Source organism: Herbidospora yilanensis, assembly GCF_001570565.1.
Lineage (GTDB): Bacteria > Actinomycetota > Actinomycetes > Streptosporangiales > Streptosporangiaceae > Herbidospora > Herbidospora yilanensis.
Genome location: NZ_BBXE01000053.1, coordinates 1 through 41376 on the forward strand (window position 1 = coordinate 1; position 41376 = coordinate 41376).

A 41376-nucleotide genomic window follows, 5' to 3' on the forward strand; every position below is an offset into this window, starting at 1 on the left:
GGACAGAAGCCCAGCCACATGGCTGGGCTTCTGTCGTTTCCGGTGCCGGGAGTTCAGCCGGGGAATGGTCCGGTGTTCGGCTCAAGGGCTACATTGAGGCCCACGATGTCCCCCCGTCGTCTGGTTCTTCCCCTCCTCGCAGCGCTGGCCCTGGCCGTCAGTGCCATCTCGCCTGGGCGGGACCTCCCTCAGTTGGTCACGCCGGCGCCACTGCCAGTCAGAGCGGTCGCGGCCGTACCGCTGCGGGCCGATCCCCAGTTCGTGCCGAAGCCGAGGCCGACGGATCCCCCCGTCGACAAGCGAAAGCTCACCCAAGCGGTCAGGCGGTTGCTGAAGAGCCGGCCGGGGCGGACGTCGATCAGCGTCGAGGATCTGCACACCGGCAGGGTTTTCCGGTTCGGGGCCAATACGGTTCTCCCCACGGCCAGTGTCGCGAAGGTCGACATCCTCATGGCGCTGCTGCTGGATGAGCGCTGGGATCGGCTGCCCAGGTCCGTGAAGAGGGACGCCGAGATCATGATCCGCCACTCCGACAACAAAGCGGCCGATCGGCTCTGGGAGCGGATCGGCCGTGAGGGCGGGCTGGCGCGGGCGAACAAGGTGTTCGGGCTGAAGGCGACGACCGCGGTGCCCGGGAGGTGCGTCGACCTCTACTGCTGGGGCATCACCCGGACCACCGCCGACGACCAGGTGCGGTTGCTCAGGTATCTGCCGAGGCTCGGCGACGGGGACGTCGTCCGGCGGCTGATGCGCCGGGTCGTACCGGAACAGAAGTGGGGGGTGAGTGCGGGGGCCTGCGCGGGGGAGCGGGTGGCGCTCAAGAACGGCTGGTTGAAGCATGTGGCCAACGACCTGTGGGCGATCACGAGCGTGGGTCTCATCGCTGATCGGTACGCGGTGGCCGTGCTCACTGAGGACAACGCCACCAGTGAGGCCGGGATCGCCAAGGTCGAGAAGCTCGTCGAGAGGGTGCTCGACGGGTTCCGGGAGTGCGGTTCTCAGGGGGTGACGAGCCGGTAGCCGACCCCCCTCACGGTCTGGATGAGTTTGTCGTCCTCGTCGCCCAGCCGTGCGCGCAGGCGTTTCACGTGGACGGCGATGGTGTTGGTGGACATCGCGTCCGCGGAGTGCCAGACATGCCGCATGATCTGCTCGCGGGTCACGGTGCGGTCGGCGTTGCGCATGAGGTAGTGCAGCAGCTCGAACTCGCGCAGGGGGAGGTGGACGACGCGGCCGCCCACCTTCACCTGGTACGCCGTGACGTCGAGGGCGACGTCGCCGATGGTCAGGACGGTCCGCTGGATGCCCTGCCGGCGGAACGCCGCGTGGACGAGCGGCAGCAACTCGGGAACACGGTAGGGCCGGGCGACGCATGCCGTCGCGCCGGCCGCCAGCGCCTCCATGGCCTGTTCCGCGAATCCCTCGCCGACGCCCAGCAGGACCGGTACGGCTCGTGCCAGGCGGACCGCCCGCACGAAGTCGACCGGTCCGATGATGGGCAGCGACGCGCTGATGAGGACGGCGTCCGGGCGCAGTGCTCCCGCCTGGAGCAGCGCCTGGGCTCCGTCGAACACGCCGGTGACGTCGATTCCCTCGGATTCGAGTTCGTGTGTCAGGTTCTCGACCAGGGCGCTGTCGGGGTCGGCGACCAACAGCGTCGGCGCGGATCGAGTTTCCCCGTCCACCCGGTCCTCCCCAATGTGTCGGATCAGCCGAAACGCCCGGTGATGTAGTCTTCGGTCGCTTTCTGGGACGGGCTCGTGAAGATCTTGGTGGTTTCGTCCATCTCGATCAGCTTGCCCGGTTGTCCCTGGGCGGCCAGGTTGAAGAACGCCGTCTTGTCACTCACGCGAGCGGCCTGCTGCATGTTGTGGGTGACGATGACGATCGTGAACTCCTGCTTGAGCTTGGCGATCAGGTCTTCGATCGCCAGCGTCGAGATGGGGTCGAGCGCCGAGCAGGGCTCGTCCATCAGCAGGACCTGGGGCCGGACGGCGATGGCGCGGGCGATGCACAGACGCTGCTGCTGTCCGCCCGAGAGGCCCGAACCGGGCTTGGGCAGCCGGTCCTTGACCTCGTTCCACAGATTGGCGCCCTTGAGGGACTCCTCGACGATGCCGTCGAGCTCGCTCTTGGAGTAGCGGTGGTTCAGGCGCAGGCCCGCGGCCACGTTGTCGTAGATCGACATCGTGGGGAACGGGTTGGGACGCTGGAACACCATGCCGATGGTGCGGCGGACCGACACCGGGTCGACTCCGGCGCCGTAGAGGTCCTGCTCCTCCATGCGGATCTTGCCCGTGACGGTGGCGCCCGGGATGACCTCGTGCATGCGGTTCAGGGTGCGGAGGAAGGTCGACTTGCCGCAGCCCGACGGGCCGATGAAGGCGGTGACGGCGCGCGCGTCGATGGTCATCGAGATGCCTTCGATGGCCTTGTGGCCGCTGTAGTAGGCGTCGACGTCCGTGACCTCGATCTGTTTGGCCATGGCTATTACCTCTTCCTTGCGGGCGAGCGCCAGTACGTGATGAGACGCGCGGCCAGGTTGAGCAGCATGATGATGATGATCAGGGTGAGCGCGGCGGCCCACGCGCGGTCGATCGCGGTGTCGTTGGGCCGGGCGGCCTGGTCGAACACGTACAGCGGAAGACCCATCTGCGGCCCGCTGAACGGGTCGTTGTTGATCGAGTCGGTGAAGAAGACCGTCAGCAGCAGCGGCGCCGTCTCGCCGGCGACACGGGCGACGGCCAGCATGACTCCGGTCACGATGCCGGTGAAGGCGGTGGGCAGCACGACCTTGACGATGGTGCGCCACTTGGAGACGCCCAGCGCGTAGGAGGCCTCGCGCAGGTCGTTGGGCACCAGCAGCAGCATCTCCTCGGCGGCCCGGACGACCGTGGGCAACATCAGGATCGACAACGCCATCGCGCCGGCGAAGCCGGAGAACGGCATGCCCAGGATCAGGATCCAGAACGCCAGGATGAACAGACCGGCGACGACCGACGGCACACCGGTCATGATGTCGACGAAGAAGCTGATCGAGCGCTTCAGGCGGCCGTTGGTGCCGTATTCCACCAGGTAGACGGCGGTGAGCAGGCCGATCGGCACGGAGATGAGCGAGGCCAGGGCGACCTGCTCCAGGGTGCCGATGATGGCGTGGTAGGCGCCGCCGCCGGCGTCCCTGGCCCCGATGTTGCGCATCGAGTGGGTCAGGAACTCCATGTCGAAGCGGGCCAGGCCGTTCGCGATGACCATCCACAGGACGGAGACCAGCGGCACGACCGCGATGGCGAACGCCAAATAGACAAGGACCTGAACGCCCTTGTCCTTGAACCGGCGCAGGCCGGAGATTCGCTGGATTTCTGGGGTGACGGCACTCACGCGGCGACCCTCGCGTATTCCTTGCGGCGGGAGATGACCCAGCGGGCGGCCATGTTCACCAGCAGGGTGATGATGAACAGCACCAGACCGGACGCGATGAGCGCGCCCCGGCCGATGTCGTTGGCCTCGCCGAAGCCGTTGGCGATGTTGGCCGCGATGCTGTTGCCGTTGGCGCTGAGGATCTCGAAGCTGATCGTGAAGGTGGCCGGGAAGATCAGGGCCACGGCGATGGTCTCACCCATGGCGCGGCCGAGGCCGAGCATCGCGGCGCTGATCACACCGGGACGGCCGAACGGCAGCACGGCCATCCGGATCATCTCCCAGCGGGTGGCGCCGAGGGCGAGGGCGGCCTCTTCCTGCATCTTGGGGGCCTGCAGGAAGACCTCGCGGGAGATCGCGGCGATGATCGGCAGGATCATGATGGCCAGCACGAGCGACCCGACGAGCATCGAGCGGCCGACGACCTGGTCACCGCCGAAGATCGGGATCCAGCCGAGGTAGTCGTTCAGGAACTGCGAGGGCCCGCGCATGAACGGGACCAGGAAGATGATGCCCCACAGGCCGTACACGACCGAGGGGACCGCCGCGAGCAGGTCGATGACGTAGCCCAGGAACGAGGCCAGGCGGCGGGGGGCGTAGTGGGAGATGAAGAGCGCGACCCCGATCGCGATCGGCGTGGCGATGATCAGCGCGAGGAATGAGCTGAGGACGGTGCCGAACGCGAGCGCGCCGATGCCGAACTTCGGCTCTGAGGCGTTGGCGTTCCACGTCATCTCCGTGAGGAACGACGCGGTGTTCGCCTGGAGTGCGGGGATGGCTCGCGCGATCAGGAACACGGCGATGGCCGCCATGATCACGAGCAGCAGGATGCCCGCACCGGTCGATGCGTAACGGAAGGGGCCGTCGCCACGGCTGCGCCGGAAGGCGGACCGGCTCAGGGGAGCCGACCCGCCTTCGCGCGTTTGCGTCGAGGTCGCCATTGGCTAGGAGATGGCCTCAACCGCGGTGCGAACCTTGGTCAGCAGCGACGCGGGGAGCGGCGCGTAGCCGAGGTTGGTCAGCACCTGCTGGCCCTCGTCGGAGGCGGTGTAGCCGAGGAAGGACTTGACGAGCGGGAGGTCCTCGGCGGAGAGGCCCTTCTCGCAGGTGATCTCGTAGGTCACCAGGACGATCGGGTAGGCGCCCGCGGCCGAGGTGGCGTAGTCGATCTTCATCTTGAGGTCGTTGCCGGTGCCCTCGACGGTGGCGGCCTCGACGGTCTTGCCGGCGCTCTCCGGGGTCAGCTCGACGAACTCGCCGGAGCCGTTGGCGACCTTGGACTTCTGCAGGCCGGAGTTCTCGGCGTAGGAGAGCTCGACGTAGGAGATGGCGCCCTCGGTCGACTTGACCGACGCGGCGATCTGGTCCGAGCCCTTGGCGCCCTGGCCCTTGGCCTCGGCCGGCCAGGCCTTGCCCGGCTCGTACGGCCACTCGGCGGTGGCGGCCAGGAACTTGGTGAAGTTGTCGCTGGTGCCCGACTCGTCCGAGCGGTGGAACGCCTGGATGTCGGTGGAGGGCAGCGTGGCGTCGGGGTTGTCAGCCTTGATCGCGGGGTCGTCCCACTTGGTGATCTGGCTGTTGAAGATGCCACCGATGGTCTTCGGCGAAAGCTGCAGGCCGTCGACACCGGGGAGGTTGTAGACCACGGCGACCGGGCCCACGACCATCGGCAGGTTGATGGCCTTGCCGGTGGCGCAGCGGGCGTCGGCCTGAGCCGGCTCGTCTTCCTTCAGGGCCGAGTCGGAACCGGCGAACGCGACGGTGCCGGCGATGAACGCCTGGACACCGGCGCCCGAGCCGCTCGGCTGGTAGTTGATGCTCACACCGGGGTTGGCGCTCTGGAACGCCTTCTTCCACTCGTCGACGGCGTTGGCCTGAGCCGAGGAGCCGGCGGCGTTGATGGTGCCGCTGAGCTGGGCGTCGCCCGAGGCCGCAGGAGCGGCGGCGGTGCCGCCGTCAGTCGCGGTGGAAGGGGTGGTGTTGTCGTCAGTACCACACGCGGCGAGCGACAGCACGCCGGCGATGGCGGCTACGGCGAGCCGGCCTGCATACTTCACGGCTGAATCCTCCTGATTGTTTCTTCAACAACCGGGAGGCTAGGGATCGAAGGTGACCTGACGACTGGACGAAGGTGAACGAAGAATGAACGGGTCAGGTCCCCTTCGTGCAGGTCTCAGTAGATAACGGCCAGGTCACAGGCGTATTGCGGCGTTAATGAAAGCCCCGCTCCGCAAGGGAGCGGGGCCGCTGGACCGATTCAGTAAGTGCTGGTCGCACGCAGTCTGTCGTCGAAATCGCGGACCAGCAGCGACGGCGGGCCCTCGTAGTCGCGGCGGAACCGCCGCACCCGGTGGAGGACTCTCTCGGACGAATAGACGACCCCCGCCTTGAGCGCCTCGCCCGCGAGGGTGAAGGCCTCGTCGACCTCCCCGGCCATCCGGCGCGCGGTGGCGATCTCCAGCATGAGCAGCGCCTGCTGCTTGGCGGCGGGGCGTACGGAGACGAGGGATTCGGCGAAGGCCGAGACGGCGTCGTGGGGGCGGCCCAGGCGGACCATCACCAGCGCGCGGTATCCGGCCAGTTTGCCGGGGTCGAAGGGGAAGACCCACGGCCAGGGCGGCGACGACGCCCGTTCGCTCTGGGCGACGGCGATCTCCGCCTCGCGGAGGCAGTTGAGCGCGGCCATCACGTCGCGTTTGCCCGCGTGGCCCAGCGCCTCGATGCACGCCAGCCACGCCCGCGCGGTGGCCGGCGGATTGCTCCCGGCCTGCGCCCTGGCCTGGGCGACCATCGTCAGCCCGAGCAGCGGGTCGTCGTGGTCGATCTCGAAGGCGGCCAGGCTGCCCAGCATGTAGGCCTCCAGCAGCGGATGTTCGGCCCGCCGGGCCGAGTCGACCGCGAACCGGTAGAACATGCGGGCGGTCCCGATGTCCTGCATGTCGGCGTGTAACCAGGCGGCGAACCCGGCGGCCTCGCTGACGGTCGGGCAGACCTCCACCGCGAACGGGGTCTCGGCCGATCGGGCCAGGGCCCGTTTGGTGAGCTCGACGTGGGCGACGGCGCCGCGGGCGAGTTCCCGGGCGGGGGTCTCGGCCTCCAGCCGGCGCTGCGCGCCGGTGATCGCGGCCAGGGACGACGCGGTCGTCTCGTCGGCCGACCGGTAGGAGATGGACGGCGCCACGGGCATCGCGGCCAGGAAGGCTATCTTGCTGAAGTCGCGGCGTTTCGTGGGGTCCTCACCCCCGGCGTCGCCGATTCGCAGCAGGTATTGCGGGATGCCGACCTGCCGCGCGAGGTCGCGGATCTGGTCGACGGTGAGCGACTGGCGCCCTCTGAGCACTTTCGACACCCAGCTCTGGGAGTAGCCGAGGAACTCGGCGAGCTGGCCCTGCGTCCATCCGCGAGCGGATCGGACCTGATCGAGAATGGTCGCCATATCACACTCGGCGAGCGCGCTGGCGACGGGCGGCCGGGCCCAGAAGTCCGGCGGCAGACCGTTACCGTCATGACCCATGACGGTAAGTTACGCCCATTCGCGACGTCACGCAGGAATTCGCCGGACGAATATCGCGATTTCTGATCCGCATGGCGTATTCCCCGGGGTCCCCCCAGGTCGTGAGTATCGCGGGCATGGACGCCCCCACCAAGACAGTTCCACGCGGAAAGGTCATGACCACCTATCACGGCCCGCACGTGCCGAGCCACCCAGATCCGGACGCCAGGCCGCTGACCTGGCGTCCGGGCGCGCGGTGGACCGACCGCGAGCGGATCAGGGCACATTCGTGCTCGTGCCGCGGGGTGGTCTACGAATTCGTCGGCGCCGCCGGTCAGTACTTCATTCGGCGTACGACATTGCAGTCGCAACTCACCGAGGAGACCGAGCGTATGGTCTCCTCACGCGCCGAACAGATGTGGGCTGACCTTTTCTCCGGAAAAGTCTATTAAGCGAGCTTTTCGAGTACTTCGCGGTGTAGAAGCCCGTTTGAGCACACCATGCTCCCGCTGTCGAGCGGCGGATTCCCGCCCACGCCGGTGCACGCACCGCCGGCCTCTTCCACGATCACGGTGAGCGCGGCCATGTCCCATGGCGACAGTTCCGGTTCGGCCGAGACGTCCACCGCACCCTCGGCCACCATCATGTGGGACCAGAAGTCGCCGTAGGCCCGCGTCCGCCACACACTGCGCGTCAAGTCGAGGATGTTGTCGAGCTTCCCCTCCTTCTCCCAGCCGCTCAGGCTGGAGTAGGAGAAGGAGGCGTCCTCCAGTCTGGCGACCGACGACACCTGGCACCGGGTGGCCTTGGTCAGACTGCGGCCGGTGAACGCGCCGCCGTCGCGGGCCGCCCACCAGCGCCGGTTGAGAGCCGGCGCGGAAACGCATCCGACGACGACCTTGCCCTCCTCCATGAGCGCGATCAGGGTCGCCCACACGGGCACGCCACGCACGAAGTTCTTGGTCCCGTCGATGGGGTCGACGACCCAGGAACGCATGCCGTAGCCCGTCTTGCCGAACTCCTCGCCGATGACGGCGTCGCGGGGGCGAGCCCGGCGAAGGGTGCCCCTGATCGCCTCCTCGACCGCCCGGTCGGCGTCGCTGACCGGGGTCAGGTCGGGTTTGGTCTCGACCTTCAGATCCACGGCCTTGAAACGGCGCATCGTGATGTCGTCGGCCGCGTCGGCCATCACGTGCGCGAGTCGCAGATCATCGCTGTAAGCCGTCACGGATCACACGCTAGCGGTTTTGGTGGCATTTCCAGCAGACCCGGGACCGCTCCAGATCCTACTAGCGAGTAACATGCCGTCCATGACCACTTTCGACACGGGGGCTCTGTTCCTGCAGAGCGTCCCCTTCGCGCGCACCCTCGGCGTGTCATTCGACTCCGTCGACTCCGGTACGGCTGTCGCCCGTCTCGCAGACCGGCCCGACCTGCACAACCACGTCGGCGGACCCCATGCCGGAGTGGTCTTCTCCCTGGCCGAGTCGGCCTCCGGGGCGGCCATGCTCTCGCTGTTCGGCGACACCCTCGACCGGGCGACGCCGCTGGCCACGGTGGGGCGGGTGGCGTACCGGAAACTGGCTCTCGGCGATCTGACCGCCGAGGCGGTCGTGAGAGCCGAGCGCGACGCGGTGCTCGCGGAACTCGCTTCGCAGAAGCGGCCGGAGTTCACCGTCGAGGTGACGGTACGCGATTCAGCGGGCGTGACGGTCGCCGAGGTCACCGTGGAGTGGACGCTGCGGCCCAACCGCTAGTCGTCGTCCGGAGCGCCCTCACGGCTCGACAGCAGCCGCCGCAGCGACACCAGCCGGGCGGGGTCGCCGTGGCCCTCGGCCACGAACCGGTCGAGGGCGCAACCGTCGCCCAGGTGGGTGCAGCCCTTCGGGCAGTCGACCGCGGCCTCGTTGAAGTCGGGGAAGGCGACCAGCACGTTGTCGATCTCGACGTGGCCGAGCCCGAAGCTGCGCACGCCGGGGGTGTCGATGATCCAGCCGCCGTCGGGCAACTCCAGGGCGACGGCGGAGGTGGAGGTGTGCCGGCCCCGGCCGGTGACGGCGTTGACGTGGGAGACCGCGCGGCCGGCGGTCGGCACGAGCTGGTTGACCAGCGTCGACTTGCCCACCCCCGAGTGGCCCACCAGCACGCTGACGCGGTCGGTCAGATGGTCGCGCAACTCCGACAGGTCGCCGCCGCGCTGCACGGTGATGTGCCGGACGCCGAGCGGTTCGTACAGTGAGATCAGCTCGTCGGGGGCGGCCAGGTCGGCCTTGGTCAGGCAGAGCAGCGGGTCGATGTCGGCGTCGAAGGCCGCCACCAGCAGGCGGTCGATCATGCGCGGGCGGGGTGGCGGGTCGGCCAGCGCGGTCACGATGACGAGCTGGTCGGCGTTGGCCACGACCGGCCGCTCGACCTCGTCGTAGTCTTCGGCGCTGCGCCGCAACATCGAGCGGCGCTCCTCGCGGCGCACGATCCGGGCCAGCGAGTCGGGCCGGCCCGAGGTGTCGCCGACGAGCGCGACCTCGTCGCCGACCACGATGCCCTTGCGGCCGAGCTCCCGGGCCTTCATCGCGGTGATCACGGTCGACGGGCCGCTGTCGTGGATGCCGCGCCCGGTCAGAACCGTGTAGCGGCCCCGGTCGACGGCGACGACGAACCCCGGCACCGCCGCCTCGTGGGCAGGCCGCAGCCGGGTCCGCGGCCGGGAACCCTTGCCCGGCCGGACCCTGACGTCGTCTTCGTCGTATTCGCGCCGTTTCAGGACGCGTCTCCCCGCAACATCTCCGCCCACATCGTGGCGAACTCGGGCAGCGTCTTGGCGGTCGTGGCGATGTTCTCGACTTCGACGCCGGGCACGGCCAGGCCGATGACGGCGCCGGCGGTGGCCATGCGGTGGTCGTCGTAGGAGTGGAAGACACCCTCGTGGAGCTTCTTCGGGAAGATCTCCAGCCCGTCGTCGGTCTCGCGGGCGTCGCCGCCCAGGCGGTTGACCTCGGTGGCCAGCGCGGTGATGCGGTCGGTCTCGTGGCCCCTGATGTGGGCCACGCCCCGGACGCGGGTCGGCGAGTCGGCCAGCGCGGCCAGCGCCACGATCGTCGGCGTCAGCTCGGCCTCGTCGCGCAGGTCGACGTCGATGCCGTGGAGGCCGCCGCCGTGGACGGTCAGGCCCTCGCCGGTCAGCTCGACCCGGGCGCCCATGCCGGTCAGCAGCTCACGCAGCCGGTCGCCCGGCTGGGTGGTCTCGGCCGGCCAGTGGGGGATCGTCACCGAACCGCCGGTGACCACCGCGGCGGCGAAGAACGGCGCCGCGTTCGACAGGTCGGGCTCGACGGTGAAGTCGGTGGCCGCGATGGGGCCGGGCAGCACCCGCCACACGTACCGCTCGGAGTCGTCGACCTCGACGCCCCGGGCCCGCAGCATCTGGACGGTCATCGCGATGTGGGGCATGGAAGGGACCGGCGGGCCGACGTGGCGGACCGTGACCCCCTTCGGGAACCGCGCCGCCGCCAGCATCAGCCCGGAGACGAACTGGGAGGAGCCCGACGCGTCGACGGTCACCTCGCCGCCGGAGAGCGGCCCGCGGATCGTGAACGGCAGCCGGTCGCCGTCGACCCGAGCGCCCAGGCCGCGGAGCGCGTCGAGGATGGTGCCCATCGGGCGCTTGCGGGCGTGGGGGTCGCCGTCGAAGGAGACCTCGCCGTCGGCCAGCGCCGCGATCGGCGGCAGGAAGCGCATGACGGTCCCGGCCAGGCCGCAGTCGATGTGGCCGCCGCCGGTGATCGGGCCGGGCGTCATCTCCCAGTCGGCGGACGAGGCGCTCTCGGCGCTCGCGACCATTCGGGTGCCCAGCTTCCGCAGCCCCTCGGCCATCAGATCGGCGTCGCGGCTGCGCAGCGCCAGCCGCACCCGCCCGGGACCGTCGGCCAGCGCGGCCAGCGGCAGGGCGCGGTTGGTCACGGACTTGGAGCCGGGCAGCGCCACTGTGGCGACCACCGGGCCGGACGCGACGGGCGCGGGCCACAAGGGAGCGGACATGCCCCCAAGCCTATCGGTGGCAGTCTGGAGGGATGTGTGGAAGATACGCGTCGGCGCGCAAGCGCCACGAACTGCTTGAGGAGTTCGAGGTCGAGCTCGACTCGGAGGAGGAGCTCGCCCCCGACTACAACGTCGCCCCCACGAAGAACGTGTACGCGGTCATGAGCCGCGTCCCCCACGTCGAGGGCGCGACGAGACCGGTCCGGCAACTCCGCGTGGTCCGCTGGGGCCTGGTCCCGAGCTGGGCCAAGGACCCGTCGATCGGCTCCCGCATGATCAACGCCAGGATCGAGACGGTCGCCGAGAAGCCCGCCTTCCGCAAGGCGTTCGCCACCCGCCGCTGCCTGCTGCCCGCCGACGGCTACTACGAGTGGATGCCGACCGACGACAAGCGCAAGCAGCCCTTCTTCATCCACCCCGAAGACGGCGGTGTGCTGGCGATGGCCGGCCTGTACGAGTTCTGGAAGGACCCGGAAGGCGAGTGGATCTGCACCTGCACGGTGATCACCCAGGACGCCGAAGACCGCCTGGGCCACATCCACGACCGCATGCCGATGCTGATCGCGCGGGACAAGTGGGCGGAGTGGCTCGACCCCGGGGTTTCGGACGCCTCCGAGCTGTTGGTTCCGGCCACCTCGGCGGGCCTGGTCGCCTATCCGGTGGATCCGGCCGTGGGGAACGTCCGCAACAACGGAGAGCGGCTCATCGCCCCACTTCAGGACAGCGGTGACAACGATCGGCTTTTCTGAGTCGCCGGGGTTCGGGGAATGGGGATTCCTGAACCCCAGACGATCCCGCCGCGGATCCTCAGGTTCTGCTGTTCGGCCCAGGCGGGGAGTTGCCGGGCGGGACCTGAGGAATGTGCCCCAGGGCGCCAGGTCCGGATCTCCGAACCCATTGAGATGCCCTTGCCGTCCGGCAGACGGCAGTATTTCGATGTATGACACGCAAAGTGGACGGAAGCGCCGGAGACGCGGACTACGGAACGATCGGCTCCGGGTACACCGGCTACCGCAGTCCCGATCCTCGCATCGCCCAGTTCATCGCCGACGCGCTCGCGGGGGCGAAGACGGTCGTCAACGTCGGCGCCGGCGCCGGGTCGTACGAGTCGACGGCGGCTCAGGTCACGGCGGTGGAACCCTCGGCGTCCATGCGCGCCCAGCGACCCGCCCACCTGCCGGCGGCCGTGGACGCCGTCGCCGAGAACCTGCCGTTCGGCGACGACGAATTCGACGCGGCGATGACCACGTTCAGCGTTCACCAGTGGAGTGACCTCACGGCGGGGCTGCGCGAGATGCGGAGAGTGGCGCGCGGGCCCGTCGTCGTGCTCACCTGCGACCCTGATCTCGTCCGTGACTTCTGGTTGTACGAATACGCCCCCCTCGTGCTGGACACCGAGGCCCGGCGCTACCCGGCGATCGGCGAGATCACCGAAACTCTCGGCGGCGCGTGCACCGTCACGCCCGTCCCGATCCCGCTCGACTGCACCGACGGGTTCAACGAGGCGTACTTCGGCCGGCCTGAGCGGCTCCTCGATCCGGGAGCCCTGCAGGCCTGCTCGGCCTGGAGTTTCGTCGATGCCGCGACCCGTGACGAGTACGTCGGCCGGCTGCGCCGTGACCTTGAGTCCGGGGCCTGGGACGACAACTACGGCGCGATGCGTCAGCAGCCTTACCTGCACGGGTCGCTCGTGCTGGTCCGGGCGGTTCCCGAGTAAGCCGCGGCCCACAGGCAAAGCACGCCTCGGGTGCCTCTGACCAGGTGTCCGCACCGCACAAGAGCGGAATACCTCTAATGGCAGGTGGGATAGGGAGGAACGGCCGACTCGCTGTCCCTCCTGCTCGATCGCAGAGGTGTCACAACTCGGCCGCCGGCCTCCCGGCGGCGTCCCCCCATTCCCGGAGGTGCGGATTCGTGGAATCTGCGGCCGCGCGTATGCGCCTGGAGATGATGCTCGACGACCTGGACCGGTCCATCGGAGTCCTGACGACCACCCCCTCAGCCGAGATCACCCTCGGCGACGCCGACCGGAACCGGGCCATGATCGAGGCGGCGGGCCGGCAGCGGCAGGCGGTGGTGGCCGCCCTGTCGCGGCTCGACGCCGGCACCTACGGCCGCTGCGTCGACTGCGGCGTCGCGGTGCCCGACGGCAGGCTGGAGGCGCGCCCCGAGGCGGCCCGCTGCATCGGGTGCCAGTCGAGGCGGGAAAGACGCCGCTGATTCAGAGCGGCTTGCGCCCGCTCGCCACCAGGTGGATGCCGACCGTGTCGTCGTCGTCGGGGTGGGCGTCGAGCTCCGTCCTGACCAGCCACGACAACGATCGCTGGTCGCTGCCCAGCACGTGGTCGACGGTCGAGGGCGACAGGACGGTGCGCGGGCGCACCCACTCGACCTCCAGGCCCGCGCCCGCCAGCAGGTCGCGGAGCTGGGCGGCCGAGAAGCAGCGGGTGATGCTGCCGTCGGGCCAGGGCACCAGCATGACCTCGCCCGTCTGGCGGAGGTGGGCCCAGTAGTTCTGCTCGGCCAGGATCGCCATGCCGAGCACGAGCGAGTCGACGCAGACCAGCACCCGGCCGCCCGGCTTGAGCACCCGGGTCACGTCGGCCAGGGCCGACTCGGCCATGATCTCGACCGACAGGGCGCGTTCCTCGGCGACGACGGCGTCGACGCTCTCGTCGGCCAGGAACGCCAGGTCGTCGCTGCGCACCTTGTGGATGCGGTCGGAGGCCTCCCGGAGCCACGGCTCGGCGGCGGGACGGCGGAAGTCCAGCACCTCCACCACGCGGTGCCCGGCGCGGGCGGCCTGGGCGGGCCAGCGCCCCCGTCCGCCGGACAGGTCCAGCAGCAGCGAGGGCTTCTCGGGCAACCAGCGGCGCAGTTGCTCGGCGACGACGGCGTGGTAGAAGGTCCAGTAAGGCCCGAGATTTCCTGTGCCGTTGAGTTCATTGGCCGGAATGGGCAGCACGAGCGGCTCCTGGACGTTGACGTTCTCAGAAGGAGGGTCTGGTGGAGACGGTGTCCCTACCAGCCGGTACGTAGCTTTTTCCCCGGATAAGGCATTGCGTACCTTGTCCGGGAACAGACTCTACGCCGCCGCGGTTGACGATGGGCATGAACGCGTTGCTGGTGAGGCCGGAAACTCCGGCCTATGCCGTCCCGGTATCCTCGGATGCGATAAGCATCTATGAGGGGGTGGGTCCGGTCTCCAAGACAGCCGAGGAGACTCTGGAGCAGCGCAGTGAGCGGTTCGAACGGGATGTCATGCCCTATCTCGACCAGCTCTACTCCGCCGCGCTCCGGATGACCCGCAACCCCGCCGACGCCGAAGACCTCCTCCAGGAGACCTTCGCGAAGGCCTTCGCGTCGTTCCACCAGTTCCAGGTGGGCACCAACCTGAAGGCCTGGCTCTACCGCATCCTGACCAACACCTTCATCAACAGCTACCGCAAGAAGCAGCGCGAACCGAAGCAGGCCGGCACCGAGGAGATCGAAGACTGGCAGCTCGCCCGTGCCGAGTCCCACACGTCGAGTGGGCTCAAGTCGGCCGAGCTGGAGGCGCTCGAACACCTCCCCGACAGCGACGTGAAAGACGCTCTGGCGGCGCTCCCCGAGGAATTCCGGATCGCGGTCTACCTGGCCGACGTCGAGGGGTTCCCCTACAAGGAGATCGCCGACATCATGGGGACCCCCATCGGAACCGTGATGTCGCGCCTCCACCGCGGCCGCAGGCAACTGCGCTCGCAGCTTGAGGACTACGCGCGCGAGCGCGGGCTTGTGCGATCGGAGGAGGGCGCATGAGCTGTGGTGACCACCACGACACCGACTGTAGTGAGGTGCTCGACCGGGTCTACAGCTTTCTCGACGGTGAGCTCGACGAGGACAAGTGCGGAGACATCCGGCAGCACCTCGACGAGTGCGACCCGTGCCTGCGGGAATACGGGCTCGACAAGGTCGTGAAGCAGCTCGTGGCCAAACACTGCGGGTGTGACCCGGTGCCCGACGACCTGCGGGCCAAGATCCGGCTGCGGATCGAACAGGTGCGAACCGAACTGGTGGAATAGCCTGCTGGCCATGCGGATTCTGGTCACGGGCGGTGCGGGTTTCATCGGTTCCAACCTCGTCGATCGGCTGCTCGCCGACGGCCACGAGGTCGTCGTGGCCGACGACCTCTCTTCGGGGTCCAACCGGGCCCCGCGGGCGGAGTTCCACCAGATCGACGTCCGCGACCCGGCTCTGGCCGAGGCCGCCGACGGCGCCGAGGTGATCTGCCACCTGGCCGCGCAGATCTCGGTCCGCGCCAGCGTCGCCGATCCGCTCACCGACGCGCGCGTCAACGTCGAGGGCACCCTCAACGTCCTCGAAGCGGCCCGCGTGAAGAAGGTCCGCAAGGTCGTCTTCGCGTCGTCGGTGGCCCGCTACGGCCGCCCCGAGACCATCCCGGTGCCCGGGAACACCCCGGCCCGCCCGATGTCCCCCTACGCCGCCTCGAAGGTGAGCGCCGAGGCCTATCTGTCGGCCTACCGGGCGCTCTACGGCATCGAATACACCACGCTGGTGCTCTCGAACGTCTTCGGGCCGCGCCAGTCGCCCGGCGGCGAAGCGGGCGTGGTGGCCATCTTCACCGACGCCCTCCTCGGCGGCCGGCCGACCGTCCTCTACGGCGACGGCTCCCAGACCCGCGACTACGTCTACGTCGACGACGTGGTCGACGCCTTCGCCCGCGCCTGCGGCACCCGGGGCGACGGCGGGACCTTCAACATCGGCACCGGCGCGCAGACCTCCGACCGCGTGCTGCACTCCCTCATCGCCGCCGCCGCCGGGGTGCCCGACCATCCCGAACTCGCGCCCGCCCGGCTGGGCGACCTGCCCGCGATGGCGGTCGACCCCCGGCCCGCCTTCGAGGGGCTGGGCTGGCGGCCGGAACACGACCTCGCCTCCGCGCTCAAACTCACCGTGGATTGGGTCCGCGACGCTCGGTGATGACTTGATCACGGTTTGGCGACAACCCAGTGAAGTGCCTGTCCGCTGGGTAGCCTGACCCTGCACATCAATGTGGAGGCGGCGCAGGTTGTCAGACGCGCCTTCTTTGAGGGATGGCCGCTTTGCGCGAAATGCCGTGGCCGGCGAAGATCTACTTCGTCCTGTGCATAGGGGCGGCCGGAATTCTGCTCGTCTGGAGCGGGCAGGCCTATGACCGGCTCGACTGGTCGTCGACGCTGGTCCTCGCGCTGCTCTTCCTCGTGTGCGAGTCGGTGCCGACCCAGCTCAGCGTGCGGCAGGCGGCCATCTCGGTCAGCTTCTCCGCCGCGCTCGCCGCGGTGGTGCTGGTCGGCCCCGAGGGCGCGGCCCTCGTCGCCGCCACGGCGGTCTTCTCCGTACGTCCGGGGCTTCCCACCCACAAACGCCTGTTCAACGGGGCGCAGTTCCTCATCTCCGGCTATGCCGCCGGGTGGGTCTACACCCTGGCCGGCGGGGTGCCGGGGCTGCCCAGGCGCACCGACTTCCCCGAGATCATCCTGCCCTACGGCGCCGCGACCTTCGTGTTCGTGGCGCTCAACTTCGTGCTGACCGCGCTGATCCTGGCGCTGGCCGAGGGCGTGGGCAAACGCCAGGTGCCGGTGCCCGACGTGGCGCAGTTCCTGCTCTCCTACCTCGGTTACGCCACCTTCGGCCTCCTCATCGCCGGCCTGTGGGCCACCGTCCAGTCGATCTCGGCCGTGCTGGTCCTGCTGCCGCTGTTCGTGGCCCGCTGGGCGTTCGGCCAATACCACGCGCAGCACCGCTCCTACGAGGCCACCATCGCCGCCCTCTGCCAGGCCGTGGAGACCAAAGACTGGTACACCCGGGGCCACTGCACCCGTGTGTCGGCCGCCGCGTCCATGATCGCCGAGGAGATCGGCATGGGCACCGAACGCCTCCACGCCATCCGCTACGCCGGCATGCTCCACGACGTCGGCAAGCTCGGCGTGCCGACCAAGGTCCTGCAGAAGGAGGGCTTCCTGACCGAAGAGGAGTTCGCCGCGATCCAGCTCCACCCCATGCGGGGCCTGGAGATCGTGCGCGGCATCGGCTTCCTCGACGAGGCGTTCGCCGGGATCATGCACCACCACGAGCGATACGACGGCCGGGGCTATCCGATGGGCCTGGCCGGGTCGGAGATCCCCGAGTTCGCGCGCATCATCTGCGTCGCCGACGCGTTCGACTCGATGACCTCCGACCGCTCCTACCGCAAGGCCAAACCGCAGGAGGAGGCGGTGGCCGAGCTGCGCAAGTGGTCGGGCACCCAGTTCGACCCGATCATGGTGGGGGCGTTCATCCGGGCGCTCGACCGCGACGGCTGGAACCCGCCCGCGAGCGTGCCCGCGCCCAGCGGCATGCCGGTGGTGACCGCCGCCAAAGACCACGACGACCCGACCACGCCGATCCAGGTGGTGTCCGACCGATGACGAGCGAGACCCGGGGCATCCAGGGCCTCGACTCGGGGCAACTCCTGCTGATCTGCGCCGGCGGCATGCTCGCGGTCGCCGGGATCTCCCACACGGCCGCCGTCGGCCTGGTCGACTCCCAGGTGGCGATCGGGTTCGGCGCGCTGATCGCCTGCGGCGAGCTGGCCCGGCTGACCATGCCGGGCAACCGCGAGGTGGCGCCGATCAGCACCGCCGCCGCGTTCGGCTACGCGCTGCTGCTCTACGTCGGCGGCGACCAGGCCGCCCACTCGGCGTTGCAGGTGGTCGCCGTCATGGCCGTCGGCATGATCGCCGGTGGGCTGCCGCACCTGGCCGTCGGCCGGGCGCCCCGGCTCGACGCGCTGGCCCGGCGGCTCATCTGCGGCTCGCTGCTGGCCTTCGCGTTCCGGCCGTTCGCCGACGTGCTGCGCCCGCCGCCGGGCGGGGCGTGGTGGGTGGCGCTGCTGGTGATGGTGCTGCTCATCGGGGTGGCGCTCGCCGTCGACGTCGTGGTGGCCGGGCTGCTGCGGGCCGAACAGGTCCGCACCGCGTTCTCGGTCGCCGTACGCGACGAGGCGCGCATGGCCGCGCCGCTGGGCGCCGCCGTGTCGGCCAGTGGCATCCTGCTCGCGCTCGCCCTGCACAGCATGGAGCTGACCGCCCTGCTGGCCTTCGCCGCGCCGCTGCTCGTCACCCAGGTCGCCTTCCGCAAGTACGCGGGCATCCGGGCGACGTACCTGCAGACCATCAGAGCGCTCGCACGGGTCACCGAGGTCGGCGGCTACGTCGAACCGGGCCACTCGCGCCGGGTCAGCCGCCTGGCCGTCGCCATCGGGCGCGACCTCGGCATGGCCGAACCCGAACTGCTCGAACTCGAGTACGCCGCCCTCATGCACGACATCGGACAACTCAGCCTGACCGACCCGATTCCCGGCGGCGCGACCGTGCTGACCGATCCCGAGCAGGCCCGCCGCATCGCCGAACTGGGCGCCGAGGTCATCCGCAAGACGGGCGTGCTCAACCAGGTCGCCGACATCGTGCGCCGCCAGTGCGACCCCCTTGAGGAGCGCCCGCCGCTGGCCAGCCGCATCATCAGGGCCGCCAACGCCTACGACGACCTCGTCAGCGGCTCCACCAACCGCGACCGCGCGGCGGCCGCGCTCGAACGCATGCGGCTCGACGGCGGAACCCAATACGACCCCGAAGTGGTCGAGGCGATGGCGACCGTCATCGACCGGCTCGTTCCGGTCAACAGGCTGTGACAATTGTGGGCTTCCTACAGTTTGAGGCGTAACGATCAGTGCTCAAGAGTGCACGGCGCGGGATGATCCGGGCCGTAAGGTTGGCTGCGTGTTCGAGTCAGTCTTGATCGCCAATCGCGGCGAAATCGCCCGCAGGATCATCCGGACCCTCAACGAGATGGGGATCAGATCGATCGCCGTCCACTCCGAGGCCGACGCCGACCTGCCCTTCGTTCGTGAGGCCGTCGAGTCGGTGAACATCGGCCCGGCCAATCCGGCGCAGAGTTACCTCGACCAGGCCCAGGTCCTGGCCGCCGCACGCGCCACCGGCGCCCAGGCGATCCACCCCGGCTACGGCTTCTTCTCCGAGAACGCCGAGTTCGCCCGCGCCGTCATGGCCGCGGGGCTCACGTGGATCGGCCCCTCGCCCGAGGCCATCGTCCAGATGGGCGACAAGATCAACGCCCGCAACCTCATGGAGACCGCCGGTGTGCCGGTCGCCGCGGGCACCCGGGAGCCGGTCACCACGATCGAGGAGGCCACCAAGGCCGCCGCGAAGATCGGCTACCCGGTCATGGTGAAGACCGCCGGTGGCGGCGGCGGCATCGGCATGGGCGTCGCCCACGACGAGGGCACTCTCGCCAAGGCCTTCGACCAGGCCTCCCGCGCGGCCGCCCGCTTCGGCGGCACCGCCGCGATCCTGCTTGAGCGCTACATCGAGCGCGCCCGCCACGTCGAGGTGCAGATCCTCGGCCTCAACGACGGCCGCGTGCTGGCCCTGGGCGAGCGCGACTGCTCGGTGCAGCGCCGCCACCAGAAGGTCGTCGAGGAGTCGCCGTCCCCGGGCATCACGCCCGAGCTGCGCGAGCGCATGCTCGCGGCGGCGGCCCGCGCGGGCGCGGCGGTCAACTACCGCGGCGCCGGCACCGTCGAGTGCCTCGTCGACGCCGACGCGCAGGACTTCGTGTTCCTGGAGATGAACACCCGCCTGCAGGTCGAACACCCGGTGACCGAGCTGGTCACCGGCGTCGACCTGGTCGCCGCCCAGCTCCGCATCGCCGCCGGCGAAGACGTCGAAATCGACGCCACCCCGCGCGGCCACGCCATCGAGTTCCGCGTGTACGCCGAAGACCCCAAGCGCTTCCTGCCCGGCCCCGGCCACGTCACCCAGTGGGTGGAGCCGTCGGGTGAGGGCGTGCGCGTCGACTCCGGCTACGAGGCCGGCAACACGGTCACCCCCTTCTACGACCCGCTGATGGCCAAGCTCTGCGTCTACGGCGCCACCCGCGCCGAGGCGATCGAGCGCGGCAGGGCGGCCGTCGCGGGTTTCACGATCTCCGGGCCGAAGCACAACCTGCCGTTCTGCGCCGAACTCCTCGACCACCCCGAGTTCGTCAGCGGCGACTATGACACCGGTCTGGTGTCCCGCATGAGATCGTGATCCGGAACGACAGAGGTTGATGGGAGACAGCGGTGGCTGAGGTACGCGCGGAGATGGTGGCGAACGTCTGGAAGGTCGTCGTCGCCGAAGGTGAGACGGTGTCCGACGGAGACACCCTGGTCATCCTGGAGTCCATGAAGATGGAGATCCCGGTCATCGCCGAAGACGACGGCGTGGTCGCCATCAAGGTGGCCGAAGGCGACGTCGTGCAGGAAGGCGACCTGATCGCCGTCATCGAGTAGCGCGTGAGAGGAACTTCTCGCGGTCGACCACGACGCGCTCGATCACCCCTGTGGCGACGAGCGAACCGTCGAGGTGGGCCGCGGTGAAGGCGAAGACCAGGCGGCGCCCCTCGACCTCGGTCAGCTCGACCGAGATCTCGACGTGGGCGCCCAGCCCGCTCGCCGCGAGGTGCCGCAGTTCGACGCGCACCCCGACCGAGGTCTGCTCCGGCGCGAGCTGCCCGCCGATCGCCTCGCAGGTCAGCCCTTCGGCGAGCGCCAGCAGCCTCGGCGTGCCCAGCACGGGCACGTCGCCGCTGCCGAGCCTCTCCGCGGTGTCACTCTTCTCCACCATGATCAACCGATTGGCCCGCAGTCCGGGTGTGAGCGCCATGGTGGGATGCTAGTAGTTCGACCCTCCAACTGATCGAAAGGTGTGACGTGGACCTTTACTGCGACCACTGCGGGGGCCTTTCGGATGACGGCGACCACGGGGCCTGTCAGGGCGCCCGCGAGATGGAGCCGCCCCGCTACTGCGCCAAGTGCCGCCGCCGGATGACCGTCCAGGTGACGCCGACGGGCTGGTCGGCGCGTTGTTCCCAACACGGGCTCACCGCAGCCTGAACACAGCCTGAACCAAACCTGTGTTCTGACCGTTATGGTGAGGGATTCCTGGGAGATCTGGGCTTACCGGCCGATTTTGTCGGTGCCCGCTAGACTTCCGGCACGACAGTGGTCAGTGACATAGGGGGTATCCGGGGGCATGGTTGCCCAAGGGACGACGCTGGCCGGGCGCTACCGATTGGACCAGCGCATCGGCGCTGGCGGAATGGGCGAGGTCTGGCGCGGGGAAGACATGGTCCTCGCGCGCACGGTCGCCGTCAAGGTACTGCTCCCGGGCCGTCTCGACGACCCCGGATTCGGGGCGCGCTTCCAGGGCGAGGCGCGTGCCATGGCCCTCATCAACCACCCCGGCGTGGTCGACGTCTACGACTACGGGGTGACCGACGTCCCGGGTGACGGCCCGACCGCCTACCTGGTGATGAAGTTCGTCGACGGCGAGCCGCTCGACCGGCTGCTGCTCCGGATAGGGCGCATCCGCCCCGAAGCGGTCATGGAGCTCATCGGGCAGGCCGCGGCGGCGATCCAGGCCGTCCACGACCGGGGCATCGTGCACCGCGACGTGAAGCCGGGCAACCTGCTCGTGCAGGCCGACGGCACTCTCGTCCTCACCGACTTCGGCATCGCCCGCTCCGACGCGGCGAGCCGGCTGACCGACGCCGGCATGGTGCTCGGCACCGCCGCCTACTGCGCGCCCGAGCAGGCCGAGGGCGAGCCGGTGACCCCGGCGGTCGACATCTACGCGCTCGGCGTGGTCGCCTACGAGTGCCTGGCCGGACGCCGCCCCTTCGACGGCGACACGCCGGTCACGATCGCGCTCAAGCACATCCGCGAGCAGCCGCCGCCGCTGCCGGCCGACATCCCGCCGCACATCCGCCACGTGGTGGAACGCGCGCTGCTGAAGTCCGCGGCCGAACGCTGGCCGACGGCGGCGGCGATGAGCCAGGCGGCCCGGCAGGCCGCCAACCCCGGCGCCTCGCTGACCCAGCCCAACCCGGCGCAGCCCAACTCCGGGGTGTTCCCGAAGACGGGCGACTGGTACGAGCCCCCGGCGACCGGAACCTACGCCGCGACCGGCAACTACCCGGCGACCGGCGGCTTCCGCACGACCGCGGCCACGCCCGAGACGCAGTCGGCCGGTCAGGGCGGGCGGCGCAGGCAGCACAACAAGAAGCGCGGCCTGACGATCGTCGCCATCGTGGCGGCGGTGTTCGCGTCGGTCGGCATCGGCTGGGCGGGCGTGAGCATAATCAACAACCCCGGCACCGACCCGGGTTCCGTCGCCGTGCCGGGGAAGACGAATCTGGCGGCGGAGGAGACAAGTCCTTCTCCAAGCCCGTCCAGGACGCGCACCCCCAAGCCGAGTCGGACGCCGACCACCAAGCCGCCGGTGACCGAGAAACCGTCGGTGGAGCCCTCCGAGGAGCCGTCGCCGAGTCCCTCACCGAGTCCCTCGCCGAAGCCGACCCCGAAGCCTTCGCCGAGTCCGACCAAGGAGACGAAGGCCGTGCCGACGCTCTGGAAGTTGTCGGCCGACGCGGCCGAGGCGGCGCTGCTCAAGAACGGGTTCCAGGGCTCTTTCCAGACCAAGGGCGACACCGGTCTGGGCTGCACGGAGGTCTACTCGCAGAACCCGAAGGCCGCGACGCAGGCGCCGGTCGGCTCGACGGTGACCGTCTACGTGCGGCGGATCGCCTGCCCGGCGGCCTCCCCGTCGCCGTCAGCGACCCCCACCGCGACGTCGTCGGGCGCGGCCACGAGTCCCTGACAAGGGTGGCGGTGACGGGACGCCCGCCACCGCCACGTCGTCAGACGCCGGTCGTGTTGCGCGGGTAGGCGATCTCGGGGTCGGTCGCGATGTTCACCATGTAGGGCACGCCCGACTCGAAGGCCCGCTTCAGCGCCGGGCCGATCTCGGACGGCTTGGTGACGAGTTCGCCGCCCCCGCCGAGTGCGGTCACGACCTGGTCGTAGCGGCACTGGGGCTGAAGGTCGGCGGCGACGTCGTAGCCGTAGAGCATCTGCATGGGGTGTTTCTCCAGGCCCCACATGCCGTTGTTGCCGCAGATCATGACGACCGGCAGCTTGTGGCGGACCAGCGTGTCGACGTCCATCAGCGAGAAGCCGGCCGCGCCGTCGCCGAGCAGGAGCACGACCTGCGACGACGGGCGGGCCAGCCGGGCGGCGATGGAGTAGCCGAGGCCGGTGCCGAGGCAGCCGTAGGGGCCGGGGTCGAGCCAGTGGCCGGGGCGTTTCGGCTCGACGTACTTGCCGGCGTAGGAGACGAAGTCGCCGCCGTCGCCGATGACCACGGCGTCGTCGGCCAGTTGCCGGTTGAGCTCGCCGTAGATGCGCATCGGGTGGATCGGGTCGCTGTCGGAGGCGAGCAGTTCGGCGTCTTCGGCGATGGCCGCCTTCGCCGCCTCGGCGAGCTTGGTGGTCCATTCGTCGCGGGGCTTCACGTTCGCCGTGCGGCACGCGGCGGCCAGGCCCCAGAAGAGCAGCGACAGGTCGCCGGCCGCCGAACCCGACAGGCCGGTGTGGGTGGCCAACTGGGAGGGCGCGTCGGCGAGGTGGACGACCCGGGCCAGCGGCGCGCCCTGCTTGCCGCCGAACCAGCCGTAGTTGAGCCGGAAGTCGAGCGGGGTGCCCGCCACGATGACCAGGTCGGCCTGCGAGAACGCGAGGCCGCGGGCGCGGGTGACCAGCAGTTCGTGTCCCGAGGGCAGGATGCCGCGGCCCTGGCCGTTGGGCACCACCGGCAGGCGGAACTCCTCGGCGAAGTCGCGCGCGGCCTCTTCGGCGCGGTCCATCCACACGTCGGAGCCGACCACCAGCATCGGCCGCTCGGCCTCGGCGATCAGTGCGGCGATGGCGGCCAGGTGGTCGGTGTCGGGCTCCAGCGGCGAGGGCGCGAGCGTCTCGGTCTCGACCGCGGGGGAGGGCGCGAACAGGTGGTCCATGTAGAAGTCGAGGAACACCGGGCCGCGATGGGGGGCCAGCGCGGTGCGGAAGGCCATCTCGACGTCCTGGCCGATCGAGTCGGCGCCCGAGCCGGTGAAGGCCAGCTTGGTGATCGAGTCGAACAGGGGCGGATGGTCCATCTCCTGGAGCGCGCCCGAACCCCAGCGCGACTGCGGGGCCCGGCCGCCGAGGATCACGACCGGGCTGCCGTTGAAGTGGGCGGTCGCCACGCCCGACACTCCGTTGGTGATGCCGGGCCCGGCCGTGAGCACCGCCAGGCCCGGTTTGCGAGTGAGCCGCGCCGTCGCCTCGGCGGCGAAAACGGCGCTCTGCTCATGGCGTACGTCGAGGATGCGCATGTCTTCGTGGACGGCGCCGTCGTAGAGGGGGAAGACGTGGCCACCCGAGAGGGTGAACATCGTCTCGACGCCGTAGGCCTTGGAGACGCCGACTGCGACGTCGCCCGCGTGCTTGCTCATTCGTGAAACCTACCAGTCGGTTAACTAGTGGGACCTACGAGCTGCCCTGGCCGCGGGCGAACGAACCCTCCTGGTCTAAAGCGTCTGGGACAGGGCCTTGATCGGCATCTTCAGGTCGGTCAGCAGAGCCAGATCGTCGGCTGGGGGGCGGCCGAGGGTGGTCAGGTAGTTGCCCACGATGATCGCGTTGATGCCACCCATCATGCCCGCACGAGTGCCCAGGTCGCCAAGGGTCAGCTCACGTCCGCCGGCGTACCGGAGGATGGTTCGCGGAAGTGCGAGGCGGAAGGTCGCGATTGTCTTCAGGGCCTCGGCGCCCTCGACGACCGGGTAGTGGGCGAAGGGCGTGCCGGGACGGGGGTTGAGGAAGTTGAGCGGGACCTCGTCGGGCTGGAGCTCGCCGAGCTGGGCGGCGAACTCCGCGCGCTGCTCGATCGACTCGCCCATGCCGATGAGGCCGCCGCAGCACAACTCCATGCCGGCCTCGCGCACCATCAGGCAGGTGTCCCAGCGCTCCTCCCACGTGTGGGTGGTGACCACGTTCCCGAAGTGGGACCTGCAGGTCTCCAGGTTGTGGTTGTAGCGGTGGACGCCCATCTCGGCCAGTTCGTCGACCTGGGCCTGGGTCAGCATGCCCAGCGAGCAGGCCACGTTGATGTCGACGGCCTCCTTGATGGCCTTGACGCCCTCGCGGACCTGGTCCATCAGGCGCTTGTCGGGCCCGCGCACGGCCGCGACGATGCAGAACTCGGTGGCGCCGGTCTGGGCGGTCTCGACGGCGGCCTTCACCAGTTCGTCGATGTCCAGCCACACCGAGCGCACGGGGGAGGTGAACTGGCCCGACTGTGAGCAGAAGTGGCAGTCCTCCGGGCAGCCGCCGGTCTTCAGGGAGATGATCCCCTCGACCTCGACCTCCGGGCCGCACCACTTCATCCGCACCTCGTGGGCGAGGGCGAGGAGGTCGGGCAGGCTCTCGTCGGGCAGGTTCAGGCATTCGAGCGCCTGCTCCCGCGTCAAGCCCCTGCCCTCGTCGAGCACCTGCGTTCTGGCGATCTCCAGGATGGTCATTGGGAAATCCTAAGGGCCGATCGAAAAGCCGACGGGTCGAACGCGCCGCCCAGCGGCGCCCCCAGCGAGGCCCGCGCGACCTTGCCGAACGCCTGCCTTCTCAGCGCGCCGGCATTCTCCGGCACGGCCCCCGCCAGCGGCCGGGCCGCCAGCATCTCCAGGTCGGCGACGTTGCACCGTTCGGCCAGCCCCGGCTCGGCCGGCCACGACCCGATGACCACCCCGGCCAGGTCGAGCCCGTGGTTGGCCATCGCCTCCAGCGTCAGCGCCGTGTGGTTCAGCGTGCCGAGCCCGGCCCGCGCCACGACCAGCACCTGGGCCTTCAGCGTGTGGGCCAGGTCGGCCAGGGTGGCGCCCTCTTCGTCGAAACGTACGAGAAGACCGCCCGCGCCCTCGACCACGACGAGCGGGTGCGACTCGGCGAGTTCGGCGATCCGCCTGGCCGTCTCGGCCAGGTCGAGTGTGGGCAGCCCGGACACCCGTGCGGCGGCGGCCGGGCTCAGCGGGTCGGGGTAGCGGGCGAACTCGAAGGTGTTCGTCGCGCCGGAGAGCCGGATCACCTCGTCGAGGTCGCCCGGCTCGTCCTTCCCTACGCCGGTCTGGGCCGGTTTGACCACCGCGACGGCGCCGCCCCGCTCGATCGCCAGGGCCGTGACGGCGGCCGTGACCACGGTCTTCCCGACACCGGTGTCGGTGCCGGTCACCACAAGAACGCTCATCCGGCCAAGATTACGGAGTCGGACGCCGCAGCCGGGTGACGAACTTGTAGCGGTCGCCCCGATAGAGGGACTGCGCCCATTCGACCGGGTTGCCGTCGGCGTCGAAGGCGTGGCGGGTCAGCATCAGCATCGGCAGGCCGATGTCGACGCCGAGGACCTGCGAGTCGTAGGGCGTGGCGAGGACCGTCTCGATGATCTCCTCTGCGTCGGAGAGACGGACGCTGTAGGCGTTGTGGAGCGTTTCGTACAGCGAGGGGTGGCCCTCCAGCTCCCGCCGCAGCCGTGGGAATCGCCGCGCCGACAGGTGGGTGGTGTCGATCGACATCGGTTCGCCGTTGGCCAGGCGCAGGCGGTGGATGCGCAGCACCCGGCCGCCGGGGTTGATGGCCAGCCGCCGGCCGAGGGCCTCGTCGGCGGTGATGTAGGAGATGTCGAGGATCTTGGTGTCGGGTTCGAGGCCGACGGTCCGCAGGTCCTGGACATAAGAGGTGAGCTGGAGCACCTGGGCGACCTTGGGCTGGGCGACGAAGGTGCCCTTGCCCTGGATGCGGATCAGGCGGCCCTCGACGACGAGTTCGGTCAGCGCCTGGCGTACCGTCGTGCGTGAGGTCTCGAAGCGCACCGCGAGGGTGCGCTCGGGGGGCAGGGCACTCCCGGCGGGCAGGCTCTTGGTGAGCTCGAGCAGGCTACGTTTGACGTCGTAGTACTTCGGCACCCGGGGAGTGTCTTCGGTCACGCGGTCACCTTCGTTCCGGCCACGGCGGCGAGCGCGCGCCCGGTCACCGCGAGATCTTCGGACCCCAGATTGGCCCGAGCGGTCAACCTTAGGCAAGACCGCCCGTCGGGGACCGAAGGGGGTCGGAAGCAGCCGACCTTCACACCGTGGTCCGCGCAGGTCGCGGCGGCGGCCAGGGCCCGGTGGGGGTCGCCCAGCACCACCGGCACCACGGCGGCGGCCGGCTCGGTGGTCTCGAACCCGAGTTCCCGGGCGGTCGAGGCCAGTGCGAGGGCGATTTCGCGGGCTCGTTTCGGCAGGTCAGGCTCCTCTTCGAGGATGTGCAGCGCGGCGAGGGCCGCTCCGGCGCTCGCGGGGGCGAGGCCGGTGTCGAAGATGAACGACCGGCCGGTGTCGACGAGGGTGCCGATCACCTCCGGCGCGCCCAGCACGGCGCCGCCCTGGGAGCCGAGTGACTTCGACAACGTGATGGTTCTCACAATGTGAACATTCCCCGCAAGTCCGGCATCGTGAACCGCCCCGCGGCCGGATTCCCCGACGACACCGAGAGCGTGGGCCTCGTCGACGACAAGGAGCGCTCCATTCCGTACGGCCACCTCGGAGAGCGCCCCCAGCGGCGCGAGGTCGCCGTCGACGGAGAACACCGCGTCGGTGACCACCACGGCGTTCTCCTCCTCGCGGCCGGCCAGTGCCTTCTCGACGGCCGCGACGTCACCGTGGGGGGTCACCACCACACGCGCGCGGGCGAGCCGGCACGCGTCGACGATCGAGGCGTGGTTGCCCGCGTCGGAGACGACCAGCCCGTTCCTGCCGAGCGTCGCCACGGCGGCGAGGTTGGCGAGATAGCCCGAGGAGAACACCAGCGCCCCGGGGGAGTGGGTGAAGGCCGCGAGGGCCTCCTCCAGGTCGTGGTGGAGGCGGGTGCTCCCGGTGACCAGCCGGGACCCGGTCGCGCCGGTGCCCCACTCGCGGGTCGCCGCCACGGCCGCCTCGGTCAGCCGGGGATCGCGGCAGAGCCCCAGATAGTCGTTGGAGGCCAGGTCGAGCAGCCCGTCGAAGTCGGGCGAGCGCGGACGCAGCACCCGGGTCAGCCCGGCGGCGGCGCGGCGCTCGGCGGCCTGGCGAAGTCGGTCGATCGGCCCATGCATGCAGAGATGATGCCAGGTGCGGTGTCCTGAGACGACGCCTCGGGTGTCCCGATTGGCGTTCCGGCCTGCTCAGCACGCATGATGCAGGGGTGCCGACTCTCAGCGACCTGGTGGCCAAGCACACCGATCTGTCCGCAGCCGACCTCGAATGGGTGCATTCGCTGGTCTCCGACTGGCAGTTGCTGGCCGACCTGTCCTTCGCCGACCTCATCCTGTGGATCCCCGCCGAAGAAGGATGGATCGCGGTCGCCCAGATGCGGCCGACGACCGGCCCGACGGTCTACCACGACGACGTCGTCGGCTCCTTCGTGGCCCGCAACGAGCGGCCGCTGATCGAGACGGCCTGGCAGGAACGGCGGATCTGCCGCGAGGGCGACCCCGACTGGTCGACCGGGGTGCCGGTCCGCGAGGAGACGATCCCGGTCCGCCGTGCCCTCGACGGGCCGCTCATCGGGGTCATCCAGCGCTCGACCAACCTCTCGTCCGCGCGTACGCCCTCGCGGCTGGAGCTGACCTATCTCCAGAGCGCCTCCGACCTGGCCCAGATGGTCGCCGAGGGCCGGTTCCCCTTCCACGGCGACGAGCCGATGCTGGTCCGGTCGCCGAGGGTGGGCGACGGGCTGCTGCGGCTCGACCGGGCCGGGCGGGTGACCTATGCCTCGCCCAACGCGCTGAGCGCCTACCGGCGGCTCGGGCTGCACGCCGACCTGGTCGGCTCGGAGCTCGGGAAGACGACCGCCGACCTCTGCTACCGCGACGAGCCGATCAACGAAGACCTGATGCTGGTCGCCAGCGGCAAGGTGCCGAGGGAGACCGAGGTGGAGCGCGGCGGGACGGTCGTCCAGCTCCGGGCGATCCCGCTGATCATCTCCGGGGGGCGGATAGGCGCTCTGGTGCTGGTGCGCGACGTGACCGAGCTGCGCCGCCGGGAGCGCGAGCTGCTGACGAAGGACGCCACGATCCGGGAGATCCACCACCGGGTCAAGAACAACCTGCAGACGGTGGCCGCGCTGCTGCGGCTGCAGTCGCGCCGCCTGCGGGTGCCCGAGGGGCGGGCCGCGCTCGACGAGGCGGTGCGAAGGGTCGGATCAATCGCGATCGTGCACGAGACCCTGGCGCAGATGCCCGAGGAGCTGGTCGCCTTCGACGAGATCGCCGACCGGGTGATCCAGATGACGGCCGAGGTGTCGGTGGCCCAGGTCGCGCTGCGGCGCGCGGGCACGTTCGGCATCCTGCCGGCGGCCGTGGCGACGCCGATCGCGATGGTGCTCACCGAATTGCTGCAGAACGCCGTGGAACACGGGCTCGACGGGCGGCCGGGCAACGTCGAGGTCCGGGTGGAACGCCATCAGGACACGCTCGAAATGGTGATCGCCGACGAGGGTCAGGGGCTGCCGCCCGGATTCGACATCGAGACGAACAGCAATCTGGGCCTGCAGATCGTGCGGACCCTCGTCGTGGGAGAACTTTCCGGGCGCCTGAACATCGCCCCGCGAGAGGGCGGCGGCACGGAAGTCGTCCTCAGCATTCCGGTGAACGTTCCCACGACCGACATTCACCGGATTTGACCCGTGCGCAACATTTGCGCAATGCGGGCGCGCTCTAATTCGGTTGTATGAATTCAGACGTTGGCACGGGCGCGGGCCCGGGCGGTGCGGCGCTTGAGAGCGCGACGCTCGTCCTCACTGAGGCCGCCCCAGACGCCGGCGTCCTGAGCCGACTCCAGAGCCCACTTCAGGCACAGTTCGCTGACCGTGCACTGACGGCATACCTGCTTGGCCTCTTCAATCTGCATCAACGCGGGCCCGGTGTTGCCGATCGGGAAGAACAGCTCGGGGTCCACGTCACGGCAGGCAGCGCGGTGGCGCCAGTCCATGCGTTCCACTCCTTCGTAAGTGGAGCCTGGGCGGCTCCTGCACCTTTGTGAACAGATTCACTAGCTGACGCGAACGGCCGCCCGAAAAGTTGAGGGACGAGATTCGCGATGACGATCGCCGGGAACCTTGGCGGGAGCGGTGGCTCTCGAAAGGTCCTACGTTCCGACGTCGCGTTCAGCTTTTCAGCCACTCCTACAGCACACAAGAGGTTTGGGGGAAGGTTTTGCGGGTCCTAGCTGTCGGATGCGTCACACTATGACCGCTTGTAACTGTCTAGACCAGAACTTGTAACGCGTCCGGGATAGAGCGAAATGTCACCCTTTCCCGTTCTCCCAGGTAGTCGCCGTCAAGCTGAAGTGCGATGGGGCGGACCGCCTCGATCGTGAAAACACTCTCGTCATGTGCTTGAACGAGGTGTTTACCCGTCGGCAACCCCTGAGGCTCGCCGACGATCTGCCGGAGCAGGTTCACCACGGCCGGCAACCGCAGTTTCGTCATCGCCAGCAGATCGAGGCCCGTGTCGAATCCGGCCCACGGCGTCGGGTTGACCGGCCGGCTCCCGACGAACGTCCAGGGCGCGGTGTTCGACACGATCGCCAGGAAGATCCCCGGTGTGTCGCGCTGCCCCGGCCGGGTCAGGGTCATCGCCGGATGCCGCCGGTCGGTCATGAGGTAGTGCCGCAGGGCCGTCTGCATGTACAGCGTCGGCGAAGCCCGGTAACCGGCGCTGCGCAGGCCTTCGACGGCCCTGATGACCTCGGCGTCCCAGCCGAGGTCGGCACAGAATGTGAAGTAGCGAGACTCCACACCTGCCCCTGTTCCGGAATCCCTAACATCCCATTCGGCCAGCCCGAGGCTGATCGTGCGCGACCGGCCCTCGCGCAGCGCCTCCAGGAGCGCGCCGGTGGCCTCGATCGGGTTGTTCGGCAGCCCGAGCGCCCGCGCCAGCACGTTGGCGCTGCCCCCCGGAATGATGATCATCTTGGCCCGGTCTTCGGCCGCCATCAGCCCGTTGGCCACCTCGTTGACCGTTCCGTCGCCGCCGAGGACGGCCACCGCGTCGAAGCCCTTCTCCTTCGCCTGGGCCGCCAGCACCGACGCGTGACCCCGATATCCGGTCTCGGCGACCTCCAGGTCGACCGCCGCTCCGAGCGCCCGCAGCAGGACGTCGAGCGTGCGCCGGTTGGTCGAGGTCGCCTTGGGGTTGACCAGCAGAAGTGCCCGCATGCCTGAAGGTTATGCGACGGGTAGTCTCACCAACTGTGCAGAACCGTCCCTTCACCATCCTCGTCGCCGCGGCCGTCGTCGCGCTCGAAGGACTGGCCGCCCTCGTGATGGGCGGCTGGGTCGCGTACGAGACCCTGATCGGCAAGGCCGGCGACGTCATGAGCTCGCTCGTGCTGGCCGGATTCGCCCTGGCCGTGGGCGCCGGGCTGGTCTGGGTCGCGTGGGGGATCCTCCAGTTGATGCGCTGGAGCCGGGGGCCCGCCGTGGTCACCCAGATCTTCGCCGTGCCCCTCGCGATCAGCCTGATCCAGGCGGGGCAGCTCGCCTGGGGCGTGCCGCTGATCGCCGCGGCCGCCGTGATTCTCGTCACTCTTCTCGCGCCGCCCTCGACCCACGCCCTCATGGGCGACGTCTAGCGGCCGGAAAAAGAGTTGGCCGGCGTCTTGCGACGCCGGCCGAAGTGGATCGTCAGTCTTCCGCGGTCAGGCCCTCGCGTAGTTGCGCGAGAGTCCGGGCCAGCAGGCGGGACACGTGCATCTGCGAGATGCCCAGCTCGGTGGCGATCTGCGACTGCGTCATGTTGCCGAAGAACCGCAGGAGCAGGATGCGCTTCTCCCGAGGGGGCAGGCGCTCCAGCAGCGGCTTCAGCGACTCGCGGTATTCGACGCCCTCCAGCGACTCGTCGACGATGCCGAGCGAGTCGGAGACCGCCGGCGCGTCGTCGTCGCCCGAGTCGGGCGCGTCGAGCGAGACCGTCGAGTAGGCGTTGGCGGACTCAAGGCCCTCCAGCACCTCTTCCTCGGTCATCTGGAGATGGGCGGCCAGCTCGGCCACCGTGGGCGCACGCCCCTCGCGCTGCGAGAGCTCGCTGATCGCCTTGGTCAGCGACAACTTCAGCTCCTGCAGGCGGCGCGGCACGCGGACCGCCCAGCCCTTGTCGCGGAAGTGGCGCTTGATCTCACCGACGATGGTCGGGGTGGCGTAGGTGGAGAACTCGACGCCCCGGGCCAGGTCGAACCGGTCGATCGACTTGATCAGGCCGATCGTGGCCACCTGGGTCAGGTCGTCGAGCCACTCGCCGCGGTTGCGGAACCGGCGCGCGAGGTATTCCACCAGCGGAAGGTGCAGTTCCACGAGCTCGTCGCGGATGCGCTGGCGGCGCGGGTCGTCGGCCGGCAGCTCAGCGAGCTCCCCGAAGAGGGTGCGGGCGCGCACCCGATCCGGGACTCCGGAGTCGCTGGTGGCCATGGCACGGGTCCTTTCCGTCACGCCGGCCTCGCCGCGCCTCGCCGCTTGCGCAGCACGATCGCCATGTGATCGGGGGAGGACACGGCATCGACGTCGTCGGCGAGCGCGGTGAGCACCATCCAGGCGAAGTCATCGCGTTTGGGCTCGGCGATCCCGACGGTGGTGACCTCGACCCGGATCGACATCTCCTGCCCGGTCAGCTCGAACTCCGCGATCAGATCGGTGCCGGGGACGGCATGGCGCAGCAACATCGCGCACGCCTCGTCGACGGCGATCCGCAGATCTTCCATCTCGTCGATGGTGAAGTCGAGCCGTGCCGCCAGACCTGCTGTCGCGGTCCGCAACACGGACAGATAGGCGCTGGCCGCCGGAAGCCGTACGCTCACGGCGTCGCGGATCCCGGCCAGATCCCCTGTGACATCAGTTGCGTCGGTCACGATCCTCCTTGCCCTGCCGGCCACATCTCGCGGGGCCGCATGTTTGCAACCTACCGCCACTCGACCGCGATTGCTCGGCTTGGACGCGCCGATGCCGGAAATGCGCGGACCCCGCACGGAAAGTTCCAAGTGAACGTGCGGGGTCCGGGGCGGAGAGGCCTAGGCGGCCTTCGTCTCCCAGAAGATCTTCGCGATCTCGTCGATCTTGCCCAGGAGGTCGTCGGCCTTGGCGACGTCGACGGTGCCCTTGGCGCCGGCCGCGCCGGCCAGCTTGGTGGCGTCCCAGAAGAGCTGGTGGAGCTGCGGGTGGGCCTCCAGGTGCGGGGGCTTGAAGTAGTCGGTCCACAACACCCACAGGTGGTGCTTGACCAGCTCGGCCCGCTCCTCCTTGATCGTGAGGGCTCGCGAGCGGAACACCGGGTCGTCGTTGTCGGCGTACTTCTGCATGATCGCCTTGACCGATTCGGCCTCGATACGCGCCTGTGCGGGGTCGTAGACGCCGCACGGCAGGTCACAATGGGCCGATGCCACGTGCTTGGCAAGCATCGGGTTTCCTTTCGTCAGAGTGGCTGCGGTTCCGACATTACTGCTCCGAGGTGGATCATGTTCACCAGCGTCCGGGTGTCCGGGGATTCCATGCTTCCGGCCCTGCGGCCCGGCGACTGCCTGTTGGTCCGCCGCAACGCGAAGATCCGTCCGGGAGACGTCGTGATCGCTCGCATACCCGGAAACCTCATCGTCAAAAGGGTGTTCCGGTGGACCGGCGAGGGCTGGTGGCTGGAGAGCGACAACCAGCGTGCGCCCGGCCGCAGGGACTCGTGGGACTTCGGCGCGATTCCCCAGGACCGGATCGTCGGGAAGGTGGTCGGCCGTTACTGGCCGTCACTCGCCTTGGGGCCGCGTTTCCTGGCCCGGTAGGCGGCCACGTTGGCCCGGCTGGCGCACCGCTCGGAGCAGTAGCGCCGCGACCTGTTCGACGAGGTGTCGAGGTAGGCGTTGCGGCAGGGCGCGGCCTGGCAGATGCCGAGCCGGTCGGCGCCCAGGCCGGTGACCACGCTGGCCAGGCCCATCACCGACCCGACCGCGACGGTGTCGCCGACCCGGCCGCCCTCGGTCAGGTGCATGTGCCAGGGCTGGCCGTCGTGCCCGGCGATCTGGGGGTGGACGGGATGGCGCACCAGCAGCCCGTTCAGGCGCTGGACCACGTTCTCCTCATCGCCTTCGGCGGCCGACTCGAACACCTCGGTCAGCTCGTCGCGCAGCTCGATGACGTGGTCGAGGTCGCGCCGGGTCGCCCGCCCGGCGGCCTCGGTCCGGCCGGTCTCGGCCAGCAGGGCGCGCAGCCCGTCGAGGGTCTTCAGATCATCCCGGCGGTTGACGAGGAGGACGGCCAGCTCGGCGTAGGAGGTCAAGTCCACGGGGAACCCTGTAATAGGTGACTCAGGACATTGAGTATTACACAGGGACGGAAAGTTCCAAAGAGATTGACAGTGCATTAAAGGCCAAACGGCTGCGGCGTATCTGACCGCGAGTGGCCGTCTCAGCATGTGGCACACTAGGGCAACGGGTGACCCCCGTGCCCGAGACGGCCGTCAACGACGACGGTTCCGGTGTCTATCCATGCCGCGGGCCCTCGTCTCGTAACGGTCTGTGTTGTGTCCGTCACCAGACATCAGGGGTCAGCGTAATGACTGCTTCCCTCGAAGCCCTCGACCTCGATCCGGCCTTCGCGCTGCACCGCGGCGGAAAGCTAGAGGTCAGAGCCACCATCCCGGTCCGAAACGCCGACGATCTGTCGCTCGCCTACACGCCCGGCGTGGCCCGCGTCTGCTCGGCCATCGCCGATTCGCCCGAGCTCGCCAACGAGTACACCTGGGTCTCCAACGTGGTGGCCGTGGTCACCGACGGCACCGCCGTGCTGGGGCTCGGCGACATCGGCCCGGCCGGCGCGATGCCCGTCATGGAGGGCAAGTCGCTGCTGTTCAAGGAGTTCGGCGGGGTCGACTCGGTGCCGATCTGCCTCGACTGCACCGGGGTCGACGAGATCGTCGAGACCGTCGTCCGGATGGCGCCCTCCTTCGGCGGCATCAACCTGGAGGACATCAGCGCCCCCCGGTGCTTCGAGATCGAGGGCCGGCTCCGCGAGCGCCTGTCGATCCCGGTCTTCCACGACGACCAGCACGGCACGGCGATCGTCGCCACCGCCGCGCTGACCAACGCCGCCCGGCTGGTCGGCCGCCCGCTCGGCGAGCTCCGGGCCGTGGTGGCCGGGGCCGGGGCGTCCGGGGTCGCGGTGACCCGCATGCTGCTCAACGCCGGCATCGGCGACATCGCGGTCTCCGACAGCAAGGGGCTGATCTTCGAGGGCCGGGCCGGGATGAACCCCTACAAGGACGCCCTGGCCAGGGAGACCAACAAGGCCGGGCTGACCGGCTCGACCGAGGCGGCCCTCGCCGGGGCCGACGTCTTCATCGGCCTGTCGGGGGCGACCATCTCCGAGCAGGCCGTCGCGTCGATGACGCAGGACGCCATCGTGTTCGCGCTGTCCAACCCGACGCCCGAGGTCCACCCCCAGGTCGCCGCCAGGCACGCCGCCGTGGTGGCGACCGGGCGGTCCGACTTCCCCAACCAGATCAACAACGTGCTCGCCTTCCCCGGGGTGTTCCGGGGCGCGCTCGACGTGCGGGCGACCACCATCACCGAGAACATGAAGATCGCCGCGGCGGCGGCGCTGGCCGGGGTCGTGGGCGACGACGTGCGGGCCGACTACATCATCCCGTCGCCGTTCGACGACCGGGTCGCCCCGGCCGTGACCCGGGCGGTGGCCGACCAGGCCCGCAAGGACGGCGTCGCGCGCCGGTAGGACGCCGAAGGACCCGGCCTCCCCCCGAGGCCGGGCCCTTCCGTCCAGGTGTCACTTCTTGACGATGCTGCCGGACCAGTTGCCGGCCGCGGCCTTGTAGACGTCGTACGTCTCGCCGTCGAAGTAGGGCGAGGTGATCTTGTCGATGCGGTCGTTGCCGTTGGAGTCGGCGAAGGCGCTCGTCACGCCGTTGACGTAGCCCAGGCGGCGGGCGTTGCTGTACTTCAGCAGCCACGGGCCGCCGTCGGCGCCCGGCGTCATCGAGCAGGTGATCGCGATCTGCTCCTCGATCTTGAGCCCCGGGTCGGTGACCTCACGGTTCGGCTTGCCGTAGCACCACTTCGGGGTGACCCCGGTGAACGCCTTGTTGCCGTCGGGGTGCCGGGCCGCGGGGTAGCCGAAGGCGTAGACCGCGCCGGCGCCGACCTTCTGGTTGTAGGCCAGGCCCTGGCCGCCGACGTTGTCGCCGAGGCGGCCGGCGTCCTTGATGGTGAGGATCCACCACTTGCCCTTGTCGCGCCACCTGACGCCGCCGTGGGCCTTGTACTGCTTCTCCGAGACGGACCTGGTCGCCTCGAACTTCACGCCGTTGTAGACCGTGACGAAGGCGTAGTCGCGGTCGTAGTCCTCGTAGACGTCGAAGTCGTAGTGGGTGAAGCCCTGCTTGGCGACGTACACACCCCACGGGGCCTTGCCCTGGTAGTAGCCCGGAACGAAGATCCACTGGTCGAGCATGTGGTCGTTGTCGTCGGTGTCGAAGACGCAGTGCCCCGCGGTGGCGACCAGGTTCTTGTACTTGGCCTGGATCGAGGTCGCCGAGCACCAGTGGGTCTTGCCGTTCTTGCGGAAGAAGACCTTGCCCAGCGTCTTGGGGATGTTGATGTTCTTCGACTTGCCCGCCTGGCCGCCGGGCCCGGTCGGGGAGACGGTGCCCGCCTTGCCGTCGGCCGACGGGCCGCCCTTGGAGGAGAGCTTGGCCACCTTGGCGACCGTCTCGGCGTCGGGGCCCCACTGGGTGGCGGCCCTGAGCGCCTTGTTGTTGCTGCGGAACCAGAAGCCCGCGATGTCGTCGGCGTCTGCCACGGAGACCGTGGGTCCGTCGGCGGGCGAGGCGTTCGCCGGTAAGGCCACCAGGACGGCGGATCCGGCCAAGCCGGCGGTCACGAGACCGAGGCGTGCGCGCTTGTCCACGTGAACCCTCCTTTTCCTCCCGTTGCGGATGTGGATCTCGAAGGTGACTAACCGTGAGACCGAAAACAAACGGGAGGAAAAGGAATGTGACCTAAGTCACACAGGGATGTCGGACAGTCGCCCGCGTCTGGCTTGCTACTTGACTTCCGTCAAGCCGAGCGTGCCGTCCTTCTTGACGATCGAGCCCGACCACAGCGGCGCCGCGGTCTTGTAGACCGCGTAGGTCTCGCCGTCGAAGTACGGCGAGGTGATCAGGTCGCTGCGGTTGTTGCCGTCGGTGTCGCCGCCGAGGCTGCTGACGCCGTTCAGGTAGCCCTTGCGGGCCGTGCTGCTGTACTTGATGATCCACGGGCCGCCGGAGGCGCCACCGGTCAGCGAGCAGCGGAGGGCCATGTGCTCCTCGGCCTTCACGCTCTTCTCGGCCACCGGGTAGATCGGCTTGCCGTAGCACCACTTCATGGTCGAGCCGGTGTAGGTGTAGTCGCCGTCGGGGTGGGCCGCGGTCGGGTAGCCGAACACGAAGACGTTCTGGCCGACCTTCTGGTTGTACGCGAAGCCCAGCCCGCCGACGTTGTCGCCCAGGCGCCCGACGTCCTTCCACTTGCCCTCCGACCACGTGATGCCGTTGTAGACGGTCACGAAGGCGAAGTCGCGGTCGATGTCCTCGTAGACGCTGAAGTCGTAGTGGGTGTAGGCCGTCTTGCCGACGTACACGCCCCACGGGGCCTTGCCCTGGTAGTAGCCCGGGATGAACACCCAGTGGCCGACGACGGAGGCGTTGCTCTCCAGGTCGTAGGCGCAGTGCCCGGCGGTCGCCACGAGGTTCTTGTACGCCGACTGGATCGACGATGCCGAACACGAGTAGAGGGAGTCGCCGAGGGTGAAGAACACGCGGCCGGCGCTCTTGGGCAGGTTGACGTTCTTGGTCGTCGTCGTGGGCTTGGCCTCGTCGCCGATGGCCGGCACCACACCCGGCTTGCCGTCGGCGGCCGGACCGCCGGTGGAGACGTGCTTGGGAACCTTGGCGTGCTCCAGGCCGTAGGGAGCGGCGGCCTTGAGGTTCTTGCCGCCGTCGGCGGTCCAGAACTCCAGGGTGTCGGCGGCCGCGGCGGGCGTCGCCATCTTGGCGGACTGGCCCACCTTGGGGCCCGCGTGCGCCGGGACCGCTAAGCAGGCGGCCACGAGGCCGGCCACGCCGACGGGAAGGAGGATGCGCTTCACAGGGGGTTCGCTCCTTGCGATTGGCGTGAGACGCCTCTTGCGTCTCATGCGCCAGAAAGGGATAGCCAGAAACTTACATGACTCTGGCAACTCCGCTAAAGAACACATAAAAAGGAAAAAGCCCGGCTGGTTGCCGGGCTTTTTCGCAAGCGGATCGACTAGGCGATCGAGCCGGTCCACAGGTTCGCGGCGGCCTTGTAGACACCGTAGGTCTCGCCGTCGAAGTAGGACGAGAGCGAGGTGTCGATGCGCTTGTTGCCGTCGGAGTCGGAGACGCCGATGGTCACGCCGTTCAGGTAACCGAGACGGCGGGTGTTCTTGTACTGCGCCAGCCACGCCGAGCCGAGCGAGCCCTGGCCGGTGAAGGACGACTTGACGCCCAGCAGCTCCTCGCCCTTGATGGCCGAGGCCTTGGCGCCGAAGGTCTTGCCGTAGCTCCACTTGAGGGTCTTGCCGGTGTAGGCCTGGTTGCCGTCCGGGTGCGAGCCGCTCGGGTAGCCGAAGACGTAGACGCTCTGGCCGACCTTCTGGTTGTACGCGAAGCCCTGGCCGCCGACGTTGTCACCGAGGCGACCGGCGTCCTTGAACTTCCACACGAAGTACTTCGTGACGTCCTTGCCGTCGACCTTCTCGGTCTTCTTCCGGGTGAGGAAGCCGCCACCGTTCTTCTGGTACGTGTTGTACTCGGCCTCGGTGATCTCGGCGGGCGCACCCTGGCCGAGCGAGATGCCGTTGTACACGTTGACGAACGCGTAGTTGCGGTCGCCGTCCTCGTACACGTCGAAGTCGTAGTGGGTGAAGGCCTGCTTGCCGACGTACACGCCCCACGGGGTCTTGCCCTGGTAGTAACCCGGGACGAAGACCCAGTAGTTCATGGTCGCCGCGTTGGTCTCGGTGTCGTAGACACAGCTACCGGCGGTGGCGACCAGGTTGCGGTAGGCCGACTGGACCGAGGTGGCGGTGCACCAGCGGGGGTTGACCGCCACGACCCGCCCGGTCGCCGGGTCCTTCTTGACGCCGTCGGCGAAGAACACCTTGCCCGTGGTCTTGGGCAGGTTGATGTTCTTGGACGTGCTGGTCGTCTTCTTCTCGTCACCGATGGCGGGGACGATGCCCGGCTTGGTGTCGGCCGAGGGACCGCCGGTCGAGACGTGCTTCGACGGGACCGTGGTCTCCACGTTGTACGGCTGCGCGTTGATCAGGTTCGCGGCGCCTTCCGTCAGCCAGAGGGCGGCGATGTTCTTGGCCGCGATGCCCGTCGTCGCCAGCGGGTCGGAGGCGACGTCGCCGGCGGCGTTGGCCGGCTGGGTGACGAGAGCGGAAGCCAGCAGACCGGCTGCCACACCACCGAGGGCGAGAGTGCGCTTCATAAGGGGGAACTCCTCTTGGTCTGTACGTGGGCCGCCTCTTGCGTCCCATGCGTCAGTAAAGGGGCAGTCCGGAACTTACATGTCTGTTCGTCACACCGGGTAGCTAATCAGGGGGTGGCCGAAACCCATCCAGAGCCGTGATCTTTCCGTGATCTGTCGGACGCGAGGTCAGGGGCGATGTCGGGTTGTTATCAACGGGTGATGGTGTGACATAAATCACATCCTTGCGATGGCACCGATCCGGGACCTCGTGCGTCCAAGGGGCCCGCGTTGGAACGGGCAAACGAAAAGGCCCGGCCGAAGCCGGGCCCTCCGTTTGGGTGGGGCACTACGCGATCGAACCGGTCCACAGGTTCGCGGCGGCCTTGTAGACGCCGTAGGTCTCGCCGTCGAAGTACGGGGAGACCGAGGTGTCGTAGCGCTTGTTGCCGTCGGTGTCGGAGACGCCGATGGTCACGCCGTTCAGGTAACCGAGACGGCGGGTGTTCTTGTACTGCGCGATCCACGCCGAGCCCAGTGCGCCCTCACCGGTGAACGACGACTTGACGCCGATGAGCTCCTCGGCCTTGATGGCCGAGGCCTTGGCGGCGAAGGTCTTGCCGTAGCTCCACTTGAGGGTCTTGCCGGTGTAGGCGTGGTTGCCGTCCGGGTGGGAGCCGCTCGGGTAGCCGAAGACGTAGACGTTCTGGCCGACCTTCTGGTTGTAGGCGAAGCCCTGGCCGCCGACGTTGTCACCGAGGCGACCGGCGTCCTTGAACTTCCAGATGTAGAAGTGCCACTTGTTGGCGGCGTCCTTCTCGGCGCCGGCCAGCAGGAGGCGCCCGCTGTTCTTCCAGTAGGTCTTGTACTCGGCCTCGGTGACCTCGACCTTGCTCACGGGAGCGGACTGGTCGGGGCCGTTCAGGGTGAGGCCGTTGTAGACGGTGACGAACGCGTAGTTGCGGTCGCCGTCCTCGTAGACGTCGTAGTCGTAGTGGGTGAAGGCCTGCTTGCCGACGTACACGCCCCACGGGGTCTTGCCCTGGTAGTAGCCCGGGACGAAGACCCAGTAGTTCATGGTCGCGCTGTTGGTCTCCGTGTTGTAGACACAGCTACCCGCGGTGGCGACCAGGTTGCGGTAGTTCGACTGCACCGACGTGGCGGTGCACCAGTGCGGGTTCTTGGCGACCCACTTGGGGTTCCAGAACGTGCCCTTGTTCTCGAAGCCGTCGGCGAAGAACACCTTGCCCGTGGTCTTGGGCAGGTTGACGTTCTTCGACGTGCTGGTGGTCTTCTTCTCGTCGCCGATCGCGGGGACGACACCGGGCTTGGTGTCGGCCGTCGGACCGCCGGTCGAGACGTGCTTGGAGACGACCTGGGTCTCCACGTCGTACGGGGTGGCGGCGATCAGGTTGGCGGCGTTCTCCGCCAGCCAGAATGCCGCGACGTTCTTGGCCTGGATGCCCGTCGAGGCCAGCGGGTCACTGGCGACGTCGCCGGCGGCGTTGGCCGGCTGGGTGACGAGGGCGGAGGCCAGCAGGCCGGCCGCCACGCCACCGAGGGCGAGGGTGCGCTTCATGAGGGAACTCCTTGGTCTGTACGTGGGCCGCGCTTGCGTCCCATACGTCAGGAAAGGGATGTTCCGGAGGTTACTCCCGCGATCTTTCGCGGCTGAAGTGACGGAAAGAGCCCTTCGGGCTCCGCGATGCTCGTGTTATCTGAGCGACTCACAGTTTTGTTATGAGTCAATAAATGTCATGGGGCAAAAGAGCCTGCCCGAAGGGGTTCCGGCCCTTGCGAGTGTTGTTAACAAAAGGTGAAGAAGTCGGACAGATATCCATAGATGTGACGCGAATCACACCTGATCGAGGGAACCGTTTCGGGTGATCAAGAAACGAGTCCGAGAACGGGAAAAGGCCCGGTCGTGAACGACC

The 41376-nt window shown here is 69.0% G+C and carries 46 protein-coding genes; 19 read left to right on the plus strand and 27 right to left on the minus strand.

All coding sequences use genetic code 11. The features are described from left to right. Positions 1–188: 188 nt before the first annotated feature. On the minus strand, positions 189–446 hold the full coding sequence (locus AW273_RS38295) for a hypothetical protein (RefSeq protein WP_198168521.1): 258 nt from the start codon (positions 444–446) through the stop codon (positions 189–191). On the opposite strand from AW273_RS38295, the gene AW273_RS38300 reads away from it, so the two are divergent. Further along, positions 328–1020 (plus strand): serine hydrolase, encoded by a 693-nt coding sequence (locus AW273_RS38300; RefSeq protein ID WP_500778878.1) that lies wholly within the window; start codon positions 328–330, stop codon positions 1018–1020. The genes AW273_RS38295 and AW273_RS38300 overlap by 119 nt on opposite strands. Here AW273_RS38300 and AW273_RS34965 read toward each other — a convergent pair. From AW273_RS34965 to AW273_RS34990, 6 genes are all read right to left on the minus strand, one after another. Next, the gene (locus tag AW273_RS34965) at positions 999–1685 is read right to left on the minus strand and encodes a response regulator transcription factor (RefSeq protein ID WP_030456421.1); all 687 of its coding nucleotides are present in this window, start codon (positions 1683–1685) and stop codon (positions 999–1001) included. The two genes, AW273_RS38300 and AW273_RS34965, sit on opposite strands and share 22 nt — an antisense overlap. A gap of 23 nt (positions 1686–1708) precedes the next feature. Continuing rightward, positions 1709–2485, minus strand: coding sequence for a phosphate ABC transporter ATP-binding protein PstB (gene pstB / locus AW273_RS34970; protein WP_062357898.1), 777 nt, complete (start codon positions 2483–2485; stop codon positions 1709–1711). Between the two features lie 5 nt (positions 2486–2490). Further along, on the minus strand, positions 2491–3378 hold the full coding sequence (pstA, locus tag AW273_RS34975; RefSeq protein ID WP_062357900.1) for a phosphate ABC transporter permease PstA: 888 nt from the start codon (positions 3376–3378) through the stop codon (positions 2491–2493). After that, a complete protein-coding gene (gene pstC / locus AW273_RS34980) occupies positions 3375–4358 on the minus strand; it encodes a phosphate ABC transporter permease subunit PstC (RefSeq protein ID WP_062357903.1) in 984 nt (327 codons plus the stop codon). Before pstC ends, pstA begins: the two co-directional genes overlap by 4 nt. A gap of 3 nt (positions 4359–4361) precedes the next feature. Then, positions 4362–5474, minus strand: coding sequence for a phosphate ABC transporter substrate-binding protein PstS (gene pstS, locus AW273_RS34985; protein WP_062357905.1), 1113 nt, complete (start codon positions 5472–5474; stop codon positions 4362–4364). 200 nt (positions 5475–5674) lie between these two features. Further along, complete coding sequence (locus AW273_RS34990; RefSeq protein WP_062357907.1) at positions 5675–6931, minus strand: helix-turn-helix domain-containing protein; 1257 nt, start codon at positions 6929–6931, stop codon at positions 5675–5677. A 116-nt stretch (positions 6932–7047) separates the two neighbouring features. Between AW273_RS34990 and AW273_RS34995 the strand changes: the two genes are divergently transcribed. Beyond that, positions 7048–7362 carry a hypothetical protein gene (locus AW273_RS34995; protein ID WP_157556472.1) on the plus strand — a complete coding sequence of 105 codons (315 nt, stop codon included), beginning with the start codon at positions 7048–7050 and terminating at the stop codon, positions 7360–7362. Here AW273_RS34995 and hisN read toward each other — a convergent pair. Further along, positions 7359–8138 (minus strand): histidinol-phosphatase, encoded by a 780-nt coding sequence (hisN, locus tag AW273_RS35000; RefSeq protein WP_083950297.1) that lies wholly within the window; start codon positions 8136–8138, stop codon positions 7359–7361. The two genes, AW273_RS34995 and hisN, sit on opposite strands and share 4 nt — an antisense overlap. 82 nt (positions 8139–8220) lie before the next feature. Between hisN and AW273_RS35005 the strand changes: the two genes are divergently transcribed. After that, positions 8221–8667 carry a DUF4442 domain-containing protein gene (locus AW273_RS35005; RefSeq protein ID WP_232327741.1) on the plus strand — a complete coding sequence of 149 codons (447 nt, stop codon included), beginning with the start codon at positions 8221–8223 and terminating at the stop codon, positions 8665–8667. On the opposite strand, the gene rsgA is transcribed toward AW273_RS35005, so the two are convergent. Then, positions 8664–9671: a ribosome small subunit-dependent GTPase A gene (gene rsgA / locus AW273_RS35010; RefSeq protein ID WP_062357983.1), complete on the minus strand. Its 1008-nt coding sequence runs from the start codon at positions 9669–9671 to the stop codon at positions 8664–8666. The genes AW273_RS35005 and rsgA overlap by 4 nt on opposite strands. Beyond that, the gene (gene aroA / locus AW273_RS35015) at positions 9668–10945 is read right to left on the minus strand and encodes a 3-phosphoshikimate 1-carboxyvinyltransferase (RefSeq protein ID WP_062357916.1); all 1278 of its coding nucleotides are present in this window, start codon (positions 10943–10945) and stop codon (positions 9668–9670) included. Before aroA ends, rsgA begins: the two co-directional genes overlap by 4 nt. 32 nt (positions 10946–10977) lie before the next feature. Here aroA and AW273_RS35020 point away from each other — a divergent pair, with 32 nt between their 5' ends. The 3 genes from AW273_RS35020 to AW273_RS35030 all read left to right on the plus strand — a co-directional run bounded on the left by AW273_RS35020 (position 10978) and on the right by AW273_RS35030 (position 13165). Beyond that, positions 10978–11694: an SOS response-associated peptidase gene (locus AW273_RS35020; RefSeq protein WP_062357918.1), complete on the plus strand. Its 717-nt coding sequence runs from the start codon at positions 10978–10980 to the stop codon at positions 11692–11694. Positions 11695–11885: 191 nt separating this feature from the next. Further along, on the plus strand, positions 11886–12662 hold the full coding sequence (locus tag AW273_RS35025) for a class I SAM-dependent methyltransferase (protein ID WP_062357920.1): 777 nt from the start codon (positions 11886–11888) through the stop codon (positions 12660–12662). Positions 12663–12859: 197 nt separating this feature from the next. Then, complete coding sequence (locus AW273_RS35030; RefSeq protein WP_062357922.1) at positions 12860–13165, plus strand: TraR/DksA family transcriptional regulator; 306 nt, start codon at positions 12860–12862, stop codon at positions 13163–13165. Between the two features lies 1 nt (position 13166). Here AW273_RS35030 and AW273_RS35035 read toward each other — a convergent pair whose 3' ends face one another. Then, positions 13167–13910 (minus strand): class I SAM-dependent methyltransferase, encoded by a 744-nt coding sequence (locus AW273_RS35035; protein WP_062357924.1) that lies wholly within the window; start codon positions 13908–13910, stop codon positions 13167–13169. A 296-nt stretch (positions 13911–14206) separates the two neighbouring features. Here AW273_RS35035 and AW273_RS35040 point away from each other — a divergent pair, with 296 nt between their 5' ends. The 7 genes from AW273_RS35040 to AW273_RS35070 all read left to right on the plus strand — a co-directional run bounded on the left by AW273_RS35040 (position 14207) and on the right by AW273_RS35070 (position 20315). Then, positions 14207–14743: a sigma-70 family RNA polymerase sigma factor gene (locus tag AW273_RS35040; RefSeq protein ID WP_231515680.1), complete on the plus strand. Its 537-nt coding sequence runs from the start codon at positions 14207–14209 to the stop codon at positions 14741–14743. Further along, the gene (gene rsrA / locus AW273_RS35045; protein WP_030456435.1) at positions 14740–15006 is read left to right on the plus strand and encodes a mycothiol system anti-sigma-R factor; all 267 of its coding nucleotides are present in this window, start codon (positions 14740–14742) and stop codon (positions 15004–15006) included. The genes AW273_RS35040 and rsrA overlap by 4 nt, the downstream gene beginning before the upstream one ends. A gap of 10 nt (positions 15007–15016) precedes the next feature. Then, on the plus strand, positions 15017–15925 hold the full coding sequence (locus tag AW273_RS35050) for an NAD-dependent epimerase/dehydratase family protein (protein WP_062357927.1): 909 nt from the start codon (positions 15017–15019) through the stop codon (positions 15923–15925). Positions 15926–16056: 131 nt separating this feature from the next. Beyond that, positions 16057–17391, plus strand: coding sequence for an HD-GYP domain-containing protein (locus tag AW273_RS35055; RefSeq protein WP_062357929.1), 1335 nt, complete (start codon positions 16057–16059; stop codon positions 17389–17391). Then, on the plus strand, positions 17388–18653 hold the full coding sequence (locus AW273_RS35060) for an HD-GYP domain-containing protein (RefSeq protein WP_062357931.1): 1266 nt from the start codon (positions 17388–17390) through the stop codon (positions 18651–18653). Before AW273_RS35055 ends, AW273_RS35060 begins: the two co-directional genes overlap by 4 nt. Before the next feature lie 88 nt (positions 18654–18741). Beyond that, positions 18742–20073 carry an acetyl-CoA carboxylase biotin carboxylase subunit gene (locus AW273_RS35065; protein WP_062357933.1) on the plus strand — a complete coding sequence of 444 codons (1332 nt, stop codon included), beginning with the start codon at positions 18742–18744 and terminating at the stop codon, positions 20071–20073. Positions 20074–20105: 32 nt separating this feature from the next. After that, on the plus strand, positions 20106–20315 hold the full coding sequence (locus AW273_RS35070) for a biotin/lipoyl-binding carrier protein (protein WP_137247272.1): 210 nt from the start codon (positions 20106–20108) through the stop codon (positions 20313–20315). On the opposite strand, the gene AW273_RS35075 is transcribed toward AW273_RS35070, so the two are convergent. Next, positions 20305–20688, minus strand: a complete 384-nt coding sequence (locus AW273_RS35075; RefSeq protein WP_062357936.1) for a thioesterase family protein — start codon at positions 20686–20688, stop codon at positions 20305–20307. The two genes, AW273_RS35070 and AW273_RS35075, sit on opposite strands and share 11 nt — an antisense overlap. 47 nt (positions 20689–20735) lie before the next feature. On the opposite strand from AW273_RS35075, the gene bsaP reads away from it, so the two are divergent. Together bsaP and AW273_RS35085 are read left to right on the plus strand one after the other, a co-directional pair. Beyond that, entirely contained in the window at positions 20736–20918 is a 183-nt protein-coding gene (gene bsaP / locus AW273_RS39525; RefSeq protein WP_062357937.1) for a biotin synthase auxiliary protein BsaP, read from the plus strand. A gap of 139 nt (positions 20919–21057) precedes the next feature. Next, positions 21058–22683 carry a serine/threonine protein kinase gene (locus AW273_RS35085; protein ID WP_062357938.1) on the plus strand — a complete coding sequence of 542 codons (1626 nt, stop codon included), beginning with the start codon at positions 21058–21060 and terminating at the stop codon, positions 22681–22683. Positions 22684–22723: 40 nt separating this feature from the next. Here the strand turns inward: AW273_RS35085 and AW273_RS35090 are convergent, their stop codons facing one another. The 5 genes from AW273_RS35090 to AW273_RS35110 form a co-directional block, all read right to left on the minus strand. Continuing rightward, positions 22724–24358 carry an acetolactate synthase gene (locus AW273_RS35090; RefSeq protein WP_062357940.1) on the minus strand — a complete coding sequence of 545 codons (1635 nt, stop codon included), beginning with the start codon at positions 24356–24358 and terminating at the stop codon, positions 22724–22726. A 75-nt stretch (positions 24359–24433) separates the two neighbouring features. After that, a complete protein-coding gene (gene bioB, locus AW273_RS35095; RefSeq protein ID WP_062357942.1) occupies positions 24434–25426 on the minus strand; it encodes a biotin synthase BioB in 993 nt (330 codons plus the stop codon). Further along, a complete protein-coding gene (gene bioD, locus AW273_RS35100; RefSeq protein WP_062357944.1) occupies positions 25423–26145 on the minus strand; it encodes a dethiobiotin synthase in 723 nt (240 codons plus the stop codon). Before bioD ends, bioB begins: the two co-directional genes overlap by 4 nt. Before the next feature lie 10 nt (positions 26146–26155). Continuing rightward, positions 26156–26881, minus strand: a complete 726-nt coding sequence (locus tag AW273_RS35105) for a GntR family transcriptional regulator (protein WP_030456446.1) — start codon at positions 26879–26881, stop codon at positions 26156–26158. Next, complete coding sequence (locus AW273_RS35110; RefSeq protein WP_062357946.1) at positions 26878–28029, minus strand: 8-amino-7-oxononanoate synthase; 1152 nt, start codon at positions 28027–28029, stop codon at positions 26878–26880. The genes AW273_RS35105 and AW273_RS35110 overlap by 4 nt, the downstream gene beginning before the upstream one ends. An 89-nt stretch (positions 28030–28118) precedes the next feature. Here AW273_RS35110 and AW273_RS35115 point away from each other — a divergent pair, with 89 nt between their 5' ends. Next, complete coding sequence (locus AW273_RS35115) at positions 28119–29597, plus strand: PAS domain-containing sensor histidine kinase (RefSeq protein ID WP_062357948.1); 1479 nt, start codon at positions 28119–28121, stop codon at positions 29595–29597. 53 nt (positions 29598–29650) lie between these two features. Here the strand turns inward: AW273_RS35115 and AW273_RS35120 are convergent, their stop codons facing one another. Both AW273_RS35120 and AW273_RS35125 read right to left on the minus strand, forming a co-directional pair. Continuing rightward, positions 29651–29905, minus strand: coding sequence for a WhiB family transcriptional regulator (locus AW273_RS35120; protein ID WP_030456449.1), 255 nt, complete (start codon positions 29903–29905; stop codon positions 29651–29653). Positions 29906–30179: 274 nt separating this feature from the next. Continuing rightward, positions 30180–31133: a diacylglycerol/lipid kinase family protein gene (locus tag AW273_RS35125; protein WP_062357950.1), complete on the minus strand. Its 954-nt coding sequence runs from the start codon at positions 31131–31133 to the stop codon at positions 30180–30182. Positions 31134–31168: 35 nt separating this feature from the next. Between AW273_RS35125 and AW273_RS35130 the strand changes: the two genes are divergently transcribed. Next, entirely contained in the window at positions 31169–31549 is a 381-nt protein-coding gene (locus AW273_RS35130; protein ID WP_062357952.1) for a hypothetical protein, read from the plus strand. A 52-nt stretch (positions 31550–31601) separates the two neighbouring features. Here AW273_RS35130 and AW273_RS35135 read toward each other — a convergent pair whose 3' ends face one another. From AW273_RS35135 to sodN, 3 genes are all read right to left on the minus strand, one after another. After that, on the minus strand, positions 31602–32381 hold the full coding sequence (locus AW273_RS35135) for an RNA polymerase sigma factor SigF (protein ID WP_030456452.1): 780 nt from the start codon (positions 32379–32381) through the stop codon (positions 31602–31604). 17 nt (positions 32382–32398) lie between these two features. Next, on the minus strand, positions 32399–32818 hold the full coding sequence (locus AW273_RS35140; protein ID WP_030456453.1) for an ATP-binding protein: 420 nt from the start codon (positions 32816–32818) through the stop codon (positions 32399–32401). Positions 32819–32977: 159 nt separating this feature from the next. Continuing rightward, entirely contained in the window at positions 32978–33364 is a 387-nt protein-coding gene (gene sodN / locus AW273_RS35145; protein ID WP_030456454.1) for a superoxide dismutase, Ni, read from the minus strand. Between the two features lie 57 nt (positions 33365–33421). On the opposite strand from sodN, the gene AW273_RS35150 reads away from it, so the two are divergent. Continuing rightward, a complete protein-coding gene (locus AW273_RS35150; protein ID WP_062357955.1) occupies positions 33422–33736 on the plus strand; it encodes a S24 family peptidase in 315 nt (104 codons plus the stop codon). On the opposite strand, the gene AW273_RS35155 is transcribed toward AW273_RS35150, so the two are convergent. Next, the gene (locus tag AW273_RS35155) at positions 33691–34236 is read right to left on the minus strand and encodes a CGNR zinc finger domain-containing protein (RefSeq protein ID WP_062357958.1); all 546 of its coding nucleotides are present in this window, start codon (positions 34234–34236) and stop codon (positions 33691–33693) included. The two genes, AW273_RS35150 and AW273_RS35155, sit on opposite strands and share 46 nt — an antisense overlap. Before the next feature lie 269 nt (positions 34237–34505). Between AW273_RS35155 and AW273_RS35160 the strand changes: the two genes are divergently transcribed. Further along, on the plus strand, positions 34506–35681 hold the full coding sequence (locus tag AW273_RS35160) for an NAD(P)-dependent malic enzyme (RefSeq protein ID WP_062357960.1): 1176 nt from the start codon (positions 34506–34508) through the stop codon (positions 35679–35681). Positions 35682–35732: 51 nt separating this feature from the next. Here AW273_RS35160 and AW273_RS35165 read toward each other — a convergent pair whose 3' ends face one another. From AW273_RS35165 to AW273_RS35180, 4 genes are all read right to left on the minus strand, one after another. Beyond that, positions 35733–36872, minus strand: coding sequence for a trypsin-like serine peptidase (locus AW273_RS35165; RefSeq protein ID WP_062357963.1), 1140 nt, complete (start codon positions 36870–36872; stop codon positions 35733–35735). Between the two features lie 135 nt (positions 36873–37007). Beyond that, complete coding sequence (locus AW273_RS35170; protein WP_062357972.1) at positions 37008–38093, minus strand: trypsin-like serine peptidase; 1086 nt, start codon at positions 38091–38093, stop codon at positions 37008–37010. 158 nt (positions 38094–38251) lie between these two features. Next, a complete protein-coding gene (locus AW273_RS35175; protein ID WP_062357975.1) occupies positions 38252–39463 on the minus strand; it encodes a trypsin-like serine peptidase in 1212 nt (403 codons plus the stop codon). 328 nt (positions 39464–39791) lie between these two features. Then, positions 39792–41021, minus strand: coding sequence for a trypsin-like serine peptidase (locus AW273_RS35180; protein WP_062357978.1), 1230 nt, complete (start codon positions 41019–41021; stop codon positions 39792–39794). Positions 41022–41376 lie beyond the last annotated feature (355 nt).

Bases quoted from the DNA above. Each gene is read 5' to 3' on its own strand.
- AW273_RS38295 (WP_198168521.1), bottom strand. From the start codon at position 446: ATGTCGACCTTCGCGACACTGGCCGTGGGGAGAACCGTATTGGCCCCG.
- pstB (WP_062357898.1), bottom strand. From the start codon at position 2,485: ATGGCCAAACAGATCGAGGTCACGGACGTCGACGCCTACTACAGCGGC.
- pstC (WP_062357903.1), bottom strand. From the start codon at position 4,358: ATGGCGACCTCGACGCAAACGCGCGAAGGCGGGTCGGCTCCCCTGAGC.
- AW273_RS34990 (WP_062357907.1), bottom strand. From the start codon at position 6,931: ATGGGTCATGACGGTAACGGTCTGCCGCCGGACTTCTGGGCCCGGCCG.
- AW273_RS34995 (WP_157556472.1), top strand. From the start codon at position 7,048: ATGGACGCCCCCACCAAGACAGTTCCACGCGGAAAGGTCATGACCACC.
- AW273_RS35005 (WP_232327741.1), top strand. From the start codon at position 8,221: ATGACCACTTTCGACACGGGGGCTCTGTTCCTGCAGAGCGTCCCCTTC.
- aroA (WP_062357916.1), bottom strand. From the start codon at position 10,945: ATGTCCGCTCCCTTGTGGCCCGCGCCCGTCGCGTCCGGCCCGGTGGTC.
- AW273_RS35020 (WP_062357918.1), top strand. From the start codon at position 10,978: ATGTGTGGAAGATACGCGTCGGCGCGCAAGCGCCACGAACTGCTTGAG.
- AW273_RS35025 (WP_062357920.1), top strand. From the start codon at position 11,886: ATGACACGCAAAGTGGACGGAAGCGCCGGAGACGCGGACTACGGAACG.
- AW273_RS35040 (WP_231515680.1), top strand. From the start codon at position 14,207: ATGCCCTATCTCGACCAGCTCTACTCCGCCGCGCTCCGGATGACCCGC.
- rsrA (WP_030456435.1), top strand. From the start codon at position 14,740: ATGAGCTGTGGTGACCACCACGACACCGACTGTAGTGAGGTGCTCGAC.
- AW273_RS35050 (WP_062357927.1), top strand. From the start codon at position 15,017: ATGCGGATTCTGGTCACGGGCGGTGCGGGTTTCATCGGTTCCAACCTC.
- AW273_RS35055 (WP_062357929.1), top strand. From the start codon at position 16,057: ATGCCGTGGCCGGCGAAGATCTACTTCGTCCTGTGCATAGGGGCGGCC.
- AW273_RS35060 (WP_062357931.1), top strand. From the start codon at position 17,388: ATGACGAGCGAGACCCGGGGCATCCAGGGCCTCGACTCGGGGCAACTC.
- AW273_RS35075 (WP_062357936.1), bottom strand. From the start codon at position 20,688: ATGGCGCTCACACCCGGACTGCGGGCCAATCGGTTGATCATGGTGGAG.
- AW273_RS35085 (WP_062357938.1), top strand. From the start codon at position 21,058: ATGGTTGCCCAAGGGACGACGCTGGCCGGGCGCTACCGATTGGACCAG.
- AW273_RS35090 (WP_062357940.1), bottom strand. From the start codon at position 24,358: ATGAGCAAGCACGCGGGCGACGTCGCAGTCGGCGTCTCCAAGGCCTAC.
- bioB (WP_062357942.1), bottom strand. From the start codon at position 25,426: ATGACCATCCTGGAGATCGCCAGAACGCAGGTGCTCGACGAGGGCAGG.
- bioD (WP_062357944.1), bottom strand. From the start codon at position 26,145: ATGAGCGTTCTTGTGGTGACCGGCACCGACACCGGTGTCGGGAAGACC.
- AW273_RS35110 (WP_062357946.1), bottom strand. From the start codon at position 28,029: ATGCATGGGCCGATCGACCGACTTCGCCAGGCCGCCGAGCGCCGCGCC.
- AW273_RS35120 (WP_030456449.1), bottom strand. From the start codon at position 29,905: ATGGACTGGCGCCACCGCGCTGCCTGCCGTGACGTGGACCCCGAGCTG.
- AW273_RS35125 (WP_062357950.1), bottom strand. From the start codon at position 31,133: ATGCGGGCACTTCTGCTGGTCAACCCCAAGGCGACCTCGACCAACCGG.
- AW273_RS35135 (WP_030456452.1), bottom strand. From the start codon at position 32,381: ATGGCCACCAGCGACTCCGGAGTCCCGGATCGGGTGCGCGCCCGCACC.
- sodN (WP_030456454.1), bottom strand. From the start codon at position 33,364: ATGCTTGCCAAGCACGTGGCATCGGCCCATTGTGACCTGCCGTGCGGC.
- AW273_RS35150 (WP_062357955.1), top strand. From the start codon at position 33,422: ATGTTCACCAGCGTCCGGGTGTCCGGGGATTCCATGCTTCCGGCCCTG.
- AW273_RS35160 (WP_062357960.1), top strand. From the start codon at position 34,506: ATGACTGCTTCCCTCGAAGCCCTCGACCTCGATCCGGCCTTCGCGCTG.
- AW273_RS35175 (WP_062357975.1), bottom strand. From the start codon at position 39,463: ATGAAGCGCACTCTCGCCCTCGGTGGTGTGGCAGCCGGTCTGCTGGCT.
- AW273_RS35180 (WP_062357978.1), bottom strand. From the start codon at position 41,021: ATGAAGCGCACCCTCGCCCTCGGTGGCGTGGCGGCCGGCCTGCTGGCC.